At 63.9% G+C, this 56,998-nt stretch carries 49 protein-coding genes, 1 pseudogene and 1 other annotated feature (1 of these 51 cut by a window edge); of the genes and pseudogenes, 20 read left to right on the top strand and 30 right to left on the bottom strand.

The features are described 5' to 3' along the window. Positions 1 to 435, bottom strand: a pseudogene (locus AC16HO_RS07305) (transposase); the annotation flags it as partial. Further along, positions 137 to 253, bottom strand: a sequence feature (AL1L pseudoknot). It overlaps the preceding pseudogene by 117 nt. Positions 436 to 520: 85 nt before the next feature. Here AC16HO_RS07305 and AC16HO_RS07310 point away from each other — a divergent pair. The 3 genes from AC16HO_RS07310 to AC16HO_RS07320 are packed head-to-tail and all read left to right on the top strand — an operon-like array spanning position 521 to position 6,479. Continuing rightward, the gene (locus AC16HO_RS07310) at positions 521 to 1,801 is read left to right on the top strand and encodes a hypothetical protein (RefSeq protein WP_395643414.1); all 1,281 of its coding nucleotides are present in this window, start codon (positions 521 to 523) and stop codon (positions 1,799 to 1,801) included. Next, on the top strand, positions 1,798 to 3,681 hold the full coding sequence (locus AC16HO_RS07315) for a hypothetical protein (protein ID WP_395643413.1): 1,884 nt from the start codon (positions 1,798 to 1,800) through the stop codon (positions 3,679 to 3,681). The genes AC16HO_RS07310 and AC16HO_RS07315 overlap by 4 nt, the downstream gene beginning before the upstream one ends. Continuing rightward, positions 3,678 to 6,479: a helicase-related protein gene (locus tag AC16HO_RS07320; protein ID WP_395643412.1), complete on the top strand. Its 2,802-nt coding sequence runs from the start codon at positions 3,678 to 3,680 to the stop codon at positions 6,477 to 6,479. Before AC16HO_RS07315 ends, AC16HO_RS07320 begins: the two co-directional genes overlap by 4 nt. Here AC16HO_RS07320 and AC16HO_RS07325 read toward each other — a convergent pair. Together AC16HO_RS07325 and AC16HO_RS07330 are read right to left on the bottom strand one after the other, a co-directional pair. Further along, positions 6,476 to 7,909 (bottom strand): PcfJ domain-containing protein, encoded by a 1,434-nt coding sequence (locus AC16HO_RS07325; RefSeq protein WP_395643411.1) that lies wholly within the window; start codon positions 7,907 to 7,909, stop codon positions 6,476 to 6,478. The genes AC16HO_RS07320 and AC16HO_RS07325 overlap by 4 nt on opposite strands. A gap of 19 nt (positions 7,910 to 7,928) precedes the next feature. Further along, positions 7,929 to 8,093 (bottom strand): hypothetical protein, encoded by a 165-nt coding sequence (locus AC16HO_RS07330; protein WP_395643410.1) that lies wholly within the window; start codon positions 8,091 to 8,093, stop codon positions 7,929 to 7,931. Positions 8,094 to 8,645: 552 nt separating this feature from the next. Between AC16HO_RS07330 and AC16HO_RS07335 the strand changes: the two genes are divergently transcribed. Then, positions 8,646 to 9,311 carry a hypothetical protein gene (locus AC16HO_RS07335; protein WP_395643409.1) on the top strand — a complete coding sequence of 222 codons (666 nt, stop codon included), beginning with the start codon at positions 8,646 to 8,648 and terminating at the stop codon, positions 9,309 to 9,311. Between the two features lie 12 nt (positions 9,312 to 9,323). Here AC16HO_RS07335 and AC16HO_RS07340 read toward each other — a convergent pair whose 3' ends face one another. Then, positions 9,324 to 11,447, bottom strand: a complete 2,124-nt coding sequence (locus tag AC16HO_RS07340; protein WP_395643408.1) for an AAA family ATPase — start codon at positions 11,445 to 11,447, stop codon at positions 9,324 to 9,326. 362 nt (positions 11,448 to 11,809) lie between these two features. Between AC16HO_RS07340 and AC16HO_RS07345 the strand changes: the two genes are divergently transcribed. Then, a complete protein-coding gene (locus tag AC16HO_RS07345) occupies positions 11,810 to 12,523 on the top strand; it encodes a hypothetical protein (protein ID WP_395643407.1) in 714 nt (237 codons plus the stop codon). A gap of 58 nt (positions 12,524 to 12,581) precedes the next feature. Continuing rightward, the gene (locus AC16HO_RS07350) at positions 12,582 to 13,652 is read left to right on the top strand and encodes a helix-turn-helix transcriptional regulator (RefSeq protein ID WP_395643406.1); all 1,071 of its coding nucleotides are present in this window, start codon (positions 12,582 to 12,584) and stop codon (positions 13,650 to 13,652) included. A gap of 182 nt (positions 13,653 to 13,834) precedes the next feature. Here the strand turns inward: AC16HO_RS07350 and AC16HO_RS07355 are convergent, their stop codons facing one another. Next, complete coding sequence (locus tag AC16HO_RS07355; RefSeq protein ID WP_395643405.1) at positions 13,835 to 16,072, bottom strand: NADP-dependent isocitrate dehydrogenase; 2,238 nt, start codon at positions 16,070 to 16,072, stop codon at positions 13,835 to 13,837. A 558-nt stretch (positions 16,073 to 16,630) separates the two neighbouring features. Between AC16HO_RS07355 and AC16HO_RS07360 the strand changes: the two genes are divergently transcribed. Both AC16HO_RS07360 and AC16HO_RS07365 read left to right on the top strand, forming a co-directional pair. After that, entirely contained in the window at positions 16,631 to 18,046 is a 1,416-nt protein-coding gene (locus AC16HO_RS07360) for an MBOAT family O-acyltransferase (protein WP_395643404.1), read from the top strand. A 28-nt stretch (positions 18,047 to 18,074) separates the two neighbouring features. Then, positions 18,075 to 19,196, top strand: coding sequence for a hypothetical protein (locus AC16HO_RS07365; protein ID WP_395643403.1), 1,122 nt, complete (start codon positions 18,075 to 18,077; stop codon positions 19,194 to 19,196). Positions 19,197 to 19,205: 9 nt separating this feature from the next. Here AC16HO_RS07365 and cysG read toward each other — a convergent pair whose 3' ends face one another. The 5 genes from cysG to AC16HO_RS07390 form a co-directional block, all read right to left on the bottom strand. Then, positions 19,206 to 20,639, bottom strand: coding sequence for a siroheme synthase CysG (cysG, locus tag AC16HO_RS07370; RefSeq protein WP_395643402.1), 1,434 nt, complete (start codon positions 20,637 to 20,639; stop codon positions 19,206 to 19,208). A 116-nt stretch (positions 20,640 to 20,755) separates the two neighbouring features. After that, positions 20,756 to 23,944 carry a multidrug efflux RND transporter permease subunit gene (locus AC16HO_RS07375; RefSeq protein WP_395643401.1) on the bottom strand — a complete coding sequence of 1,063 codons (3,189 nt, stop codon included), beginning with the start codon at positions 23,942 to 23,944 and terminating at the stop codon, positions 20,756 to 20,758. 119 nt (positions 23,945 to 24,063) lie between these two features. After that, positions 24,064 to 25,206 carry an efflux RND transporter periplasmic adaptor subunit gene (locus tag AC16HO_RS07380; protein WP_395643400.1) on the bottom strand — a complete coding sequence of 381 codons (1,143 nt, stop codon included), beginning with the start codon at positions 25,204 to 25,206 and terminating at the stop codon, positions 24,064 to 24,066. Positions 25,207 to 25,376: 170 nt separating this feature from the next. Continuing rightward, on the bottom strand, positions 25,377 to 26,492 hold the full coding sequence (gene zapE, locus AC16HO_RS07385) for a cell division protein ZapE (RefSeq protein WP_395643399.1): 1,116 nt from the start codon (positions 26,490 to 26,492) through the stop codon (positions 25,377 to 25,379). Then, positions 26,489 to 27,166 (bottom strand): alpha/beta hydrolase, encoded by a 678-nt coding sequence (locus AC16HO_RS07390; RefSeq protein ID WP_395643398.1) that lies wholly within the window; start codon positions 27,164 to 27,166, stop codon positions 26,489 to 26,491. The genes zapE and AC16HO_RS07390 overlap by 4 nt, the downstream gene beginning before the upstream one ends. 39 nt (positions 27,167 to 27,205) lie before the next feature. Here AC16HO_RS07390 and AC16HO_RS07395 point away from each other — a divergent pair, with 39 nt between their 5' ends. Continuing rightward, on the top strand, positions 27,206 to 27,826 hold the full coding sequence (locus AC16HO_RS07395) for an acyl carrier protein phosphodiesterase (RefSeq protein WP_395643397.1): 621 nt from the start codon (positions 27,206 to 27,208) through the stop codon (positions 27,824 to 27,826). Between the two features lie 68 nt (positions 27,827 to 27,894). On the opposite strand, the gene AC16HO_RS07400 is transcribed toward AC16HO_RS07395, so the two are convergent. After that, entirely contained in the window at positions 27,895 to 28,425 is a 531-nt protein-coding gene (locus AC16HO_RS07400; protein ID WP_395643396.1) for a c-type cytochrome, read from the bottom strand. Positions 28,426 to 28,703: 278 nt separating this feature from the next. After that, positions 28,704 to 29,450, bottom strand: a complete 747-nt coding sequence (fabG, locus tag AC16HO_RS07405) for a 3-oxoacyl-ACP reductase FabG (RefSeq protein ID WP_395643395.1) — start codon at positions 29,448 to 29,450, stop codon at positions 28,704 to 28,706. An 87-nt stretch (positions 29,451 to 29,537) separates the two neighbouring features. On the opposite strand from fabG, the gene AC16HO_RS07410 reads away from it, so the two are divergent. Then, entirely contained in the window at positions 29,538 to 29,927 is a 390-nt protein-coding gene (locus tag AC16HO_RS07410; RefSeq protein WP_395643394.1) for a hypothetical protein, read from the top strand. A gap of 5 nt (positions 29,928 to 29,932) precedes the next feature. On the opposite strand, the gene AC16HO_RS07415 is transcribed toward AC16HO_RS07410, so the two are convergent. The 7 genes from AC16HO_RS07415 to AC16HO_RS07445 all read right to left on the bottom strand — a co-directional run bounded on the left by AC16HO_RS07415 (position 29,933) and on the right by AC16HO_RS07445 (position 35,576). Then, positions 29,933 to 30,364 carry a hotdog family protein gene (locus tag AC16HO_RS07415; RefSeq protein ID WP_395643393.1) on the bottom strand — a complete coding sequence of 144 codons (432 nt, stop codon included), beginning with the start codon at positions 30,362 to 30,364 and terminating at the stop codon, positions 29,933 to 29,935. Beyond that, the gene (locus tag AC16HO_RS07420; protein WP_395643392.1) at positions 30,354 to 32,675 is read right to left on the bottom strand and encodes an MMPL family transporter; all 2,322 of its coding nucleotides are present in this window, start codon (positions 32,673 to 32,675) and stop codon (positions 30,354 to 30,356) included. The genes AC16HO_RS07415 and AC16HO_RS07420 overlap by 11 nt, the downstream gene beginning before the upstream one ends. Next, on the bottom strand, positions 32,672 to 33,319 hold the full coding sequence (locus AC16HO_RS07425; RefSeq protein WP_395643391.1) for a LolA-related protein: 648 nt from the start codon (positions 33,317 to 33,319) through the stop codon (positions 32,672 to 32,674). Before AC16HO_RS07425 ends, AC16HO_RS07420 begins: the two co-directional genes overlap by 4 nt. Further along, positions 33,249 to 34,199 carry a lysophospholipid acyltransferase family protein gene (locus AC16HO_RS07430; protein WP_395643390.1) on the bottom strand — a complete coding sequence of 317 codons (951 nt, stop codon included), beginning with the start codon at positions 34,197 to 34,199 and terminating at the stop codon, positions 33,249 to 33,251. Before AC16HO_RS07430 ends, AC16HO_RS07425 begins: the two co-directional genes overlap by 71 nt. Further along, positions 34,196 to 34,495 carry an ApeI family dehydratase gene (locus AC16HO_RS07435; protein ID WP_395643389.1) on the bottom strand — a complete coding sequence of 100 codons (300 nt, stop codon included), beginning with the start codon at positions 34,493 to 34,495 and terminating at the stop codon, positions 34,196 to 34,198. The genes AC16HO_RS07430 and AC16HO_RS07435 overlap by 4 nt, the downstream gene beginning before the upstream one ends. Before the next feature lie 172 nt (positions 34,496 to 34,667). Further along, positions 34,668 to 35,288, bottom strand: a complete 621-nt coding sequence (locus tag AC16HO_RS07440; RefSeq protein ID WP_395643388.1) for a hypothetical protein — start codon at positions 35,286 to 35,288, stop codon at positions 34,668 to 34,670. A 15-nt stretch (positions 35,289 to 35,303) separates the two neighbouring features. Next, positions 35,304 to 35,576: a phosphopantetheine-binding protein gene (locus AC16HO_RS07445; RefSeq protein ID WP_395643387.1), complete on the bottom strand. Its 273-nt coding sequence runs from the start codon at positions 35,574 to 35,576 to the stop codon at positions 35,304 to 35,306. Positions 35,577 to 35,681: 105 nt separating this feature from the next. On the opposite strand from AC16HO_RS07445, the gene AC16HO_RS07450 reads away from it, so the two are divergent. Further along, positions 35,682 to 36,707, top strand: coding sequence for a chorismate transformation FkbO/Hyg5 family protein (locus tag AC16HO_RS07450; protein ID WP_395643386.1), 1,026 nt, complete (start codon positions 35,682 to 35,684; stop codon positions 36,705 to 36,707). Between the two features lie 129 nt (positions 36,708 to 36,836). Here the strand turns inward: AC16HO_RS07450 and wsfD are convergent, their stop codons facing one another. Next, entirely contained in the window at positions 36,837 to 38,309 is a 1,473-nt protein-coding gene (gene wsfD, locus AC16HO_RS07455) for a glycan biosynthesis hexose transferase WsfD (RefSeq protein ID WP_395643385.1), read from the bottom strand. Positions 38,310 to 38,515: 206 nt separating this feature from the next. Between wsfD and AC16HO_RS07460 the strand changes: the two genes are divergently transcribed. Continuing rightward, positions 38,516 to 40,642, top strand: coding sequence for a serine/threonine-protein kinase (locus tag AC16HO_RS07460; protein ID WP_395643384.1), 2,127 nt, complete (start codon positions 38,516 to 38,518; stop codon positions 40,640 to 40,642). Between the two features lie 40 nt (positions 40,643 to 40,682). On the opposite strand, the gene AC16HO_RS07465 is transcribed toward AC16HO_RS07460, so the two are convergent. Beyond that, positions 40,683 to 42,455 (bottom strand): patatin-like phospholipase family protein, encoded by a 1,773-nt coding sequence (locus AC16HO_RS07465; protein ID WP_395643383.1) that lies wholly within the window; start codon positions 42,453 to 42,455, stop codon positions 40,683 to 40,685. A 133-nt stretch (positions 42,456 to 42,588) separates the two neighbouring features. On the opposite strand from AC16HO_RS07465, the gene AC16HO_RS07470 reads away from it, so the two are divergent. The 3 genes from AC16HO_RS07470 (at position 42,589) to AC16HO_RS07480 (ending at position 47,020) form a co-directional block, all read left to right on the top strand. Continuing rightward, positions 42,589 to 44,631 (top strand): M3 family metallopeptidase, encoded by a 2,043-nt coding sequence (locus AC16HO_RS07470; protein WP_395643382.1) that lies wholly within the window; start codon positions 42,589 to 42,591, stop codon positions 44,629 to 44,631. A gap of 10 nt (positions 44,632 to 44,641) precedes the next feature. Next, entirely contained in the window at positions 44,642 to 45,565 is a 924-nt protein-coding gene (locus tag AC16HO_RS07475; RefSeq protein WP_395643381.1) for a glycosyltransferase family protein, read from the top strand. A gap of 216 nt (positions 45,566 to 45,781) precedes the next feature. Continuing rightward, the gene (locus AC16HO_RS07480; protein ID WP_484335347.1) at positions 45,782 to 47,020 is read left to right on the top strand and encodes a tyrosine-type recombinase/integrase; all 1,239 of its coding nucleotides are present in this window, start codon (positions 45,782 to 45,784) and stop codon (positions 47,018 to 47,020) included. On the opposite strand, the gene AC16HO_RS07485 is transcribed toward AC16HO_RS07480, so the two are convergent. The 3 genes from AC16HO_RS07485 to AC16HO_RS07495 form a co-directional block, all read right to left on the bottom strand. Then, complete coding sequence (locus tag AC16HO_RS07485) at positions 47,021 to 47,257, bottom strand: helix-turn-helix transcriptional regulator (RefSeq protein WP_484335348.1); 237 nt, start codon at positions 47,255 to 47,257, stop codon at positions 47,021 to 47,023. A gap of 159 nt (positions 47,258 to 47,416) precedes the next feature. Continuing rightward, on the bottom strand, positions 47,417 to 48,688 hold the full coding sequence (locus tag AC16HO_RS07490; RefSeq protein WP_484335349.1) for a three-Cys-motif partner protein TcmP: 1,272 nt from the start codon (positions 48,686 to 48,688) through the stop codon (positions 47,417 to 47,419). Between the two features lie 6 nt (positions 48,689 to 48,694). Beyond that, positions 48,695 to 49,444 (bottom strand): DUF5131 family protein, encoded by a 750-nt coding sequence (locus AC16HO_RS07495; protein WP_484335350.1) that lies wholly within the window; start codon positions 49,442 to 49,444, stop codon positions 48,695 to 48,697. 79 nt (positions 49,445 to 49,523) lie between these two features. Between AC16HO_RS07495 and AC16HO_RS07500 the strand changes: the two genes are divergently transcribed. Then, positions 49,524 to 49,892 carry a helix-turn-helix domain-containing protein gene (locus tag AC16HO_RS07500; protein ID WP_484335351.1) on the top strand — a complete coding sequence of 123 codons (369 nt, stop codon included), beginning with the start codon at positions 49,524 to 49,526 and terminating at the stop codon, positions 49,890 to 49,892. On the opposite strand, the gene tcmP is transcribed toward AC16HO_RS07500, so the two are convergent. Further along, positions 49,889 to 50,722 carry a three-Cys-motif partner protein TcmP gene (gene tcmP, locus AC16HO_RS07505; protein ID WP_484335352.1) on the bottom strand — a complete coding sequence of 278 codons (834 nt, stop codon included), beginning with the start codon at positions 50,720 to 50,722 and terminating at the stop codon, positions 49,889 to 49,891. The genes AC16HO_RS07500 and tcmP overlap by 4 nt on opposite strands. Before the next feature lie 129 nt (positions 50,723 to 50,851). Further along, on the bottom strand, positions 50,852 to 51,139 hold the full coding sequence (locus AC16HO_RS07510) for a hypothetical protein (RefSeq protein ID WP_484335353.1): 288 nt from the start codon (positions 51,137 to 51,139) through the stop codon (positions 50,852 to 50,854). A gap of 108 nt (positions 51,140 to 51,247) precedes the next feature. Between AC16HO_RS07510 and AC16HO_RS07515 the strand changes: the two genes are divergently transcribed. Next, complete coding sequence (locus AC16HO_RS07515) at positions 51,248 to 52,216, top strand: hypothetical protein (RefSeq protein ID WP_484335354.1); 969 nt, start codon at positions 51,248 to 51,250, stop codon at positions 52,214 to 52,216. Between the two features lie 117 nt (positions 52,217 to 52,333). On the opposite strand, the gene AC16HO_RS07520 is transcribed toward AC16HO_RS07515, so the two are convergent. Beyond that, on the bottom strand, positions 52,334 to 52,630 hold the full coding sequence (locus tag AC16HO_RS07520) for a DUF7673 family protein (protein ID WP_484335355.1): 297 nt from the start codon (positions 52,628 to 52,630) through the stop codon (positions 52,334 to 52,336). A gap of 160 nt (positions 52,631 to 52,790) precedes the next feature. Continuing rightward, a complete protein-coding gene (locus AC16HO_RS07525; protein ID WP_484335356.1) occupies positions 52,791 to 53,372 on the bottom strand; it encodes a hypothetical protein in 582 nt (193 codons plus the stop codon). A 366-nt stretch (positions 53,373 to 53,738) separates the two neighbouring features. Between AC16HO_RS07525 and AC16HO_RS07530 the strand changes: the two genes are divergently transcribed. Then, entirely contained in the window at positions 53,739 to 54,017 is a 279-nt protein-coding gene (locus AC16HO_RS07530) for a hypothetical protein (RefSeq protein ID WP_484335357.1), read from the top strand. A 208-nt stretch (positions 54,018 to 54,225) separates the two neighbouring features. Beyond that, positions 54,226 to 55,140 (top strand): hypothetical protein, encoded by a 915-nt coding sequence (locus AC16HO_RS07535; RefSeq protein ID WP_484335358.1) that lies wholly within the window; start codon positions 54,226 to 54,228, stop codon positions 55,138 to 55,140. A gap of 20 nt (positions 55,141 to 55,160) precedes the next feature. Here the strand turns inward: AC16HO_RS07535 and AC16HO_RS07540 are convergent, their stop codons facing one another. Then, positions 55,161 to 55,400: a hypothetical protein gene (locus tag AC16HO_RS07540; RefSeq protein WP_484335359.1), complete on the bottom strand. Its 240-nt coding sequence runs from the start codon at positions 55,398 to 55,400 to the stop codon at positions 55,161 to 55,163. 19 nt (positions 55,401 to 55,419) lie between these two features. Continuing rightward, a complete protein-coding gene (locus AC16HO_RS07545; RefSeq protein WP_484335360.1) occupies positions 55,420 to 56,055 on the bottom strand; it encodes a hypothetical protein in 636 nt (211 codons plus the stop codon). A 257-nt stretch (positions 56,056 to 56,312) separates the two neighbouring features. On the opposite strand from AC16HO_RS07545, the gene AC16HO_RS07550 reads away from it, so the two are divergent. Next, on the top strand, positions 56,313 to 56,998 hold part of the coding region annotated (locus tag AC16HO_RS07550) for a DEAD/DEAH box helicase (RefSeq protein ID WP_484335361.1) (this coding region is incomplete at its 3' end). 593 nt of the annotated region lie beyond the right edge of the window; 686 of 1,279 annotated nt are visible.

Consider the following 56,998-nt stretch of genomic DNA (forward strand, 5'->3'; position numbering starts at 1 on the left):
CCTTGCGCGCGCCGTACACCGCCATGTTCTCGGCGAAGACACGACGGATCGATTGGCACAAGTCCTCGTCGCGGCGCGCCCGCGCCGAACGGCGATCCGGATGGCGGCGTTCCTGTGCATGGCGGCGGTATGTCGATGGAGCAATCGGCAAGACGCGGCAGATCGGCTCGACTCCATGGACGGCGCGGTGATCGTCGATGAACGCGATCATGGCTTGAACCGGCGGTCGAGCTCCGCCTGTGCAAAATACGCCGACGCCTTGCGCAAGATCTCGTTCGCCTGGTGCAGTTCTCGAATCTCCCGTTCCAGCGCCTTGAGCCGATCACGCTCCGGCGTGCTCAGCCCTGCGCGCTGGCCTTCATCGACCTGCGCCTGCCGTACCCAGCGCCGCAACGTCTCCGACGTGCAGCCCGGCTTGCTGGCCACCGTGACGATCATGGTCAAGAGGAAGAGTTGAGCCACTCTCAACTAATCCGTGGTCCGGAAAAACCAGGCAGGTCAGTGACACAATAGCGATGTCATGAGCTCAAGTTGGTTCTCTCCTGCGCCCAGCGAGGTTACGACGTCGAGGCTCTCGCTCGACTTCGGCCTGCGCGCGGCGGACCTGTTCTTCCGCGAGCTCGTGGTGCCGGAGTTGGGGCGCATCTGGTTCGCGCGGCAGCTCTCATGGCCCCTGGCAGCGCTGGCGCTCCACGAAGAGCTGGCGAGCCACGGCTCGAACGCGCCGAAGCCCACCGCCATCTGCCACGGCATCGAGGCGCTGGCGTGCAAGCTGGAGTACGAAGCCAACTCCGATCGCGAGACCCGTTCACGTCGTATTCTCGGGAACCGGGCGTTTGGTCGTGAAGACGGCCACGAGGCGTGGTCGTTCCACAGGCTTCGCCAGGCGTCGTACTACGTGCGGAACACCCATCGTCAGGCCGCAACTCGGGCGGTTCGCGTCGATGGTGGGCTCGGCTTCGCACGCGGCTCCCGCTTCGATCTCCTCGAGCTGGAGCCGGTTGGGCGCGCCCTCGCGAACGCATTCCTCAACCAGAACGTCGGCCAAGGAGGCACGACGCTGCGGAAGTGGATCGTGGGCTGGCTTCGCGACGAGAAGAAGCTGCCCTCGTCGCGTGCGAGCTTCCGTTCGGCGCTCTCACCCGAACACGCCACCGACGATGAGCGCGCACTCGTCCGCTCGCGGCTCCTAGGGACGTCGACCCCGGCGAGCGAGAAGCGGCAACGGTTGGCGCAAGCAGTGCGGAGCGCGGCCGCGATGCTGGACATTGAAGGCACCGTGGTCGCGTGGCTGCAAAAACGTGACCATCAAGAGCAGGCCAACGAGATCCTCGCCGCGCGCGCGTTCGGCGCTGTGCTCGACCGTGCCCGCGACGCGGTGGCGCGCTTGACCCGTGCGGTCGAGCCTGCGCGCGGAGGAGTGAAAGTTCCGACCCTGGTGGCGGACTCGGGCATCAAGCGCGCGCTCAAGGACCTGCGCTCGGCCACGAAGAGCTATGTGGAGAGAGCGAACGTGGCTGGCGTGAACGAGCCAACGAGCCGCGCGTTCACCGGCGCCGTGGCAGTCGCCGATGACGCCGAGGCGATCAGGCTCGTGGTTCGTCGTGCTGGCGAGGTACTCGGGCTCGCCGATGGGGCCGTTGTTCGAGGAGCGCTGTTCCGCGTCATCGGCGGCGCGGATGAGGCCCGCGACCTCGAGGACGGCGCGGCGAGAATCGAGCCCGATCGGACGGGCCGAACGTTCCGTATCGCCAATCTGCACGCGCTCCTGCGTGATGTCGATCAGCGAGGTGCGCGATGAGCGCCGAGACGCTGCTCGACATCTTCGTCCCGCCAGAGGGCATGGTCGGACACAGCGCCGCTCTCGTCGCGATGACCGGCGCCGAGGATTTCCTCGAGGACGCCGCACAGCGGTTCACGGGGCTTCGTCCGCGACAGCGCGCCGAGCTGGGACACGTGCTCTTGTACCTCATGCTCGACGGGCACGCGTCGTCCTCGCGGAAGGAGGTGTTTCCTCCCGGCCGCATCCCTGGTCTCCACGAGCTCCAGCCACGGGCGGTCGCTCCTGGCTCCCTGCTGCACGCAAAGGTCGCGCTGCTCGCTTTCGCCCCAACCCGGACCGGGACCCCAAGCCATCTTCGCCTCGCGGTGATCACGGCCAACTTCACGTATACATCCGCTCGGCAACAGCTCGAGTTGGTCTGGGTCGTCGATGTGCCGCTCGACGGCAAGGCGCCCCCCGAGGATCGGGCCGACATCGTCGCCGCTGGTGCGTTTGCAGAGGCTCTACTCGCCAGACGCTTCCATCGTGACGAGCAGAGCCTTGCGCCGAAGGAGCGCAAGCTCACTGCGCGCCTCGATGTCCTCCTCACGGCGGCTTCGTCTCTCGCGACGAACCGCAAGCCCCGCTTCATCCACTCGCTGGACCGGCCGCTCTACGACCAGATTCGAGAGCGCTTCCGCAGCGCCATCGACAGGCCGAGGAACCTTCTTCTCTGCGGCTCCGGCTTCTACGAAGAGCCATCGGGCAAGGCGCGCAAGCCTGCCGTCTTCGGCAAGCTCGAAGACCTCGGGGTGTTCACGCCGAAGCCGTACCGGGTGGCGCTCGTGGAGCCCGGTGAGGCAGGCGCGGTCGCCGACTGGGCGCGGGAAGGAGACACGGACGGCTGGGAGATCGTTCGGCCCTATGACTCCCTTGACCACGCACGGCGGCTCCACGCGAAGTTCGTGTACGCGGGCTACCTTCGCGACGGCTACGCGAGCAACGGCTGGCTCTACCTCGGATCCGGCAACCTCTCGCGCAGAGGCATCCTCTCCCACGGCGGCATGCGCGAGGGGAACGTGGAGACCGGCGTCGTCTTCGAGGTTGCCGAGCGTTTCGCCCCAGAAGACCTCGAGCGCTGGCTGTTCTGGACGCAGGAACACGCCGAAGTTGTCGGTGAAGACGAGTGGGCCGTTGGTCAGGTCGGCGACGCGCCGGACGCGCAGCCCATCTTGCTGGCGCCGCCGATCCTCTCCGCGACCATTGAGACGACGCCGAACCGCCGTCTCCGTCTGCTCTGGCGCGAAGACGCTGCGACAGCGCGTGCAAGTATCTCGTGGATCGGGCGCGACTGGTTCGAGGTGCAGCGAGTCGAAGAGATCCCGCTTGAGGACGACGAGAACCCGACTGCGCTCCACGTGCGTGACGAGAGCGACCACAAGCGGGTCGTTCCTGTCGTCGACGCGGCCGGTCGAGTCGGATGGCAGCCGCCGCGCTTCGACACCTACGCGGACGCGCTCGCCGCGCTCCTCGACTTCCCGATCCGCCCGGCAGAAGCCACCGACGACGACGATCGCGATGAGGGTGACGACGGCAGATCCAAGGGGCCTGGCGTTGGCGAGGCGATCACGCAGGAGAAGAGCTACGGCCTCCACGCAGCGGCCGAGCTTGTCGAGAAGGTAGCCGCGCTACAGGCGGCGCTGCCCGAGTCGATGATCGACGACTGGATCGACCACCTCGACCGGATGTTCCGCGCCTCGTTCCCGGAGACGCTCATCGCGACCTGGCGTGCGCATCGCCTCGACGTCTTCGCGCACCTTCGGGAGCCAGAGCTCCGCTCGCCACACCTTACCGACAAGCAGCGAGCCCGGTATTTCGAGGTACTCGACGGCGCCGCCCGCGCATGGGGGCTGCGGTGAGCTTCTCGTGGGCGCGCGCGGCAACCGCGCTTCGAAAGCTCGTCGGGGAGGACGCGGCCAAGCCTCGTGAGGAACAACATCTCGACGAGGGGCAGCGAGCCTCGCTCACGTGGATGGCCGAGCGCCTGCCGCAGAGCGGTGTCGTGCTCGCCGATGAGGTCGGAACCGGCAAGACCCGCATCGCGTGCGCCGTGGTTCACTCGGTGCTGGAGGCGGGCGGTCGCGCGGCCGTCGCCGTCCCGCATGGCCTCATGCACCAGTGGGCCGCGGAGTCTCGCAAGCTCCGCGCGAACAGCACTGCACCGAAGGAGCTGACGACGTTCACGGAGTTCCTGCGCGAGGTCTCACCGAACGAGGCGTCGTGGAAGGACTTCAGCCCGCGTCCCGACGAGTCCGAGTGGTGGCTCATCTCTCACGGGTTCCGCGCGCCTTTGGTCCGCAGCAATTCTTACGTCTGGCGCGCAGCGCTGCCCGCGTTCGTCGAGCTTCATCTTGCGTCGCGTGCCGATCGCCAAGACGGACGCACACGGATCGGCAAGCTGCAACGCGAGATCGAGAACGCGCGGGCCTCGTGGTGGGGCTGGAACGGGATGGCTCGGATCGCGAGCGAGGTCGCCCCGCGCGTTCGTGGACGGCGAGACCTGCGTAAGCGAATGGAAGCGCTACCGCCGCTCAACGTATCGAGCTGGAACAACGACGCGCTCCTCGCGCGGTTCGGCAATGGCGGCGACGGGCGCGCGCTGACCGAGGAGCTGCTGGGGCTCTGGCTGGGCGAGTTCGACCTGCTCGTTATCGACGAAGCGCACAAGAGCCGAGGCGAGGTGGACGTCGATGACACGGCGCTGGGCGCAGCTTCGGGCCCGGTGTTGGCGCGCCTGGTCGACGCGCTGCTAAAGCAGCCCGAAGGCGGGCGGCGGCTCTGCCTTACGGCGACGCCGATGGAGTTGGAGCTCTCGCAATGGCTGAATCTCCTCGGCCGCGCGCGCAGCGGGATCGACCAGGAGCGCGGACGGCAGGTGGTGAAGCGCCTGCACGACGCGGCATCGCGCGCCGCCGTGGCTCCCGATGAAGGGAGTCGCCTGGACGAGCTGTGTGCCGCCGCGACTGACTTCACCAACACGCTGGCTCCGCACGTGACGAGACGTCGACGCGACGAGGACCCGCTCGTCGCGAGGTTCCGCGACGGCGCCGCGCTGCCCGAGGGGCTGCCGCATCCCCACCGACGACTTCGGCGCGTGCAGATCGGGTGGACCGAGACGGTTGGACAGAACTCGCCCTGGCTCGACGTCCTCTTCGCAGCCGAGTGCATGAGCCAAAGCGCTCGGGGACTTACGCTGAGGGACACCGCAGAGTGGCCACGGGCGGTACGCGACGCCTACACCAAGCTGTCCGCGGGGCACGTCAGCATCGACCTCTCCGAGACCAGCGAGCCGCTTCGGGTCCCCGAGGCTGGCGTCGTTGACGATCACACTCGAGGCAAGATCAGGCGCGCCGCCTACTGGTATCGGTGGCTCCGAGACGGGCGCAGGCGCGTGCTCGAAGCACTCCCACCCATGAACGACGCCGAGCTCGATCCTGACGCCGAGCACCCGCGCATCCTCGCCGCTGTGAAGGAGATCGAAGGCTGGACGTTGAGGCGCGAGAAGGTGCTGGTCTTCGGGGTCTTCCTCCGGCCACTTCACATGCTCACGGATGTTCTCAACGTTCGGCGTGCGCTTCGAGACGCAGACCAGGAGCGTCCATCAGCGCTCAACTTCTTCCCGGAGCGTCGAGGTTCGACGGACGCTGAGCGGAGCCGCCGTTCCAAGGTCCTCCTCGGCATCGCCGCCCAGCAGCTCGATCGAATGCGGGCCGAGCGTGATGACAACGGGGAGCCTGTTCTCAAGGGAAGGCTCGCGAGCGGAAACGGCGCCGAGATGCGCCGCGCGCTCGCCGACAGCCATAAGGCCTACGAGCGACTGCGGGACAAGGTGCGGCGACGGGCGAAGAAGCCGGTCGACGCTTGGCGCTCAGACCCGACGCTGCTTGGCGGCGCGCCCGCCGACCGCGAGCTGGAGGGCGCGCTCGAGGACCACCTCGTGTCGTTCGTCCTCGACGACCTCCTCGCGACGACCTCGGAGTCTGACGAGGTGACCGACGAGCGCTTCGCCTCCCTGACCAGGGAGTTCGTAGAGGAGCGTCTGCGCCCGCTGCTCGGCGAACTGGGGGACGAGGACGTCGATGAGGAGCAGGCGGTGCTTCGCCAGCAGGCGCTCCACGCGCTCCTCGAGGATGACGACGGTCGCCAGAGCTTCCACGCGCGACTGCTTCAGGGCGCGACGCGGTGGGAGACTCGACGGTACCTCCAAGCCGCGTTCAACCGGCCCGGCGCGTCGCCGTGGGTCCTCATCGCGCAGAGCCAGGTCGGACGGGAAGGGCTGAACCTCCACGAGTCCTGCCGCGTCGTCGTGCAATTCCACGCCGAATGGAACCCTGCCGTCCTCGAGCAGCAGATCGGGCGAGTCGATCGGAAGGGCAGCTGGTGGGAGAAGCTCGCAAAAGAGTGGTTGGATCAAGGCGCCCAGGGAGAGGCCCCATTCATCGAGGTTCGACAGCTTGTATTTGAGGGGACATACGACGCGTATCAGTGGGACCGGGTCATGAGCCGACAGCACGTTTTCGAAGCCAGTCTATTCGGTTCTCTTCTCCCAGCCGACGTGTGGGATCGTGTCCCAAATGACCGAAGGCAAAATCTGAAAAATGCCGCGCCTTCATTCAGACCGCCCCGGTGTTCTGACGTTGGCCCCTTGATGCGCTAATCAGATTGCCTCATTTCGAACGTCGCCTGATATCGCCGCCGCAATTCGTCGATTACCGGCAGGACCTCTATCGGCACGCTTGCATGCCTGAAGCCTTCCGCTTCACCCACCTCAGGCTTGGCAGCATCCCGTAATTCCAGGGAGACCGTCGCCACCGATTCTCCATTGCTCGCCCTTCTGATCGAGAAGATGCGCAGATTTCCGATGTAGCATTGATTCGCATATTTCCAGGAATGGGAAAGGCAGTTTTCCATCCGCTCGCCTTCCTCGGCCAAGTCGCGGTTACTGCACAGCGGGACGACTGCGTAAGGCCCGGACTCGAAGGTTTCGATGGCGCATTGCCACTCGATTTGCACCCGCTGCTTCGACCTCGACCACTGCTTCCATCCGGTACCCCAAAAGTTCGCATCGGGGTTGCGAGCCGCCATTTCCAGAAGCCAATCGAGCACGATGATGAGTTCCCCGCCGAAGGTCTGTTCCATGCAGTATTCCTCGCCACCGCACGCGCGAATCTGATCGAGCACGGCACGCGCCAAGTTGGGATATTCCAGCAACGGTTCGCCTCGGCAGACGGCAAGCGTCAACAGCACGGATTTTTCCTCGTGCGATGGCAGCCTCGGCGAATCGTCGACGGCAAGCAGGCGCAAGTACGGCAATGCTGACCCGTTCCACCGTTCCCATGGCTCGAAACACCACTGCTCCTGCTCGAACAATCGTGCGCCATGCCTGCACAGCAAGCGCCACATGCGCTGCGGTACGCCAGACTGGCGCAATTGCGCCCGCATCGATCTGACCGAGTCAAGCGCCGCTGCTTCGTCCGCCGCTTCGCGGCCCCATTCAGCCGCGATCTCGCTGCCCTGCCAGAGGCACCAGATCGGCAACAGGTTGATATTGTCGCGAGCGACGCACCTGGCTTCGTCCATGCGCCGCCACATCAAGGCAATGTCGGCGAACGTCAGCCACGGGAAGCGCATTGCGACGATCCATTTGCCGATTTCGTCGGGAAGTTCGGCCAGCAGTTCGTTCCGGATGGTTCGGAATTGCCGTCGCCGTATTTCGAGGAATTCGGACAGCCGCTTCAACCAGAATCCGTAGTCGAACTGCGGCGGTAGCGGCGGACGATCGAACAGATCCTGTTGACGTGGACAATCGAAGGGCAGGTAGTTCCAGTGATGCAGGCCGATCCAGAACGGGAACAACAGGTAGTCGTCAGCGCATGCACATACGCGCCCGACTGCGGTGGCCAGCCAGCCGCCATCCTCGATCGTGAACATCCGCCTGCGATGCGAGACGCGCAGTTCGAGATTGCCGCCGAATCGCGAGATGTGCTCGTCGCCTTCGGTGAGAAAGACCGGCGCGCGCTGAATTTCAGCGTAGACCTGTTCGTCGGTCGGCAGGCTTGCATCCCTGTCGAGTGTTTCGTTGCGCATGGCCGGAATCCCAAGTCGGTCAGAGTTCTTCTTCGCGCACGGGGACGCTGGATGGCAGGCCGAACCAGTCGCGGATTTCCTTCGGCTTGAAGTCCGGCGCGTCGAGTTTCTGCTTCTCCAGACTGCGGAAGACTCTCCTTTCGGCACGGAGAATCTGCTCCAGTGTGCGCACGAGCATGGGCATGGGTTGTCTCTGGACGCCTTTGGATGTGAGGGTATTGTCGTGCCCGCTCCCGACACCCACTGTCGCAAAGACGCTCTTGTTCGAGTTGGTAGGATTCGCCGGATTCCAGCCGCGCAGCGATCTCCGAGAGGGTTTGGGCGTGCCGGTGCGGGAGTGAGATCGGGTGGCCAGCACCTACCGACTTGCGGCGGATATCGGTATGCCAGACGCGGATCGGCAACGTCGATGAATTTCGTGGGGACAAGGGGCCGGAACGTAGCCGTTATTCGTCACCGAACAGATGCGCCAGGGCGTTGCGGATTATTTGGCTACGATCTTCCCGGCCACTACGCCCGGCTAACTTGCGCAGGGGCCGGATGTCAGCATCGGTCTACACCGCGATGGAATGGTGGGCATGCGCAAACGTGGAAACTGCGACCGATGCCCGATCCTCAGCCGGCCAGCTGACATCCTTGGCGTGGCGAATGGCAGCGCGGGCTCTGCGTGGAAGAGTGGCCATCCCCTTCACGGACTTCTATCATCGGCGAATCCGGTTGAACCCCGAGGCTGCCCATGCGCGCGAAGGAACGTATCGCAGACACGTTGAAGGCGAGGCTGCATGAATTGGCCGATCGCCATGCCGAATCGAGCCGCATCCGCATCCATCGCGCAATCAGCTGGCTTGGCCGCGCCGAGGCGGAAACGGCCGATCCCGATGCACGTTTCGTGTTTCTTTGGATCGCGTTCAACGCGGCCTATGCCCACGAGTTTGGCGAAGACGTGAACGCACGCGCGCAGTTGCACGCCTTCTTTGAAAAGGCACTGGCTTCGGATGCCCACAAGCGTCTCGCGGCTGTCTTGTTCCAGCAATTTTCCGGACCCATTCGCACGCTGGTCGAAAATCGCTTCGTGTTCGAGCCGTTCTGGCGGGCCCTGCGTGAGCACGACTCGAGTGATCGCTGGGAGATCAAGTTCGAGCAAAGCAAGAAGATCGCCTTGCAATCCATTGTCGGCAGCGAGACGGCAACCGTATTGTCGATCGTTTTTGATCGGCTCTACGTGCTGCGCAACCAGCTCATCCATGGCGGAGCGACCTGGAACAGTGGCACCAACCGCGCACAGGTGAAGGATGGCGCGAATATCCTCATCGCAATCATTCCGGTGGTGATCGGACTGATGCTCGATCACCCCGAGGTTGATTTCGGAACGATCCAGTATCCGGTTGTGGCGACGGCGTAACCGGTTCCGTGCTCACACAAACCCGATCGTGCGTTTGCGTCCTTCCGGCTTGATTGCCGTTTCACGTTCCAGCAGTTCGATGGATTCCCGAGCAGTGATTTGCGTTCCGCGCACCGCGAACTGGCGCAGCACGTTCGCAAAATCTCCGGGCGTCAGTGTTTCCAGGCGATCCAGTCGCCGTCCGAGACCGTCGAGGTCAAGATCCGCGTTTCCCGCCACGCGTACGAGAAATCGCCGCCGTTGCTCGCGGGTCAAATAGTCGAATTTCAACTTGAAGTCGAAGCGGCGCAGCGAAGCGGCATCGAGGGTATCGACGAGGTTGGTCGATGCCACAAAGATTCCGTCGAAGGCCTCCATTTGCGTGAGCAGTTCGTTCACCTGCGTCACTTCCCATCCCTGCTGCGCGCCCGTCCGGTCACGAAGGAAACTGTCGGCCTCGTCGATGACGAGGATCGCGTTTTCGTCTTTCGCACGCGCGAAGGCCTCGGCGATGAGCTGTTCAGTCCTGCCGACCCACATGCTGAGCAGGTCCGATGCGCGCCGCACCAGTACGGGCCGATCAAGGTGGCGGCCCAGGTAGTGCGCAAACGCGGTCTTGCCAGTACCGGGAGGACCGTAAAGGCAGATGCGGGCGTTGGACCCGCTGCCCAGGCTTGCCGCCAAGGCGGAAAGATCCGCACTGGCGTTGAGAAACTCCAGATCGTAATGCGCTGGGATTTCCGGCAGCGCAAGTGCCTTGCCAACGCCAGCGGCGCGCAGTGAACTCGTCAGCAAGCGCTCCACTTCGGCCTCGCGCTGGCGTGAGGTGCGCGCATGCAGGGTGCGCATTACGCGCGAAACCCGCTCAAGATGTGCTGGCGCGATGCGTCCGTCGCTGGCCAGTCGCTCGGCGAATGTCGGGGAGATTTCCCCTTCCCGAAAGTAGCGATCCACCAGGCGTCGGCGAACCGAACGCCCGGGTGTCCGGAATTCCATGATGATGTCGAAGCGCCGAAGGTACGCCGGATCCATGGCGCGGATGGAATTGCAGACCCAGAAGGTGGGTACGGGATTGGACTCGAGGGTTTCGTTGACCCAACTCTTGCGCAAGGAATCCGCATTACGATGGCGGCCAAAGAACGATGCGAAAAACCCGTCGTCATTGCTGCCGAAGACATCCTCGACTTCATCGAAGAGCAACATCTGTCCGGATCCGTCCACCATCAGCTGCTGGCATAGCGCGTAGGCACGAAAGCGCGCCGGGCCACTGATGGGATCTCCTTCCGAATCCTCGTTCGGAACTTCGAACAATCGGCAGCGCGATGCCTGGGCAAAAGCGCGCACGAATTCGGATTTGCCCGTGCCGGGCGTTCCGTAGATGAGCACGTTTGCACCGCGGCGCCGGTGTTTGCTTGCGTCGTGCGCATAGCGCGTGAGCAGCCCGATATCCGCGACGTGGGAAAAGTCTGCCATCGACAGCTTCGATACGGCGGCAGGGCGGACCAGGTTTCGAACCAGACTGTCGATGTCGAATTTGTTCGAGGTCATGCGCTCTGCGAGCCCAAAATCCATTTTCAACGGACAGCTGTCAAAGTCGTCATCCCCGGTCACCAGCAAGCCAGCACGCCTCAAGCGCGACCTTTGCCCAAAGACGCGCGTGGGGCCAGACATGCGCCGTCCGGCAATTCGGTTCAGCGCCACATCGAGTGCCGCCTTGCAAATGTGGCAGCGATTGAACAGGTCTCTGAAGCGCGGCTTCAGCGTGGCAATGACACAAAGGCGCAAGGCAAAGCGCTCGCGCTGACTCAGTCGCATGATATTGCACAGCTTTTCGATGTTGCCGGCCAGCGCATCGTCCTTGCGCTGGAACCGTTGCTCCAGATGCTCAAGCTGGTGCTTGAAAGCGGTTTTGACGACCTGCGTGGATAGCGGTCTCTTGCGCCCCTTGCGCTCATCTAGTCCAACGAGCGAGAGTACGTCGCAGTCCTCAATATCGCCGTCGCTGTCGAGCAACCTTCCGTACAAATCCAGGGCGGCGATGATGCGCAAGGCCAGGATGGCGCTTTCCTGCGCATGCGCGCCCCGCAATGGGATTCGCACAAAGTGGCTCGCGGACGAGCCGGTTTCGCCTTCTTCGTCGTCTTCGATATTGATCATGGAGGTTCCTCGTTGTCGTCGAGGAGCATGCGCCATGTTGGCGACAAACTGTGTCGTAAACGAATTGGCTGCGACATGAGGTGTCGTATTCGCAGACGATATGCGGCGTCACCCTTAATGCTGAAGGCCTGCATGCAATTCTTTGCTCATCCCGGGATGCTGGTGCAAAACCATTGAAATGAGTCTGCTGGAATCCGAGCCACAACTAAAAGGCGATGCCCCTTGGTTCGCTCATACGGTCACTGCTGCTGCCGGTGCTGTTCGCCTGTAAACCGCTGTGCCACGGCTTCCACTCAGCTTTGCGACACTTCCCGTCGCACAGGTCGGGCACGCTGTCCCCATCTGCCACTACTTATTGCACCATGCCGGTTCGAATCGAACTCCTGCTGCTCAATCCCGCACCGCGTGTCGTGATGGGATTACCGATCTTCATCAGCCGCGATGCCGGGCTATTGCATACCATGCTGCACCACCACGGCGAATGGCGGGACCACTCCAGCCACTGGCATGTGTGGCATTGCCGCAAGTCGGCCGAACTCATCTTGCAGGTGGGGTTTGGGCGCACCACTCGCAGCTTTCGCTATGCCGACAAGTTGGCGAACAACCTCGGGCCCGTGTGGACGGTGATATGGCCGTTGAAATTGCGCCGCGATGATTCCAAGGCGCAACGGGCTGAAGGTACGCTCGTTCCGGAAGGCATGTGGGTGTCGATGGCCGATGGCAATCCGGCGCGCGTCGCAAACGGCGCGGCGAGCATATTGCGGGACGTGCCGGACGACGGGTTCACCTGTGGCGGCGCGCTTGCGCTGGATATGAGCGCCATGCCCGCCAAGGCGGACCGGCAAATCGAGGCGATTGTGACGCGGTTGCTGGCGATACCGAAAATTCTTGCTCTCATCACCGCGCGACCCGGGCACTGCTTGCTGTTTCACCTTGCTTCGGCACGGTGCGGGCTGGATTCGCGCGCCCACGGCATTACCTTCGATCCTGTGCGATTTGGCCGGTTACCGAATCGGGAGCATGGTTGCCTGTTCGAAGCGAACCTGCGCTTCCTCCGTCCCGAGGCTGTGCCATGACTGCCTGGCCTGTCATGCCTGCCAAGGGCATCTGGCGCACCTGCGACACCGTGTGCGCATGAAGGTCTCGTCGTGCAATCAGGATGCAGATCGTCTGCTTCCAGCGCCACCGCCGACCGCGCCCGAACCCGTTACACTGCCGCCAAGCTCCTACGGCACCGGTTCGATGTCCGATACCATTCTGCGGCAATTGGCGATGCTCATGGCCATACCCGGCAAGCCGGGAAAGGTAACGGCGCGGCAGCTTCACGCCAACTTGAGCACCCAAGGTTACGAGGTGAATGTGCGCAGTGTTGAACGCGACCTGCACAAACTGTCCACGCAGTTTCCGCTGATGTGTGACGAGGCGCATCCAGCAGGCTGGTCCTGGAAGGAAGCCGGCTTGCACCACAACTTTGGAGGCATGTCACTCAGCGCGGCCCTGACGTACCAATTGCTCGAAAAGTACCTCAAGCCGCTGTTCCCGCCCGCCATGCTCGAGGACATGGAGCCGCAGTTTGCCCAGGCGCGTCAATCGCTGGTCTTGCTGGGTGCCGATCCCGTTGCTCGCTGGTCGAAGCGCATCGCGAACATTCCATCCGGACAGCCGCTGATTCCTCCAAAGCTCAAAGACGGCGTTCGCGATGCCGTGTACGAGGCATTGCTGCGTGACCGCCAGATCAAGGTCGACTATCTCTCAGTCGATAGAGAGCAACCGAAATCGTACCACTTGCATCCACTCGGTCTCGCCCATCGCGCCGGCGCGATCTACCTCGTCGCCACGGCGGAGAACTACACCGACCCGCGTCAATGGGCGCTGCATCGCATGAAGGCGGCGAAAATGCTTGATGCGACTGCGTCCATCCCGAAGGGATTCGATTTCCAGCGCTATGTCGAAACGGAAAAGGCATTCGAGTTTCCGACCGGGAAGAAGATCCGGCTGCAGCTCATCGTCAGTGAATGGCTGGCACGCCATCTCTCCGAATCGCTGCTGTCCACTGAACAGAAGATCGTGCCACTCAACGACAAGGAAGGACGCTCACGCGTCACGGCAACGGTCATGGAAACACAGCAGTTGGAGTGGTGGCTTAGGGGGTTGGGAGCGCACGTTGAGGTCGTGCGACCCATTCGATTGCGTCGCGCAATCTGATCTCGGGTCGTGTGAGCTTGCCCGGTATTCGAGAATCGCTCACGGACTCCCAACCAAGAACGTTCTCATTTGTTTGCCCAATCACGCCAATCAACCAAGTACGCCGCCAAAGCTGGAAGCGCACGATCGAAGCGCCGTGCTTCACGCCCGGCGCTTGCCGACCCCCACAGCGCCGCCCGCCCTCAGCCGGCGAACGCCGCCAGTGCCGCGTTGAAAGTCGTACTCGGCCGCATGACCGCGTTGGTCTTGTCCGCGTCGGGCAGATAGTAGCCGCCGATGTCAGCCGGCTTGCCTTGCACAGCCGCGAGTTCGTCTATGATCGTCGCTTCGCCGGCGGCCAGGGCGTCGGCCAGCGGCTTGAAACAGTCGGCGAGCTCGCTGTCCTCGGTCTGTGCGGCCAGCGCCTGGGCCCAGTACAGCGCCAGGTAGAAATGGCTGCCGCGGTTGTCGAGTTGTCCGGCCTTGGGGCTGGGGCCTTTGTTGTTGTCGAGCAGCTTGCCGGTGGCGGCGTCGAGCGCGCGGGCCAGCAGCTTGGCCTTGGCGTTGTTGTTCTTGATGCCCAGTTCTTCGAGGCTCACGGCCAGGGCGAGGAATTCGCCCAGGGAGTCCCAGCGCAGGTGGTTTTCCTCGACCAGCTGCTGCACGTGCTTGGGCGCCGAGCCGCCGGCACCGGTTTCGTACATGCCGCCGCCGGCCATCAGCGGCACGATCGAGAGCATCTTGGCCGAGGTGCCCAGTTCCATGATCGGGAACAGGTCGGTCAGGTAGTCGCGCAGGATATTGCCTGTGGCGCTGATCGTGTCCAGCCCGCGGATCACGCGCTCAAGCGTGTAGCGCATCGCGCGCACCTGGCTCATGATCTGGATGTCGAGCCCGACGGTGTTGTGCTCGTGCAGGTACATCTTGACCTTGGTGATCAGCTGGGCCTCGTGCGGACGGTAGGCGTCCAGCCAGAACACCACAGGCATGCCCGAGTTGCGCGCGCGCGTGACCGCGAGCTTGACCCAGTCGCGGATGGCCGCGTCCTTGACCTGGCACATGCGCCAGATGTCGCCCTGCTCGACGTTCTGGCTCATCAGTACCTCGCCGGTGGCCAGGTCGGTGATGTTGGCAATGCCATCTTCGGGAATCTCGAAGGTCTTGTCGTGCGAGCCGTATTCCTCGGCCTGCTGCGCCATCAGGCCGACGTTGGGCACCGTGCCCATCGTGCGCGGGTCGAAGGCGCCGTGCCATTTGCAGAAGTTGATCATCTCCTGGTAGATGCGGGCGAAGGTCGATTCGGGCATCACCGCCTTGACGTCCTTGAGGCGGCCATCGGCGCCATACATCTTGCCGCCGCTGCGGATCGCCGCGGGCATCGAGGCGTCGACGATGACGTCGTTGGGCGAATGGAAATTGGTGATGCCCTTGGCCGAGTCCACCATCGCAAGTTCAGGACGGTGCTCGTGGCAGGCGTGCAGGTCGCGCTTGATCTCGTCCTGCGTGCTCTGCGGCAGAGCGGCGATCTTGGTATACAGGTCGATCATGCCGTTGTTGACGTTGATGCCCAGCTCGTCGAACAGCTTGCCGTGCTTGTCGAAGGCCTCGCGGTAGAAGATGCGCACGCAGTGGCCGAACACGATCGGATGGGACACCTTCATCATCGTCGCCTTGACGTGCAGCGAGAACATCACGCCGGTCTTGCGCGCGTCCTCGATCTCCTTTTCGTAGAAGGCCAGCAGCGCCTTCTTGCTCATGAACATGGAGTCGATCACCTCGCGGTCCTGCAGCGAGACCTTGGGCTTGAGCACGATGGTCTTGCCGCTCCGGGTGATCAACTCCATCTTCACGTCGCGCGCGCGATCCAGCGTCATCGACTTCTCGCCATGATAGAAGTCGCCGCCGTGCATGTGCGACACGTGCGAGCGCGAGGCCTGGCTCCACTCGTCCATGCGGTGCGGGTTCTTGCGCGCGTATTCCTTGACCGCCTTGGGCGCGCGGCGGTCGGAGTTGCCCTCGCGCAGCACCGGGTTCACCGCGCTGCCGATGCAGCGGTTGTAGCGCGCGCGGACCTCTTTCTCCACCTCGTTCTTGGGGTTCTCGGGGAAGTCGGGAAGCTTGTAGCCCTTGTCCTGCAGCTCCTTGATCGCCGCCTTGAGCTGCGCCACCGAAGCGCTGATGTTGGGCAGCTTGATGATGTTGGCCTCGGGCTTGAGCGTGAGCTTGCCCAGTTCGGCCAGGTTGTCGGGTACGCGTTGCGCCTCGCTCAGCGCCTCGGGGAACTGGCCGAGGATGCGGCTGGCCACCGAAATGTCGCTGGTCGCCACTTCGATGCCCGCCGGTTTCGCGAAGGCCTGGATGATCGGCAACAGCGAGGCCGTGGCCAGACGCGGCGCTTCATCGGTGAGTGTGTAGATGATCTTGGGGTTTGCGGCAGTCATTGCAGTTCTCTGTACGGGCTATTTCGGCCGCCGCCGCTGCTTGCCCAGCGGTCCCTTGATCGAGACGAGCTGGTCTCGACAGGCCTCGACGGTCGAAATCGAAGAATGGAAGAAAAAGCGCGTAAGCGTAGCAAAAACACGCATGCGCCGCGTAGCGTCATGGGTCGCAACCGGCTGTCATGGCCTCCGTGATCCTTGACTGCGAGCGCAAGAAACGATGCGACTTTCTGGATGGCCATCCACCCGGCAGGCGCACGATGTCAGGGCCAGACTACGCCGTTTTGCACCAGAATCGTGCGTGCCTCACCCTGTTGCTGCGGCACGGCCGGTGGCTGGTCTGGGTGCAACCGCAGGCGGACGAAGAATGCGGCTGGGCGAAGCCATCGTGCTGCTGAAGTAGCCCCCCCCTGCCCCTTACTCCGCTCGCAGCGGAAGCGACAGCCGCGGGACTGGGCATCGAGGCAAAGGCACGTCGCAGACGGAGTGATTGCGGCGCGGCCGCGACAGGCGCATGATCCGCCGCGCAATAGCGATCCGGATCGTCGGTCGGGAGGGGCCATGGTCTTCAATTCGCTCACGTTCGTCGTTTTCTTCGCCTGCGTGCTGGTGCTGCACAACCTGCCGCTGTCCTGGACCGCGAAGAAGATCAATCTGCTCATGGCAAGCTATCTGTTCTACTCGGCGTGGAACCCGCCGTTCGTGGTCCTGCTGTGGGTGTCGACCATCGTCGACTGGTACGCGGCGCAAGGCCTCGTCAAAGCCAAACGCGAATCGGCGCGGCATGCGTGGATGCTGCTCTCGGTCGTCGCCAACCTCGGCATGCTCGGTTATTTCAAGTACGGCCAGTTTTTGCTCGACAACTTCGGCGCGCTGATGGCGTCGCTCGGCGTCGCCTGGCAGCCGGCGAAGTACGACATCGTGCTTCCGGTCGGCATCTCTTTCTACACGTTTGCAACGATGGCGTACACGCTCGATGTCTATTTGCGCCGGGCCGAGCCCGCACGCAACCTGCTCGACTACGCGCTGTTCGTGACGTTCTTTCCGCACCTCGTCGCCGGACCGATCATGCGCCCGACCGAACTCGTGCCGCAGTTCGAGCAACCACGCAAGGCGAGCGGCGAGCAATTGCGCTTCGGCCTTGCGTTGATGACGCTCGGCCTGTTCAACAAGATCGTGCTTGCCGACAGCCTGCTGGCGTCGGCGGCCGAGCGCGTCTACGACTCAAGCAGGCTGCCTGGCATGCTCGACGCGTGGATCGGCACGCTGGCGTTCAGCGGCCAGATTTTCTGCGACTTCGCCGGCTACTCGACGACCGCGATCGGCGCGGCGTTGTGCCTCGGCTTCGCGATGCCCGACAACTTCCGCTTCCCGTATGCGGCGGTCGGCTTCTCGGATTTCTGGCGACGCTGGCACATCACGCTGTCGTCGTGGTTGCGCGACTACCTCTACATTCCGCTCGGTGGCAACCGCCGTGGCGCCGCGCGTACATATGTCGCGCTGATGCTGACGATGCTGCTCGGCGGTCTGTGGCACGGAGCGAACTGGACGTTCGTCGCCTGGGGCGGCCTGCACGGACTCTATCTCTCGGTCGAGCGCGCACTGCGCGCGCGTTTCGCGAACTACCGGCCTGGGCCGGCCATGTTCGTCGCGCTCGGTCTGCTGACCTGGATGCTCGTCAACCTGACCTGGGTGTTCTTCCGCGCGAAAACCTTTGCCAAGGCGTGGACGGTGCTTTGCGGCATGTTCGGACTGAACGGCGGCGCGCGGCCGATCCTCGCGACGTACTACCTCGTTTCGGTCAGCGTCGTGGTCGGTGCGATCGTGCTGACCCACTGGTTCATGCGTGCGCGCACCCTCGAATCGGTCGTCGCGCGCACGCCGGCGGCGGCGCTGTGCGCCGTTTGGGCGCTGATGGCATTCGCGATCGTCATCGCACAGGGGGAAGGCAGTGCCTTCATCTACTTCCAGTTCTGAATCGGCTGGTTCCGCCCCGGCGCGCCGCATGCGCGGCGACTACGCGCGCGAGACCGCGGCAGAGCGCCCCGGGATCGCACAGCCGGTACCGGTGCGCGAAGTGCCGGCGCTGGCGTGGCGGCCGATTTTTCTCGTCAGCCTGCTGCTGTTCCTGGTCTTGCTCGGCGCGTGGGAGGCGTACTGGCGCGCGTTCGGCGCGACGCCGGGCTACTACAACAGCGACGGCGAATGGGCGCAGCAACGGCGCCGCATCGATGCGGGGGAAGGCAACAAAACCGTGCTGATCGGTGCATCGCGCATGTTGTTCGATCTGCGGCTCGATGTATGGCAGAAGGCGGCCGGCGAGCGCCCGATCCAGCTGGCGATCGAGGGTACCTCGGCCCTGCCCGTGCTTGAGGATCTCGCTGCCGATCCGAATTTCACCGGGCACCTGCTGGTCGGCGTTGCCTCGGATGTCCTCTTCGCCGGCTTCGCCTATCGCGGCGACGTGGTGCCGTACTACCACAAGCAGTCGCCATCGCAGCGCGTCGGCAACCGGTTGTCGCGCTGGCTGATCGAGCCGTATTTCGCCTTCTTCGACTTCGACTTCGCGCTTGCCGCAGTGCTCAAGCGGCAGGGCTGGCCCGCGCGCGCGCGCATGCCGGTCATCCACGACGTACGCAAGCTGCTCGAGCAGGGTCCCGACCGCGATACGCACATGTGGAGCAAGGTCGAAACCGACCCGCAATACCGCGAACTTGCGCGCGCGATCTGGGCGCAGCGCTTCGACGCACCGCCACCACCCAACATGGATACGCCGGAGAAGCTGCAGAAAGTCATCGACACGCAGATCGAGCGCGCGGTCGCCGCGGTGACGAAGTTGCGCGCGCGCGGCGTCAAGGTGCTGTTCGTGCGCCCGCCGACCGGCGGTCGCTACCTCGAGTTCGACAACAAGGTGTTCCCGCGCGAGAAAACCTGGGACGTGCTGCTCGCGAAGACCGGCGCGCCGGGCATCCACTTCCAGGACTACCCCGAACTCCATCGGAACTGGGACCTGCCGGAATGGTCGCACCTGTCGCTGGCCGACTCCGGGCACTACACCACCGCGCTCTACACGATCATCGAACGCGACTTCTGGCCGAAGGACGACAAGCACGCGGCAGCGCGCTAGGCCACCCGACTATCGGTCGACGGGCGGCGCCGCGAACCAATGGTTCTGCGCCGCCAACGCGGCGACCGCGCCGACGATCAGCAACGCCGGTGCGTGCACGTCGTGCGTCCGCACGCGTTCGACCAGGTCGGCGAGGGTGCCGAGCACGATGCGCTGCTCGGGCCGCGTGCCGTTTTCGACGATCGCGAACGGCGTGTCCGCAGGCCAGCCGTCGGCGAGCAGACGGTCGCGCAGCGGCGGCGCCTCGGCCACGCCCATGTAGATCGCCAGCGTTTCGCCGGCTGCGGTCAGCACGCCGTCTTCGGTTTCGCTGCGGCGCCGATGCGCGGTGGCGAAGCGCACGCTCTGCGCGTGGTCGCGATGGGTCAGCGGTATGCCGGCGTAGGCCGCGCAGGCGATCGCCGCGGTGATGCCGGGCACGATCGAATAGCGGATCCCGTGTTCGCGCAGATATTCGATTTCCTCGCCGCCACGGCCGAAGATGAAGGCGTCGCCACCCTTGACGCGCACCACGCGCTTGCCACGGCGCGCCTCGTCGAGCATCAGTTCGTTGATCTGCGCCTGCGGCGTGTGGTGCTTGCCGACGATCTTGCCGACATCGATGCGTTCGGCGTCGCGCCGCGCGAGGTCGAGTACTTCGGGGCTGACCAGGCGGTCGTGCAGGATCACGTCGGCTTCGTTGAGTGCCCGCAGTGCATTGAGCGTGATCAAACCCGGATCGCCCGGCCCGGCGCCGACCAAGGTGACGGAACCTTGCTCCGGCAGCGGGTGCGGATGCGAGCTGGAGACCCGCGCATCGGCGCCCGGCGCAGCCGATCCGGCCAGTTCCGCATCGAGCGCGGCACCGGCGTCGTCAACCCGCTGCGCCGCGGCGAGGCGCATCACCGGACCGCGCAGCAGCGTTTCGTAGAAGCGCCGCCGCGCGGGAAGGTTGGCGTAGCGCGCGCGGATGCGCGCCCGCGCGCGCTCGAGCAGCGCAGCAAGCACACCCCAGCTGTGGTCGAACAGGGTCTCGATGCGCTCGCGCGCGAGCCGCGCGAGCATCGGCGCGGCGCCGCCGGTGGAAACGGCGATCATCAACGGCGAACGGTCGACGATCGACGGCACCTGGAACGTGCACAGCGAGGGTTCGTCGACGACATTGACCAAGACGCGGCGCGTACCGGCAGCCGCGGCGACGCGCGCATTCAATTCGCGATCGTCGGTCGCGGCGATGGCCAGCCAGCAACCGTCGAGCAACCCGTCGTCGAAAGCCGCGGCACCGCGCCGCACCTTGCCAACGACGATCCATTGGTCGAAAAGCTTCGTCACCTGCGAGGCGACGATCTCGACTTGCGCCCCGGCGCCGATCAGCAGCGCAGCCTTGCGCTCGGCGACCGCACCGCCGCCGACGATCAGTACGCGGCGACCGGACAGGTCGGCGAACAACGGAAACAGATGCATGGCGCCCTCGCTCGGGATCGACCGCCATTCTCGCGCGCGCCGACCGGCTTGGATATCCCCAAATGCAAACGGCCCGGAGAGCCGGGCCGTTTTGTCCGCGTCACTGCTGCGCGGACTCAGCCGCGGCCACCGTGCGCGCTTGGGTCGAGCTGGGTCCGGGGTTCCTCGCGCGGCTCGATCTCGTCGCCGAGCAGGCGACGCATCGCGACATAGAAGATCGGGATGAACAACAGGCCGAAGAAGGTCGCGAACAGCATGCCGCCGATCACGCCGGTGCCGATCGCATGGCGCGAATTGGCGCCGGCGCCGGTCGATACCGCGAGCGGAAACACGCCGAGGATGAAGGCGAACGAGGTCATCAGGATCGGCCGCAGGCGCAGCCGTGCCGCATCGACCACGGCCGCGCCGAGATGGCGCCCGGCGCGCTGCTCGGCGACCGCGAACTCGACGATCAGGATCGCGTTTTTCGCGGCGAGGCCGATGATCGTGATGATGCCGATCTTGAAGTAGACGTCGTTGGAGAGGCCGCGCGCCCAGGTGAACGACACCGCGCCGAGCACGCCGAGCGGAACCACCAGCAACACCGAAATGGGAACCGACCAGCTCTCGTACAAGGCGGCGAGACAGAGGAAGACGATGAGGATCGACAGCGCATAGAGCATCGGCGCCTGATTGCCCGAGATGATTTCCTGCAGCGACTGGCCGGTCCAGTCGAAGCCGAAGCCGTTCGGCAGATCATTCCTGATGATGTTCTGCATCGCCGCCATCGCCTCGCCCGAGCTGCGCCCGGGTGCCTGCGCACCGACAATTTCGATCGCCGAATAGCCGTTGTAGCGGGTCAGCGTCGGCGGGCCCTGCTTCCATTCGGTCGAGACCACGTTCGACAGCGGGATCATCGCCGGCAGTGTGGCCGTGCCGGTGCTCGTCGCCACGGTTTCGCTCTGTGTCGAACTCGGCACGAAGAAACGGTTGAGCGCATCGGGGTTCATGCGGAACGGTGCGTCGGCCTGCATGTTCACACGCTGCACCCGGCCCTGATAGAAGAAATCGTTGGCGTAGACCGGCGCGAGCATCAACTGGATGGCCGTATAGACGTCCGTGAGCGACAGACCCATCGCCTGCGCCTGGACGCGGTCGACCTTCATCGCCAGTTGCGTGGTGGGCGGCAGGCCGTTCGGGCGCACGCCGGTGAGCAGATCCTTTCTTTCACCGGCCTTGCCGAGCAGGGTGTTCTGTGCCTCGAGCAGCGCGGCGTAGCCGGCGCCGGCGCGGTCCTGCAGGTACATGTCGAAACCACCGAACTGGCCGAGGCCGCGGATCGTCGGCAAGTTGACCACGAACGCCTGGGCGTCGCGGAAGCCCGTGGACAGCGCGCCGTTGAGCTGCCTGATTGTTTCCGCGGCCGTGTTCTTGCGCTCACTCCAGGGTTTGAGGCGGATGAATGCCATGCCGGTGTTCTCACCGTTGCCGACGAAGCTGAAGCCGGACACCGCGATCACGCCCTCGACCGCCTCGTTCTTGCGGATCAGTTCACCGATCCCGCCCATCACCGTCTTTGTGCGCTCGAGACTCGAACCCGACGGCAGCAGCACGACGGCGAAGGCGAAGCCCTGGTCTTCCTCGGGCACGAAACTCGACGGCAGCTTGGCGAAGGCGAAGCCGCAGAGCACGGCGACGACCGCGAACAGCGCCATCCAGCGCGGCATGTGCCTGATCGCGGCAAAAATATGCCCGGTGTAGGTCGTCTGCACGCGGTCGAAGACGCGGTTGAACAGACGGAAGAAGGCATTCTTCCGGGTCGCGTGAAGCGGTTCGAGGATCGTCGCGCACAGCGCCGGCGTGAACATCAGCGCGAGGAATGCGGAGAACGCGGTCGACAGCGCGATCGTCAGGCAGAACTGGCGGAAGATCGCGCCGGCCGAGCCGGACTGCAGCGCGCTCGGGATGAACACAGCCATGAGCACCACGGCGATGGCGACGACCGCGCCTGAAATCTGCCCCATTGCCTTGCGCGTGGCGTCCCTGGGCGAGGCACCTTCCTCGGCCATGATGCGCTCGACGTTCTCGATCACCACGATTGCATCGTCGACGACGATGCCGATCACGAGCACCATGCCGAACAGCGAGAGCTGATTGATCGTGAAGCCGACCATCCACATGCCGAGGAAGCCGCCCATCAGCGCGACCGGGATCACGAGCAGGGCGATGATCGTCATGCGCAGGTTCTGCAGGAACACGAGCATGACGAGGAAGACGAGGATGATCGCCTCGACCAGCGTCTGCACGACCTCCTCGATCGAGATCGTGATGAACGGCGTGGTGTCGTAGGGCACGAACCAGGACACGCCATGCGGAAAGCTCTGCTGCAATTCGGCAAGCCTGGTCTTGACCGCCTTGCCGACGCCGAGCGCATTGGCGCCGGTCTGCAATTGCACGGCGAAGCCGGCGACGGCCTGACCGTTGTAGGTCACGCTGGTGCCATAGACGAACGGCCCGAGCTCGACGCGCGCGACGTCCTTCAGGCGCACCGTGGTGCCGTCTTTGTTCGCGCGCAGGATGATGTCCTCGAACTGTGCAGGGGTGGTGAAGCGGCTCTCGGCGGTCACCGTCGCCGAAAAGCCGTTGCCCGGCACCGCCGGCTCCGCACCGAGCGAGCCCGCGGCAACCTGGACGTTCTGCGCGCGCACCGCGGCGAGCGCCTGCGCCGCGGCCATGTTGTAGCCCTTGAGCTTGTCCGCGTCGAGCCAGATGCGCATCGCGTACTCGGAACCGAACTGGCGCACGTTGCCGACGCCGGGCAGGCGCTGGATCTGCGGGATAACGCTCGCCGCGAGCATGTTGTTGAGCGCGTAGGAATCGAGCGAGCCGTCGTCGGATTTCAACATGGCGACCATGAGGAAGTCCGGGTTCTGCTTGGCGACGACAATGCCCTGCTGGGTCACTTCGCTGGGAAGGCGCGGCGTCGCCAGGGAAACCTTGTTTTGCGTCTGCACCTGGGCGATGTCGGCGTTGGTGCCAGGTTCGAAGGTCAGCGTGATCGTCGCCGAACCATCCGAACCCGAGCTCGAGCTGAAGTAGGCGAGGTTGTCGATGCCGGTCAACTGTTGCTCGATCACCTGGGTCACGGTTTTCTCTACCGTGCTCGCGTCGGCGCCCTGATAGTTCGCCGCGACGACGACCTGCGGCGGTGCGATCGACGGATAGGATTCGATACCGAGCTGGGTGATCGAGATCACGCCGCCGAGCGTGATCAGGATGGCGACGACCCAGGCGAAGATCGGACGGTCGATGAAGAAATTGGGCATGGGTCTGGTTGCTCGGAAAGCGCTATGCGCAAATCAAAAAGAATTGCCGCCAAACCGCGAACAAGGGCCGAACGAATCTGGTATGGCTTTCTTCGTGGCTTCGTCGCGGATCTTTGCTCCTACTTCGCTGCCGTCGGCGTTGGCTGCCATGGCGCCGCCTTGGCCGGCTCGCCGGGCTTGACCTTCTGCAGGCCGCTGACGATGACCTGATCGCCGTCGACGAGGCCGTCGGTGACAATCCAGCTGTCGCCGCGCAGACGCTCGGCCTTGATCTGCTTTTGCGCGACGTTGCCGTCGGCACCGACGACAAGCACGTACGGCCCGTTCGCGTCGCGCTGCACTGCGCGCTGCGAGACCAGCCAGGCGTGCTTGAGATCGCCGAGAGTCAGGCGCACGTTGACGAACTGCCCGGGCAGCAGGCGATGCTGCGGATTGGGCACCGTGCCGCGCAACGACACCGCACCGGTCGCCGCGTCGACTGCCTGGTCGGAGAAATCGAGCACACCCGGTTCGCTGTACACCGCCCCGCCGGGCAGCAGCAACTCGAGCTTGGCCTTGTCCGGCTCGGCAAGGTCGACGCTGCCGGACGCCGCGGACGCGCGCAGCCTGTCGAGTTCGCCAACCGCCAGGGTGAAATTGACGTAAAGCGGGTCGACCTGGTCGATGCGTGCGAGCAAGGTCGCCTCGCCCTGGCCAACCAGGGCGCCTTCGGTGACCTGCTGCTGGCCGGCGCGACCGGCGATCGGCGCGGTCACATTGGTGTAGTCGAGGTTGATTCTGGCCGACTCGGCGTTGGCCTGCGCCTGCTTGACCGCGGCCGCGGCGGTGCGTTCGGCGGCATTGGCGTTGTCGACGTCGCTCTTCGACAGCAGGCCCTTGGCGCCGATACTGCGCGCGCGCTCGGCGGCGACGTGCGCATTGGTATAGGTCGCCTGCGCCGCAGCCAGATTGGCGAGCTGCGCGTTGTAGGCTGCACGCATCGGCGCCGGGTCGATCTCGAACAGGAGCTGGCCTTGCTTGACGTCGCTGCCTTCGACGTAGGCGCGTTTTCGCAGCACGCCGGCAACGCGCGCGCGCACATCGGCGCTGCGCACGGCGGCGAGGCGGCCAGTCAATTCCTGGGTCAGCGGCACGGCTTGCGCGTGCGCCGCGACCACGCCGACTTCGGGCGGTGGCGGCTTCTGCTGCTGCTGGGGCTTGCCGCAGCCGGTTGCGAGGACGGCGGCGGAGAGGAACAGGATGCGCGCAGAAATCTGGGGCATGGAAGCCTCGAAACAGAGACAAAACGGGGGCGGAGCAAAGTTCGCGCAATATCGGCGCGATGGCAAGCATGCAGCCGGTATTATTGGACTGAAAAGTACATTAAAAGCAACGGCTTGCGCCCCTGCCGGAAGTCACGGCCGGAACCGGCCAGGCGCAGCGACGAGACCGTTCAGTGCCGGTGGCCGATGGCGAGATATTCGCGGCTCTGCATCTCGATCAACCGGCTTTCGGTGCGCGCGAACTCGAATTTCAGACGCCTGCCGCGGTACAGCTCGGAAATCGGCGCCGCGGCCGAGAGCACGAGGTTGACGCCACGGTCGTAGAACTCGTCGACGAGATTGACGAAGCGCCGCGCCGCATCCTCGCTGGCGGAAAAATCGACGAACTGCGGCACGTTCGAGACGAGCACGGTGTGGAAGCTCTTGCCGATCTCGATGTAATCGGCGACCGCGCGCGGGCCCTCGCACAGCGCGGTGAATTCGAACCAGATCGCGCCGTCGTTGACGTGCTTGAGCGGAATGTCGCGATCGTTGATGTCGATGGATTGCGGGGTTCGGGACTCGGAGCCCGGGGTTCGGGAAACCTCGGCGAATACTGCGGCAAGCCGTTCTTCCGCGTTGTCACCGAGCGGGGAAAAATAGACGCCGGCATGGGTCAGCGCACGCAGGCGGTAATCCTGCTGCGCATCGAGGCCGACGATTTCGCAGTTCTTTTCGAGTAGATCGATCGCGGGCAGGAAGCGCTCGCGCTGCAGGCCGTCCTTGTACAGGAGCTTGGGCACGATGTTCGAGGTCGTCACCAAGGTGACGCCGCGTGCGAACAAATGTTTCAACAAATTGCCGAGGATCATTGCGTCGCCGATGTCGCTGACGAAGAACTCGTCGAGACAGAACACGCGCGCCTCGGCGGCAAAATGCGCGGCGACCGCGACGAGTGGGTCCTCGTGGCCCTTGAGCCGGTTCAGTTCGACGTGCACTTCCTGCATGAAGCGGTGGAAATGGCGGCGCAACTTGGCTTCGAGCGGCAGCGATTCGTAGAACAAATCGACCAGAAACGTCTTGCCGCGCCCGACCGAGCCGTGCAGGTACAAACCCTTTACCGGCGGTGTCGCACGCAGACGCTGCCACCACCTGGTTTTTTCCGCGGCAAGCAGCTCGGCCTGGATGCGATCGAGGTACGCGAGCACGGCGCGCTGTGCGGGATCGTCCTCCCAACGCTGGTCGGCCACGCCTTGCGCGTAGAGCGCGCCCGGTGTACCAGGCTGCGTCCCTGCCGGTTTGTTCATGCGGCCGCCGGTGGCAAGTTCTCGCGCACGCGCTCGTGCACGATGCTGCGCAGCTCGATCAGTTTGCCGTGGAAGAAATGCCCGGTATCCGCGACCTTGACCAGGTCGGGCGGCGGCACGATCCGCGCGGCGAACGCGTACACCTCCCGCGGCGGCACGACATCGTCGGCCTCGCCCTGCACGATCAACCACGGGCAGGCCGGCGGCGCCAGCGCGCCGGTGTGGAAGCGTTTGACCGCGGGCGCGACCGTGATCAGCTGCGCCGTCTCGCACAGCGCCGCCGCGCGCATCGCGACGTAGCCGCCGAACGAGAATCCGGCCATCCACAACGCGGCCTGCGGACGTACGCGTCGCAGCCAGTCGACGATCGCGAGCGCGTCGTCGACTTCGCCGCGCGCGTGGTCGTATTCACCGCCCGACTTGCCAACGCCGCGAAAGTTGAAGCGCGCCGTGGCGAGGCCGAGTTCGCGCAGCGCGCGTTCCAGCGTGGTCACGACCTTGTTCGTCATCGTGCCGCCCTGCACCGGATTCGGGTGACAGATCACCGCGACACCATTGCGCGCGCCTTCGGTCGCAGGCAAATCCGTCGCAACCTCGAGCGCGCCCACGGGACCGGGAATGAGGAAGGTCCCCGCGGTCTCGGGAAAATGCTCGGGGGCAGGGGGTGTGTTCATGGGGTTGCGAATGATAGCCGATGCCCGCATCGTCTCCGCATGAACCATCTTGCCCACGTCCTCCTCGCCGGCCCCGACCCCGACCTGCAGCTCGGCGGCCTGCTCGCGGATTTTCACCGCGGCGCGCCCGATCCGGCCTGGCGTGACGGCGTGCGCGACGGCGTCGCGCTGCACCGGAAGATCGACGGCTACACCGATGGCCATGCGATAGTCGCGGGCCTGCGCTACCTGTTCGAACCGCCATTTCGCCGCTTCGCCGGCATCCTCATCGACATCTACTTCGATCATGCGCTCGCGCAGCGCTGGAGCGACTACGCACGCGGCGAGACGGTCGATGCCTTGTCCGCACACGCTTTGCATCTTGTAGAGGCCAATCGCGGCTGGCTGTCGCCCGAACTGCTGCGCTTCGCGGCGTACATGCGCACAAACGGGCTGTTCGGCGCCTACGCGCGACGGGAGATGATCGAGCAGGTACTCGCTGGTGTCGGCAGCCGTTTGCGGCATGCGAATCCACTGGCCGAAGCGGGTCCGACGCTGTGGAAAAACGCACAGTTACTCGATGCGGGATTCGAGGCGTTCTTTCCCGACCTGATCGCATTCGCCACGTCGTTTCACAACGACCGCAACGGAATCCAGGGCCGCTCCATCCCTCGGCATTGAGCGGCGGCTCCGCCACCCGCTCGAACGGCGAGAGTTATTGCTGCTGGCGCAGCCCGTCGGCAATAACCCTATTTGACCTGGCTCACCATCCACTCGACCGTGGCCTTGACCTGGGCGTCGGTCAGCGACGGGTTGCCGCCGCGCGCGGGCATCACGCCCTTCTTGCCGGTGAAACCCTCGGTCGCGTGCTTGACCAGCGTGTCGAGGCCCTCGGCCACGCGCGGCGCCCAGGCAGCCTTGTCGCTGAGCACCGGCGCGCCGGTTGCGGCGTTTTCATGGCAGGTTTGGCAGAGGTTGCCGAAGATCGTCTTGCCATCGGTGGTGCCGCCGTAGGCGACCTGCGCCGCCGCGGCCTTGGCTGCTGCCGCCTGCGCGTCCGCCAGCGCGGCCTTGCCGGTGTCGCCGGCATAGACACCGCCGACCGGCGCGATGCGCTGCTCCACTTCGTCGACGTGCGAGGGATTGATCGGCGGCGGGTTCTTCGAATACAGGTACAGCGCCACGCCGATCAGCGCGAACATGACCAGCACGAGAAAGCTGATCAGCTGCGAGAAGTGCTTGAGGAAGGTCCGGTCGGCGTCGGTTACGGGATTGGTCACGGGTCAGCACCTGTAGAAGCCGGCCTTGTCCGGCCGAGGAAAACGATCCGCACGGCGAAGGACCATGCGCAAGGCCACAAAGTATAGCGGCGAGTCCGTGCGCGCGGAAGGCGGGCCGCCTGCGAACCCGATTTCAGAGTCTGTCCTCGAAACGTGGCGAGCGCAGGGAATTTGCGCGTCGCCGGAGCGCAGGAACCGGAATTTCCCGGTCGCAACCGGGGATTCCGGGCACCGTCGCCGCGCAAATTCTCGAGTATCGCAGCTCTGGGGACCGATGCTCAGGCCATGCCGCCGTTGACCCCGATCACTTGCCCGTTGACGTAGGCGGCCACCTCCGAGCACAGGAACGCGATCACTGCGGCGACCTCCTCGGGCCGTCCCGCGCGCCCGGCCGGCACGAGCTGGCGGATCTGCGCCTCGTCGAACGCCGCCTCGGCGAGGCGTCCGGCGATCACCCCGGGGGCAACCACGTTGACAGTCACTCCGCGCGAGGCCATCTCGCGCGCCAGCGACTTTGCCGCGCCGTGCAGCGCCGACTTCGCGGCCGCATAGTTGACCTGGCCACGGTTGCCGAGCTGGGCCGCGACCGACGACAGCACAACGATGCGCCCGAACCTCGATCGCGCCATCGGCAGCAGCAGCGGCTGGGTCGCGTGGAAGAACCCATGCAGCGACACGTCGATCACGCGGTGCCATTGCGCCTCACCCATGCCCGCGAGCGGCGCGTCATCGTGGATGCCCGCATTGTGCACGAGGATGTCGATCGGCCCGGATGCAAGCATCGTCTCGATTGCCGCGCGCGTGGTCGCCGCATCGGCGATATCGAACGTCACCACTTCGCCCGAGCCGCCGCGCGCGCGGATTTCGTCCATCGCGGCCTGCGCGCGCGCCGGATTCGCGCGTGCCTGCGCGTAGACGTAGCATCCCGCCGCCGCGAGCGCCGCGCAGATCGCCACGCCGATGTCGCCGCTGGCTCCGGTGACGAGGGCGCGGCGTGACTTTGCATCCGTAGTCTTCACTATCATTCAGACATTCTTGCACAGCACGACGCCAGCCAATCGGATTGGCCGCGAACACCGATTCAACCACAACCTCTCACTACAGGAACCGCCATGTCAGCCCCGATGTACACCATTCCACTCAGCCACCGGCGCACGGAGAACCTGCATATCGTGTTCTGGCTGATAAAGGACATCAGCTGGTGCCTGATGTGGCGCACGCTCGGCATGATCATGATCGTGCCGACGCTCGGTGCGGCGATCTTCATCACCTGGCGTGCGCGGCACCTGCGCGAGGACCTCGCACACAACCTCGCCGTGGTGTTCTGGATCACGGCGAACGCGTGGTGGATGACCGCCGAGTTCTTCGAGTTTGACGAGGTCGCGCTGTGGCACGGCATCAGCGGCAGGCAGTTCGCGCTGATTCCATTCTGCATCGGTGCGGGGATTCTGGCTTGGCACTATCTTGCACGGTTCGTCGCCGTGCATACGGCCAACGCCTGATCGCGTCAAGGCGAGGCGTGAATCACCGCCGCGCGGCCTTCGGCAAGGGTGCGCCCGGCGTGTTCGACACGGAATGCGTACTGCCAGCTCGTGCCGCCGTCGAGCAGCTTGAGCGCGTGCACGGCCAGCGGGCCGGGCAGGTCATCGATACGCGCCAGGTGCAGGCGCACATCGCGCAGCGCGACGAGGAAGCCCGGCGCCGCGACTGTGCCTTCGCGCTGCGCGAGCAGACCGCCGTGCACGGCCATCGCCTGCGCGCCGTATTCGCACAGATGCAGCGCGCGCAGCATGCCGTCGCTGCGCAACGGATTGTCGCCGTGCGTGTGCGAGACCGCGCTCATGTGGATGCTGGCACCGTCCCAGGCGAGCACGCTGTCGAGCAGGCTCATCGCGCCGCGGTGCGGGATCAGATGTTGCCATTGCGGCTTAGCGATCATGTTGCGAATTCCGCGCCATGATCGTCGACAGACAGAAATGGAAAGCGACGCCGAGCGCGACGGTCAGCCCGATCGCGCGCAGCACCGGCACGCTCGAGGTTGCGAGCAGGCCGAACACGAACACCGCCGAGACGACGCAGACCAGGGTCGCATGCAAGGTACGCCGCGCCTCTGCCGCGTCGTCCACCCGGCGCTCGAAGAACAGCGCATAGTGCAGACCGAGACCCGCGGCGAGGGTCAGCGCGACGAGATGGAACAACGACAGCGAGACGCCGCCTGCGCGTAAAACGGCGAGCACGAGCAGGGTGGCGAGCGACATCGGCGCGATCACGTGCCAGGTGCGACGCAGGTCGCGGAAGGCGACAGCAACGACGGCAGCAAGCAGGACGAGTGCGGCGAGCAGAGCGATGCCGATGCGCGCGCGGTAGTCGGCGACGAGCGATTCGGAGGCGTCTTTCAAGTCGAGCAGCCTGACCTTGCCGCCGAGTTGCGCGACCGCCCCGGCCAGCGCGTCCGCATCATGTACACCGCTGAGCGTAGCGAGACCGAGCGCATGGCCGTCGCGTTCGCTCAGCATCGCGTTGAGCCGCGCGCCGAGCAGTGACGCGCCGAATGTTTTCGGCGTCAGCGGCGGCAATTGGCGCGCGGCTTCGACGTCGTCGACGAACGGCGCGAACAGGCCGGGTTGGAATTCGCCGTCTTCGGTAGCGCGGTCGAGCGCGGTTTGCAGCGTCGCGCGATCGGGCAGTTTCGCCTGCCGCGCCTTTTGCGTGGCGATGCTCGGCAGGTAGCGGCTCGGCAGTTCGACATCGTCGACGAGCTTGTCGGAAATCCATTTTTCCACTTGTGGAGAAATTTTCTCCGACAAGGCGAGCACGCCATCGGCGTCCGCTGCATCGAGCACGAGCAGATAACGCACGTCGGGCGCGCCGAGCGCGGCGCGCAGTTCGCCGTCGCGCCGCAACAGCTTTGCCGGCACCGGCGTCAGCGCGGCGAGATCGTTCTGCCACAGCGGTGTCGGCGCGAAGGCGATCGCGGCACAGGCGAGCACGAGCAGCAGCCACGGCAGCGCGCGCAGGCGCGGCGCCGCGTCCAACGCTTGGCGCAGTGTTTCCAGCCACGCCAGTTCGGCGACATCGTGCAAGCGCGCGGGCAGCACAGCGGGCAACAGGTAGCGCGTGACGAAACCGGCAACGATCAGCCCGACGATCGTGAACACGGCGAGTTGCTGCAGCCCGGCTACGCCCGAGGCGAAGAAGGCGAGATAGGCGATGCAGGCCGAGGCGATCGCCAGGCGCAGCAGCGGCCAGACGTCGAGCAGGCTTTGCTGCGCGCTTGCGCCCGCGCGACGGTGGCTGAGCAGGCGCAGCGGGTATTCCTGGGCGACGCCGAGCAGGGTGAAGCCGAAGGCGAAGGTGATGCCGTGGATCGGCCCGAACGCGAGCGCCGTTGCGGCGATGCCGGCAAGCGCGCCGCTGGCGATCGGCAGCGCGGCACTGAGCAGCACGCCGGGGTGGCGGTAGGCGAGCAGCAGCAGCAGGGCGAACGCGGCCGTGCCGATGCCGCTGAGCCATTCGGCTTCGGCGCGCGTGTTGGCGTTGACAAGCACGCTGAAATAACCGGGACCACTGATTTCCAGAACGGCACCTTTGCTGCCGGGCAACGCTCCGAACTTCGCGCGCAGCGCATCAATGGCTGCGCCTTGCGCGGCCGGATCGAATGCCGGCGCCGCTGTTTCGACGAGCAGCAATGCGCCGCCGTCGGGCGCAGCCCAGACGCCGTCGCGCATCTGCGGCGCCTTGGTCGGCGTCCAGCGCTGGGCGAGTTTGAGCATCTCCAGCGTCGGGTCGCGCGCGAGCCAGGGCTTGAGCAGGCCCGCCGCCGGCGAGGCGAGATCTTCGATGCGCTGCTGCAATTCGTCGCGCAGGAAACCGGCATCAAGATTCTGCGTGTCGAGCGTCGACGACAGCAGATAGCGATAGGGCAGCAGCGCCGGATCGAGCGCAGACAAGTCGGTTTCGCCGTCGAGTGCGCGCGTGAAGCGCGGATCGTCATGCAGCGCTTGCGTCAGACCGCGGCTCAGTTCGGCGACGCCCTCGAAGGAATCCTGTTTCACCGAAATTTCGAGCAGCAGCAGGCGCGACGCCGGCCCTTCGCCGATCTGGTCGAGCAGCAGTTTTTGATCCGCATTGCGCGGTGGCGGCATGAACGCGCGCAGGTCGCTGGTGACAACGAGGCTGCGCTGCACGGCGAGAGCGAGCACGGCCAGCACGAGCAGCCACAGACCGAGCAGGAGCAGACGCCGGCTCAACGTGTGTCGCCACTGCACAACTTGGTGACGGCCGCACGTGTCGGCGGTTCGCCGAGCGCGCTTTGCGCCAGCTCACCGAGCAACATCGTGCTTGCATCGCCGTCGGTTTCGTCGAGGGTGAAGCAGCGCGGCTCGTTCGCGCGGCCGTCGACGGTCATCGACTTGAGCTGTTTGGCAAGCACCGGCGAGCGCGGAGTGAGGGTCAGGCGCCAGTCCGCGTTGTGTTGCATCGCCACGACGACGAAGTCGCGGTTCAACGCCGCGGCGTCGCCGCCGAGCAGCGCGGAGAATCCGCCGAGCAGCGCGCCGAGTTCTGGTGCGCGTTCGAGCGAGAACTTGCGCTCGACCTTGCCTTCGCGCTGCACGCTGACCTCGCTGCCGCTGATCGTCGTCGTCTCGCGATACGGCACTTCGACGCGCTTGCCGAGCTGGCCCGCGCCGCCGTAGTGCAACTGGCCGCGCAACAGCATCGGCCTTCTCAGCATGTGCAGGAAGCGCACCTCGGCATAGACCGTGTCGGCTGGTGGCGCGCGACGCAACGAGGCGATCAGCGTCGCCGTCGCAGGCACGAGTTCAGTCGGCAGCGGCGGCGACGGGTTCGCTGCGAGGTTGAGCGCGCTGAGCAGGGCGATGCCAGAAATCATAGAAATTGAACCAGTTGTACGGCGATTGCCGGGTGTAGTGCTCCAGGCGCGCGGCGAAGCGCTGCGCCCACTCCTGCAGCTCGCCGCTGCGCTCGCTGCGCGCGATCTTCACGCTGGCCGCCAGCGTTTCGAAGTGCAGATCGTAGCGGTTGCCGCCTTGATAGATGCCGAACCCGAGCACGATGGGCAGGTCGAGCATCGAGGCGATCTGATAGGCCGCTACCGGAAATTGCGCCGCACGGCCGAAGAAGTCGACCGTGGCGGTCGCCTCGCCCGCGCGCGCGCGATCGGCAAGCAGGCCGATCAGCGCACCCTGCTGCGCGGCCTCGTGCAGCGACAGGGCGAGCGCGCCCGGATCGACGCCGGCGTCAATCACGTTGTTCGCGACCTCGGGATTGAGCGCGTGCAGCAGTTCGTTGAGCGCGCGCGTCTGCTTCAGGTCCATCACCACGCGCAGTTTTACTTCGGGCCGGCGCAGGCTCAGCGCACGCAGCGCCTCGAAGCTGCCGAAGTGCGCGCCCAGCAGGAGTACGCCACGGCCATGCGCGATTTCGTTCTCGATCTGCTCGAGGCCGTGCACGCGCACGTCGAAACGATCGAGGGTGGTGTCGTGCAGCAGATAGATGCGGTCAAGAATCGTCGCCGCATAGCTGTGGATATGCCTGAGAATGTCCCAGGCATGCGCCGGACGGCCGAGTGCCGTGTCGAGGAATTCGCGTGAATCGCGGCGCTCGCGCGTGCGGCGGAAAAAGAAGTACAACGTGATCGGGTAGAGCCAGGCGCGGGCGAACGCGCGCCCGGCGTGCAAGCCGGCGGCACGGATCAGCCAGATGGCGAAGCGGCCTCCCGCTTCGCGGCGCTGGTGCCAGTGCGCGCTCATGCCTCCGCCTTCGCCGCGGTCTCGACGATGCCGCTCGCGAGCGTTGCCGCTTTGTGGAGAATGCGAAAATGTAGTTTTTTGCTCTTTTCCTCGATACGCAGTTCGGCTTCGATGCCGGGCAGCAGCGGCGCGCTGAATTTCACCTGCGCCAGCGCAGCGACACGCATGCCGGTTTCGCGCTCGACCGCCGCGGCGACGCGATCGAGCAGGACCACGCCGGGTACGACCGGCCGCCCCGGAAAATGGCCGGGCAGTGCGGGGTGATCGGTGGCGATGAAGAAACGCGACGTGCTCATGCGCAGATGATAACCCGCAACCCCGGACCGCTCTGTTTCGTTTCGATACGTGAACCTGCGCACAGCCTGCAGGTTGGGGTTCGCGTTGCTCACCCCAACCTATGGGCTAAGTGGCGTTGACGGCGCCGCCGGCGAGCAAGTTGTCGAGTGCAGCAGCTTTGGCGGCAGGTTCTCACGGTTCGATCAGGCTGGGCCAGACGCGACCGAGCTGCGCGAGGAATCCGGCCAACGTATGCCGCGGCGCTTGGGGCAGCAGCAGCGGGCGCAACAGGAATTCGCCGAAGAACAGGACCGCGACCGCGAGCGGCAGGATCGTCGTGCCGAACAAGCGCGACGGCGGCAGCACGGCCGCGGCAAGCAGGCCGCGCTCGTGCAGCACGCAGAGCAGGCACAACAGCGTCAGCGTCACCTGGAAGACGGCCCACAGCCCGGTGAGCCGCCGCGCATAGCGCGCGATCGCCGGCTCGCGCAGGCGCGCCTCGCCTTCCATCGCGCTGATCGCGCGCGCGATCAGCGGCGTGCGCGGGCGCACGAGGCTGCGCGCGAACAGCCAGCCGACGAAGGCAGCGATCAGCGCCGGCAGCAGGTCGATCATCAGGCCCGCGCCTCCAAACCACCACGCCGCGGCTTCGACGAAGGCCATCGCCGCGATCGCGCCACGCAGCGCGCGCGGGGTGACGACGAAGAAGAATCCCAGCGCCAGCGGCACGATCGCCGCGCCGATCGCATCGTCGTGCCGCCAACGGCCGAACAGCGCCAGCGCGAGGATGGCGAGCCAGACCGCAACGCGCATCGTCAGAACCTGTCCTCAATTCGCGCGATGCGTCTGGATATGCTCCGCCAGCGCACGCAGGCTCGAGAAGATGCGCTTGTTGTCGGCGTTGTCCGAACGCAACTGGAAGCCATAGCGCTTGGACACAGCCAAGGCAAGCTCGAGCGCGTCGATCGAATCCAGGCCGGTCTCGGCGCCGAACAACGGTTGCTCGGGAGCGAACTGTTCCGCGCTGATGTGTTCGAGGTTGAGGCTGGAAACGATCAGACTGGCGAGTTCGTGTTCGGCGGGCGTCTGCTGGTCCGACATGGTCCTTCTCGGGTTGCGGTCTTGCCGCTTCGCTGCGGCGACGGCCGCACAGTGTATCATTGCGCGATCCAAAACCTTATCCCGCGCCGCCGGCGCCGACTGCCTTTGTCTACCGCACAACCCGATATCGCCGAATCACTGCATTCCGCCGCGAGCGCCGATCTGGCGCCGCTGCGCGTCGCCTACGAATCCGCCGCACTCGCCGCGATCCTCGGCGACAGCGATGTGCTCGCCGTGTTCGGCTTCGGCGCGCGCGCACCGGCGGCGCATGCCGATCCGCGCTACCTGCGCGTCAATCTTGAACCGAGCGGCGATGCCGCGCCGTTCGAGGTCTGGCGCGTGCGTGGACACGTACGCACGCAGCGCGACGGCGACATCGCCTGGGCCCTCGACGGCGACTACGCGTTCGGCGCGATCGAGGTCGACGAGGCCGTGCACGGCGACATCGAAGGCGCAGCCGAGTTCGCCTACCGACGTCTGGTCGATGCGCTCGGCGCGAGCGACACGCCGCACGTGCTGCGCATCTGGAACTATCTCGACGCGATCAACGCCGGCGAAGGCGATGCGGAACGCTATCGCCGCTTCTGCGTCGGCCGCGCCGCAGGATTGGCCGCGCATGGCTTCGTCGACGCCTATCCGGCCGCGACCGGCATCGGTGTGCGCGACGGCCACCGTGTGTTGCAGATCTACTGGTTGGCCGCGCGCACCGCTGGCACCGCGCTGGAGAATCCGCGTCAGGTCAGTGCCTGGCGCTACCCGCGCCAGTACGGAATCAAGGCGCCAACTTTCGCCCGCGCGATGCGCGCACCAACGCAAAGTGCACAAGTATACATTTCCGGAACCGCAGCCATCGTCGGCCACGCCTCGCATCATCACGACGATCTCGAAGCGCAGATCGACGAAACACTGGCCAATATCGACAGCGTGCTCGCCGCCGCGCAGATCGCGCCGGCCGGCCGCCTCGATGGTGGCGCCGTGCTCAAGGTCTACGTGCGTCGTGCCGAAGACCTCGAGCCCGCGCGCAAACTGTTGCGCGAAAAGCTGCCCGCTTCAGCGCAACCGCTGCTGCTGCGGGGCGACATCTGCCGCAGCGAGCTGCTGATCGAGATCGACGGTGTGCAGAGCAGCTGAGCGACGCTGGCCGGGACGCAAGACAGCGCGGTCAACGCATGACCCCGCCAGGCATCAACGGTTTCTCCCGCGGCCATCGGATCCATCCACCTTGCGGTAGCGGATATCGAACCGCGCCGCCCACCGGATTCAGAGCGCTTTACGCCGCCGCGCAACCGGACACAGCGAACGCCCGCCGACGACGAGCGCGCCGATCCACCACGCCAGCGCGGCGTTGTAGACGAGGTGGCCCTGCTTGGGCACGTCGGCAAGACCGTCGCCGAGCACGGTGACGGCGAGCGTGCCGAGGGTGACGACGAGGGTCAGCACGGTGACGGTGAGCAGGCGCGGCCAGGCACGCCAGCGCTGACGCCAGAGCAGGGCGATGAACGCGGCGAACGGCGTGCCGAACAGCAGGGTGCGCAGCAACGGGTGCCGGGCGAACAGATCGCTCCACGAGAAGAACTGCGCCGGCAGCGGGGCGAAATCACCGCCTTCGACCAGACCCAGCCCCGGCGCCACCCACGGATGCAGGTTCGCAAGGCCGGCCCAGCCGATGCGCAGGGCCATGTCGGGCTCGCGCAGCAACGCAAGCAGTTCGCGCGATCGTGACACCCTCGTCAACTCTGGACACAGGTCGGCCGGAAAGCCGGGCATCTGCCAGGCGCGTTTGCCCGAGTATTGCAGGCACTGCGGCGACAGGCCAAGCGATTGTGCGGTCGCGGCCGGGTCGCGCGAATTCGGCAGCAGTGCGGTAAACACGACATCGGCTTGGTTGAACACGTTGATCGCACGGATCTCCTCGCTGTCGCGCTGCAGCTGTACGACCTGGACGATGATGCCGGCGAGCGCGCCGATCAGCAGCGCCTTGCCTTTCCACAGCCAGACGCGGTCGCGCCAGCGGCCGAGCGCGAGCATCGCCACGGCGATGCCGAACGGCAGCACGATGTGCTGGATCTTGCTCAGCGCAAGCGCCGCGGCGGCGAGCGCGAGCAGGCCGAACGCATGGCCGCGCGCGGGCTTGCCTTCGTGGATCAGGATCAAGCCGGCAACGGCGTAGAGTGCAAGCAGCGCGGTCCACTCGGCATAGAACGTGTTCAAGTAGATCGTGTTGGCCGGGTCGGCGAACAGCAGCGGCAGCAGCAAGCCGTTGGCCAGCGCCGACCACGGCTCACGTCGGCGCAACCAGGCGATGGTGAAGGCAGCCCACAGCGCGAGCATCGCCGCGAGCTTGAACGCACCGATCCAGCGCACCGAATGCGCCTTCGCGCCGGTTGCGGCTTCCTCGGCATGGAACACGGCAGCGGCCGCCCCCTGGAACAGCAGCTCCGTCGACCAGTAGCAGATCGGATCCTTTGCGGCGACGAACCTGTAGCGCGAATACGGCGCGGCGGGACTGTTGCGGTCGGGCGGTACCGATTCGGGGCGGTCCGGATAGAGGTCGAAACAGGCGCTGTAGCGCACCTCGTCATAGCTGTTGGCCAACGCGATCAGCGGTTCGTGCAGGACCAGTGCACCGAAGCGCCACAGGCCGGCGAGCAGACACGCCGCGAGCGCCCACCACAGCCAGCGCGGAGTAGGCGGCGGCGCGGGGCGGGAGTCGGCTGGGTCGGACGCGGGCATAAGGGCCGGAAGTCTAGGGGTGCTTCGTGACCGGGACAATCGTTCCGGGCGCTGGGTGGAAATGTGATCCAATACACAAATGCTGCGTCGATTCTGCACGGTCGCTCCCGCCAATCGCAACGCGGACGCGTGGAATGTGCGGTGCTAGACTTTTTCGCACTGGAACGTTTCGTACTTGAATCAGGCGCCTGCGCCTTGGAGGGGTCATGAAGCAGCAACTGGGGCACTACGATCTGGTCGCCGAACTGGGCCGCGGTGGCATGGGCGTGGTTTACAAGGGCTACGAAGCCTCGCTGCACCGCTATGTCGCGATCAAGGTGCTGGCTGATTCGCTCGCGCACGACCCGGCGATCAAGGAGCGCTTCCTGCGCGAGGCGCGCAGCATGGCGGCACTCAACGATCCGCACATCATCCAGATCTACTTCATCGGCGACGACGAAGGCCAGACCTTCTTCGTCATGGAATTCGTCGATGGCGAATCGCTGAGCTCGGTGCTCAAGCGCGAGCACCAACTCAAGCCCGAGCAGGCGGCGAAGGTCATCTACCAGACCGCGCTCGGCCTTGCCACCGCGCACGACCGCGGCGTGATCCACCGCGACATCAAGCCCGGCAACATCATGATCGACAGCCGCGGCAACGTGAAGATCGCCGACTTCGGCATCGCGCTGTCGAGTGCGGACATTTCGAAGAAGCTGACCTCGACCGGCGAATTCGTCGGCACGCCGGGCTACCTCTCGCCCGAAGTCTGCCTCGGCAAGCTGGTCGACCAGCGCTCGGATATTTTCTCCCTGGGCATCGTGCTGTTCGAGATGCTCGCCGGGCGCATGCCGTTCACCGACGAGTCGCCGCTCGGCCTCATGCTCGAAGTGGTCAAGGCGGAGATTCCGGACGTGCGCGCGCTCAATGCCGACGTCGATCCGGAACTCTCGCGCATCCTTTCGCGCATGATCGCCAAGGAACCGGCCGACCGCTACCAGAGCTGCCAGGACCTCGCCGCCGACCTCGCCCGCCACCCGTTGCTCGCCAACGGCGCGACGCTGCAGCTGCGCACGCAACCCTCGCCTGCCGCGGCAACCTTGATCGGCATGAAGACGCCGGCGCCGGGGCAAAGCGCGCAGCCGAACACGACGCCGACGCCACGTCCATTGCCGAATGCGACGTCCGCACCCACGGCCGTGATCACTCCGCCGCGCGCGCAGACCACGCTGCCCGCGGTCGCGACGCCGAACGGGGCGCATCAGTCCCTGCTCGAACGCCAGGCGGCCGCGGCGCAGAAGAAGTCCGGCTCGGCCGCTCTGCCGCTCGCGATCGCCGCGCTGTTGCTGCTCGGCCTGGCCGGCGGTGCATTCGCCTATCGCGACCAGCTCGGCTTCATGAGGCAATTTCTGCCGGCAAGCCTGTTCGGTTCCGCGCCGGCGACCACGACCGAGGCGACAACGATGTCCGCGAGTGCGGCAACGAAGACGGCCAGCGGCTCCATCGCGCCTGCCAGCGCGACGGTGGCACCGTCGTCCGCGCCCGCCGTCCCGCCCCCAGCGCCGGTCGCAACCACGGTCGCCGAGCCGGCGGCGGCCGTGGTTGCATCGGCGACAGCGACCAACGGGGAAAATGCCGCAAAAGATGCAAGTGCGACAAATTCCACCACCGCAGGGGCGGTTGGCGGCGCTTCCCTGACCGAGCTGACCGCTGGCGGCAATGCCGCATCAGCGAGCGCATCCACAGCCAACGCAAGCGCACCGTCGAGTACACCCGCACCGGTCGACAGCGGCGCGAGCAGCCCCATCGAACCGCCGAAACCGCTGGCCGCGCCCACGGCCACGCAGATCGCCAAGGCCATGCCACCGCCACCGGCCGTGCCGCCGCGCCCGCATGTGCCCACCGTCGCCGTACTCTCGGGCGGCGACATCACGGTATCGGAACCGGCCGGGCGCGTGATCGAGCAGGCGCTCGCGCGCCGCGGCTATCGCCTCGCCGATTCCGACATGATGCCGGGTGCGGGACGCTATCTCTCCGGCCAGCGCGTGAACGTCCCGGCCCTGCTCGACATGCTGGCCAAAGGCGGCCGCGTCGACGCCGTCGTCATCGTGCATGCGCGTCCGACCGGGCAGCAGAACCTGCCGGCGTATGGCATGAACGTCGATGCGACCACGGCCCAACTCAACGTCATGACGTATGCCGTATCCGGTCGGCGCAAGCTCGGCGCCGGCTGGACCCAGAACGTGATCTACACGGGCCTGTCGGCCAAGCAGCAAGGCGAGGAGGCGGTCGAGGAAATCACGCCGCAGGTCGAAAGCCTGCTGGTCGAATACCGACCGGGACACCGGCACGACTGAGCTTTCAGAGGGCCGTGACGAGAAGCGGCCATGCGTATCCTCAAGGAACGCCGCGCGACTTGGCGCCGCGCCCGAGCACCTCGCGCGCGAAGCGGTAGCCCGTGGCGATCGCGCGCTCGTATTCGTGCCAGTCGAGCAGGCCGATGTCACCCATCGGCGGCGCAAGCAACAGGCTCGTCTGCGCCCGGCGCGCGGCGCTCGCGGTTTCTGCGTTGACCATGCCCGCACGCAACAGGATGTTGAGAATACCCGGCCGTAACGGGCGCCGGCACAGGCGCTGCCAGGCGAGCCGCAACGCCGACGGCAGGGCGAACTCCTCGACCTGCGCGCGCACCACGTCGTCGGCGCCGATGTCGATGCCGATGATGTCGCCGACCCGGGCTTCGCGCATCGGATCGACCGGCAGGTTGTTCATCACGGCGCCGTCGACATAGACCTCGCCATGGTGGAACACCGGCGGCAACACGCCCGGGATCGCGCTCGCCGCACGCAACCAGAGCCAGAGCGGACCACTGCGGTGCACCTGCGCGGTGCCTGCGGTCAGGTTCGCGGTGACCGCGTAGAACGGCAGCGGCAGATCGCTGATGTCGCGATCGCCGAACGCTTCGCGCAGCAGATGCGCGACGCGGCGTCCGCGGGTCAGCGAGATGAATGGAAACGTGTAGTCGCGCAGCGGCCGGCCGTCGACGAAGGCGCGGCGATAGTTGTAGAACATCTCCTCGACCGACCAGTCCAGGGCCACACCGGCGCCGATGATCGCGCCGATCGAGGTGCCGCCGACGCAATCGATCTGCTGGCCGTTTTCGCGCAACGCACGGACGATGCCAATCTGGGCGAACCCACGCGCACCACCGCCGGACAACACCAGGCCCATGCTGCGCCCGATCAGCAAGCGCGCGATGCGTTCGATATCCGCGCCGGCGCTGCCGCCGCGCACATGATGGTGGCGCGCACCACGCACCTGGGCCAACCACTGCGGCGCCCGGCCCGGCCCGATATCGCCCGCGTGCAGCAGAACCAGATGGCGCGCGCGCAACGGCATGTGCTCGGCGTTGATGTAGGCGACCTCAGGCCAGGCGCTCGCCACATCCGCGGCATTGGCCGGCAGCAGGAACGCATCGGCCTGGCGCGCACAGTGCGCGCGCCAGGCGGTCTCGCCGGCATCGCCGAGCAACAACACGTAGCGATGCGTAGCCTCGACCTCGTGCAGCCAGGCCGCGTCGTGCCCGTGCGCGACGGCGGCATCGATCAGGACGCACGAGCCATAACGCGACAACACCGTTGCCAGGGTGTGCGCGAAGCCCCGGGCATCGACACCGGCATCGTGCGCCAGGATCGCGAACGTGCGCGGCGCCGAATAGCGCACCTCGCCCGGGCGCTCGAGCAAATGCCGCGCGGTGACGCCAACCGAATGCAGCATCGCCTGCGGATATTTCGCGACGAGGCGATGGAAGGAATCGGCCGACAGGCGCAACACGACGCTGTCGCGCAGTGCGCGCACGAGTGAAGCACGCGGGGTTCGCGCGATAAGGCTGATCTCGCCGGCCACTTCGCCAGCGCCAAGCAGGCCGAGCAGGGTGAGCACGCCATCCGCCTCGCGCCGGTAGGCGGCAAGACCCCCGTTGCGCACGATGTAGAGCGCATCGGCGACTTCGCCTTCGTCGAACAGCACCGCGCCGCCGAGCAGCATGCGCGCTTGCAGCTCACCCGCAAGCTCGGCGATACCGCCGCCATCGAGCGGGGTGAACAGATCGATGCCGCGCAGGAACGTCTGCAAATCGCCGCCTGGAGTTGCAAAGTCGGAATGGCTCATTCGTTCATGCTAGCGCCGCGACGACTTGATTTTCCCGTTGCCGCGTTCATTTCTGCGATCATCGCCGGTCGTAACGCGCAAGCCGCGGCCACTCCTCGTCGTGTTTCTTTATGAGAATCAGCCATTTCCGTCCATGAACCCAACCAATCCCCTGCTCGCCGATACTGCCCTGCCCGCATTTGCCACCATCCAGCCCGAGCACGTCGGCGCCGCGATCGAGGCGGTGCTCAGCGCGTACCAGCGCGAAATCGACGCGTTGAATTCGGCTCCGGCGCCGCGCGATTTCGCCAACACGATGCTGCCGCAGGAGGCGCTGGAGATGCGCCTGGAGCGCGCCTGGTCGCCGGTCTCGCACCTGCATGCCGTAGCCGATTCGCCGGCGCTGCGCGAAGCGTATTCGGCCGCGCTGGAGAAGATCACCGAATTTTCGACCGAGCTCGGCCAGAACCGCGCGCGCTACTCCGCGGTGAAAGCCGTGGCCGATCGCGCCGACTTCGCCAACCTGCCGCGTCCCGCGCGTACCCTGGTCGAACATGCCTTGCGTGATTTCCGCATGTCGGGCGTGGCGCTCGAGGAACCGCAGCGCTCGCGCTTCAAGGAGATTGCCAATCAATTGTCCAAGCTGTCGAACGAGTTCGAGAACGCCGTGCTCGACGCGACCGAGGCGTGGTCGGAACAGGTCGGCGAAACGCAGCTTGCCGGACTGCCCGAAGCCGAACGCGCGCTGCTGAAGCAATACGCCGAGGAGGCCGGACATGACGGCTGGCGGGTCACGCTCAAGCAGCCCAGCGTTACCGCGGTGTTGACCTATGCGGACGATCGCGGCCTGCGCGAGCGCGTCTACGCCGCATACCAAACACGCGCGTCGGACCAGGGTCCGAACGCAGGCCAGTTCGACAACTCCCAGCGCATCGAGCAGATCATGGCGTTGCGCCACGAAGGCGCGCGATTGATCGGGTTCGACAATGCCGCCGAGGATTCGCTCGCGACCAAGATGGCCGGCACGCCCGCGCGCGTGCTCGCGTTCCTGCGCGACCTCAACGCGCGCGCCAGGCCGGTCGCACAACGCGAGCTGGAAGAGCTGCGCGAATTCGCCCGCGTCGAATTGGACATCGCCGATCTGCAACCCTGGGACGTGGCCTACGCCGCGGAAAAACTGCGCGTGAAGAAGTACGCGCTCAGCGAAGAAGAACTCAAGCCGTATTTCCCGGCCGAGGCGGCGATCACCGGGCTGTTCGCGATCGTCGAGCGCGTGTTCGGCGTGCGCTTCGTCGCGCGCGACGGCGTCGAGGTCTGGCATCCCGACGTGCGTTTCTACGACGTCGTCGATGCGCAGGGCAAGACCATTGCCGGCGCCTACTTCGATCTCTACGCACGCTCGGGCAAGCGCGGCGGCGCATGGATGGACACCTGCCGCTCGCGCTATGCGAACGGTGGCGAAATGCACCTGCCGATCGCCTATCTGACCTGCAACTTCGCCCCGCCGACCAAGGACATGCCCTCGCTGCTGACCCACGACGACGTGACCACGCTGTTCCATGAAACCGGCCACGGCCTGCATCACATGCTGACCGAGATCGACCTGCCCAGCGTCGCCGGCATCGACGGCGTCGAGTGGGACGCGGTCGAGCTGCCGAGCCAGTTCATGGAGAACTTCGCCTGGCAGCGCGAGGGGCTGGCACTGTTCGCGAAGCACTGGAAGACCGGCGAGACGCTGCCCGAGGAACTGTTCCAGCGCATGCTCGCCGCGCGCCACTATCACGCCGGCCTGTTCCTCGTGCGCCAGCTCGAGTTCGGTTTGTTCGATTTCCGCCTGCATCTCGAATTCGACCCCGCGCGCGGCGCGCGCGCGATGGAAATCCTGCGCGAAGTGCGCGACGAGGTCGCCGTGGTGATGCCGCCACCTTGGCAACGCATGCCGCACGCGTTCGGCCACATCTTCGCCGGCGGCTACGCGGCCGGCTACTACAGCTATCTGTGGGCCGAGCTGCTTTCCGCCGACGCGTTCTCGCGTTTCGAGGAAGCCGGCGTGTTCGACCGTGCCGCAGGCGATGCCTTCCGCCGCAGCGTGCTCGCGGTCGGCGGCTCGCGACCGGCGCTGGAGAGCTTCGTCGAATTCCGCGGCCGCGAGCCTGAGCCCGAGGCGTTGCTGCGCAGCTACGGCCTCGCCGCGTAGCGACCCATCGATGCTTTCGGTCGTCGTCAACTTCCACAACAATCGCCGCGAGGCGACGAACACGCTGCATTCGCTGACGCGTGCGTACCAGCACGACGCAGGCGCGATCGAGTTCGAGGTGATCGCGCTCGACCACGGCTCGACGCTGCCGTTGGACGAGGCGGACGTGCGTGCGTTCGGCCCGGAATTTCACTACCGTGGCGTCGAGACCAAATCGGTGTCGCCCGCGGCGGCGATCAACGCAGCCTGCCGCGATGCGCGCGGCGAGCGTCTGCTCGTGATCATCGATGGCGCACATATCCTCTCGCCAGGCATCTATGCGCTCGCGAACCGCGCGTTCGCGCAGTTCGACGCGCCCTTGCTCGCCACCGCGCCGTTCCATCTCGGCCCCAAGCAACAGAACGAATCGGTGGTCGAGGGCTACAACCAGCACGTCGAGGACGGCCTGCTCGCGCGCAGCGGCTGGAAACGGAATGGCTATCGCCTGTACACCATCGCCGGGGCCTTCGCCGATCCGGGCATGGCCTGGTTCGGCTGCGCATTCGAGAGCAGCTGCTTCGGCATCGGCAAGGACGATTTTCTCGAACTCGGCGGTTTCGACGAGCGGTTCGTTGCACGCGGCGGCGGCCTCGTCGCGCTGGATTTCTTCCAGCGTGCCATCGCGCGCGAACGCGGCGACTACGTGATGCTGCTCGGCGAAGCGAGCTTCCACCAGTTCCACGGCGGCGTCGCCAGCAACGCGACCAAGGCCGCGCACCCGTGGCAGGAATTCCACGACGAGTACGTGCGCATCCGCGGCAATCCCTTTGCCCGCGTGCCGCGCCGCCCGTTCTACTTCGGCACGCTGCCGAACGAAGCGCTCGCCGCCGCGCGCATCTCGGCCGAGCATGGACTTGCGCTGTGGCAGAAGGCGGTCGCTGCGGGTGAGGCATAATCAGCGCCCCATCCTGCGGAACCGCTGCGATGAAGATCGCCAGCTGGAATGTTCATTGATGTCCCAGACGGTTTCAGGACGTTCCAAAATCGCTAATTAATTGCAATTTAATCAATACCTTATAAGCTGCCAGAGAACCGAGTAGTTCCAAGCCATCCCATGCAATCCCCGACTTTTGGGGGTATCGCTGGGGGTATCGAACAAGGGCTCTTTCGCATGCTTACTGCCGTCCAGATCAAGTCAGCCAAACCCAGCACCCGGGCCTACAAGCTCTCCGATAGCGGCGGGTTGTTTCTGCTCGTCCAGCCCGGCGGATCCAAGCTCTGGCGGTACAAATTCCGAATCGGTGGCGTCGAGGGTATACACGCCTTGGGCGCCTTCCCGGAAATCGGGCTGGCTGAGGCGCGCGAAGCCCACACCCATGCCAGGAAACTCGTTGCCCAAGGCATCAATCCTGTCCATGCGCGCAAGGAAAAGAAGCTGGCGCTCGCTCAAGCTCAACTGTCCCGTGACAAGGGAGCCTTCTCGACCGTCCTCGCCGAATGGTCGGCCACTGAAGAAATCAACCTTTCCGCCAACACCGTCAATCAGCGCAGACGTGAGTTCAAGAAGCATTTGCTCCCCACGTTCGGGAGCCGCCAAATCAACAGCATCACTCGCGTGGAGTTGACCAAATTGCTCAAGTCCAACGAGGAGCGCACGCCTGAAGTAGCGCGAAACCTGCGCAACTACCTATGGTCAACGTTCGAGTACGCCATCAATACTGGCTTAGTAACCAGCAATCCGGTTCCGCCGCTCCAAGTGCTCAAAAAGCGCAAGCAGAAGAATCACCCAGCCCTTTCTCCGGAAGAGCTAGGTAATTTTCTACGAGAGCTAGATGCTGCTGCACACGTCAATGAACTGACCCGAATCGCAGCCAAGCTAGTGGCATTGAACACGGCACGAAAAGCCGAAGTCATCGAAGCGCCCTGGACTGAAATCGATCTCGTCAAAGGCATATGGGAGATTCCGGCTGAACGCATGAAGCCGCGTCGCCCTCACTGCATTCCTTTGTCGAAGCAGGCGCTGGCCTTGTTGAAGAAATTGCGTGCCATGACGCCCAACGATCAGGAATATCTGTTCCCGAACCGACGAGATCCTAAGCGACCGATGGCCAACCGAACGCTCAACGCCTTGATGGAGCGCCTTGGTTTTAGTGGCATTGGCACGCCTCACGGCTTGCGCGCTTCTTTTAGCACTCGCTTCAATGAAGAGTACGCGGGTGGTGATGCTCAAGCCAAGGCCGGCAAAGAGGCCGTTGAGTACTGTCTGTCGCACATGCCAATGGGCATGACTCGCGCCGCATATAACCGTTATGTGTACATGAAAGAACGCAAGACGATTCTGCAAGAATGGGCCGACTATCTGGATAAGCTGAAAGGCTCAAAGACGGAACCGCTTAAGCAAGCAGCTTGACTAGGTTTTTGTTGCATCCCTAGCCGTGACCTGTCTCCGTAGAGCCGCGATCAACTCATCTTCCACCCACCTTGGAGATCTGGGGCCGATCTGAATCGGTGCAGGCAGATACCCCTGCTTGACGTGTCGATAAAGGGTCGACTTCGACAGACCTGTGCGTGCGCAGACTTGTCTTTTGGTCAACAGAACCATCGGTGAAATTGTTACGATATCAGCTGCAGTCATGGCGCCCTCCATGTGCCAAGACTAACCCTGCATCGCGCTCGGAATAGTCGGAATTACGCGGTAAAAATGCGTTGAATCCGGAATTAGGAGCCCTGCATCGTTTCTCGCGAGGACCGCGAGCACTATTTCTCTTCGCAAGAAAGCTTTTGCGGCGCAGACATCAAGCTTTCGCTAGGGTAGGAAAATGGTTCTCTGCATGGCCGGCCTGAGGACATCATCATCTCGGATCGTCGACGCCTTGAGGCGCTTCGCGCCATCAAGCGAAACGATTTCGATTTCCTTGTGGGAAACCAGATCTGCTAATGCGCGTTTATAGATTCCACCATCTGCCGGCGAATCGTTGCAGGTGGAGCTGAACAACGATCCATAAGTAATTCCATCTGCCCGTTCGCGGAGAATAGGAGCTAATTGGTCCATCAGCATTCTTCGACTTGCATCGGCTGCAGACTCATCAAAACAGAATCCAAGTGGATCTTGCCTTGTATAGCTCAGGTCATTTTTTGCACTGTAGCCAAGTGCACGGAACATCTGGATACCAGCACCGCCGTAGTGAATGAAATTGTTGTTCTTCTCCCAATGCACTCGGGTCATAACGTCTCTGGCTCGCGGATGCTGCGACAGATGAACCAACCAGTAGTCGCCGTGCCCATCGGTACGAATGAAGAAGACCGTGTAGTACTTTGCACCGCACCCATCCACCAAACTCTTATAGAGTTGGCTTTGGATGAAAAGGCGGAAGTCTTTTTCATTGCGTTTGATTTCATCAAAGGTTCTTCCCTGCAATGGATCAGGTATGCCCAGTCCGCACAGGATTTTTGTAGATGTTCCGTTGTCGCCTGCAAAGTTGATGAACGAATCCACCGCGAATGTCAGAATAATTTCGGCTCTAGGCAGCTCCGTCAGAATCCTGCGCACCAACGGTGCCGGCACATCCTTGTATCCATATTGATCCAACAGAAAGATCGAGCGCCCATTCCTGGGCGTCCGCTTCTTTACCTCTCCTATCAGTGCCTCGGCATGATTGTCGAAAGTGCCAGGAAGCAGATGGATGTCCTTTCCCAGACGGTTCCCATATCCATTGTCAGACAATGCACCCCTAAGGAATTGAAGAGCAGCGAGATTCTTCTCGACAAAGAAGAATCCGATATTCCATGCCAACTCCTTCTTACGACCAATAGATAGCCTTGCTTGCGACTCTCGGACCGCATCCAGAAATACGAAGGGGGATCCGAGGACAAGCTTTTGAGTGTCCTCGTGCTTGTATAGCCCGCCTCCGGCAAAGCCGTCGACCAGCGTCAGATTGACAGCATCTTGGCCAGGGCGAACAAGCGTATCCATGTACGCGACGAGATAAGCCCGCAGCACTTCGTGCTTTGCGATGCTGTGCTGCTTGATTATTGCCGGCTTACCTTCGGACCAGCCCTCATAGTGGGAGCGCGGCATCTGTATTTACATCATCAGGGCTGCTTGAGCTGGCATCTCATCCCAAGTGCGTCCGTTGAGTATGCGTCCGTTCTTGGCTTTTGCACGCCTCTTTCCATCGGCACCCCAACCGCCCCATTGCTTGAAGAAGAAGGCAACCTCCTGCTCCTCACACTGGACGCGCACCGAGTCCGCCCATTCCGGCTTCATCGGGCGCGCCTTTGGGCCAGATTCACCACCGACGATCACCCAATGGATGTCGTGCAGGTCAATCTCGCCAACATCCTCCAATAGCGGCTCCACTGACAGGAATCGAATCTTCGCCTTGACGCCACGCAGGTAGTCAATCCTGGGAACACCGTGTCTGCGATTTTCCACAGACACGCCCAACCAGACGTTGTCGGGTACAGCCCGCTTCTTGAAATACTGCGCCATACGGGCCGCCCGTTTAGTCAAGATCTGATAGCTGTGCTGCGGCGTGTTGGCGATGACCTCTATGACCCGGTCGATGTACTCCGAGGGCACCTTCTCGTGAAAAAGGTCCGACATCGAATTCACGAAATAGATGGTCGGCTTCTTGCGCTTAACTGGATCCTGGAGCCGCTCCGGGATCAGACGTAGCGCAAATCCATTCTCATAGCCAGGCGTCCCCATGGCCTGCAATCGCTTCGCCATGAGTTCGGCGTAGCAATGCTTGCAGCCAGCGGAAATTTTCGTGCATCCCACGATGGGGTTCCACGTCTGCTCAGTCCACTCGATACGCGATGTCGTGGTCATGGCCAGTCTCCCCTACAGAGTCTATCCCGGTCGTCAAAGGGTAGACTATTTATGCGCATAATGATATGCAGATATGCGCATGCAAAAAACTCCTCCCCCTACAAAGATCTCGGCCGAGTCCGCATGCCGGATTGGTGGGCTATTGGACAAGTGGAGAGGCCACCAAAAGCACGAGGATCTAGCCGAGATCTGTGGTGTGACCCAAGGCCAGGTCAGCAAAATCCTGGCGGGAAAATTTACCAAGGTGGAAGGCGCAGTCGCGCGTCTCTGCGAGTTGGCGGGCATTGACCCCTACATGGAAGCTGCCAGCACTCAAAAAAACACGACCCGGCTGCGCCTATACAAGGTGTTGGATCAATGCTGGGATGGAAGCAAGGAGCAGGCCGATATGCTTATCAGTCTGTTGCAATCAGCAAGCAAGCTGGCCAACGGTCGAGCGGGGCGCTAGAGCATTAAGCGCCCTTGCGGACTGATATTGCTGATCTCAGCCCAGAACTCCTTGCCCAAATCAGCCTTAGAAGCCAGAACCAACCGGTAAAGAGGTTGATTCCGATCTCCTTTGACCAGTTCCGCCTGATAAGTCGGATCCTTGTAGCCCAGCCCCTTGATCAACTCGCACCAGTACTGGAATACCAACTGCACTTTGATGTCGCCCCGTACGTTCGGATCGATGCTGTCTTTCCAACCAGGGGCGAATTCATTCAGCCGTTCCGATCTCATCAATTGCCCAACATTCCGCTGCAAATCCATCATGCTGAAGTGAATGAGTAGATCCATGCGAGGGAATTTAGCCAAGGCCTGAATCACACTGAATGGCAGCGTCATCAAGTTATACGGATCCAAGAAAGCCAGGTGCAGGCCATTCGGACTCAACTTGGACGCAATGGTTTGCACAGTTTCATCAGCCGGCCCGACCAATGCCTCCACATTGGTCAATCCTGCCCTTTCCATACGGGTGACGCAGGCATTGATGTTAGTTGCGTCCAGATCAGCGATGTACATCTTCCCGAATGGATCTCGCTTTCCGGCTTCCAGGCCCGCAATCAAGGCGCTGCCGTCCACGATATTCTGCGTCTGCTTAATCCGGGCACGCCCGGTTCCGCAGTACAGATCAATGAACGTCGAATCGCCGTTGAATTTCCTACGCGCAGCACGGCTGATGTCAATGTAATGACGCAATCTCTGATGTTTCTCAATTACCCAGGAACCAACGATTTCCCTGGGCAACCCATCTTGCGGATCAAGTTCATATCGGTCTTCTTTCGGCTTGGTGGGCATTGCTCCCCTTCCTGGCTTATTCAACCAAGAACCCGCCCAAGCACTTTCGGCCCCGGCGATCCTGGCAGGCACTCGGCACACATCCCCAGTGTCTGCCAAAGATACTCCAGCTAGCCTCGCCACTTGTATCTAGCTATTTGTCCCCACAATAGGTGGCAACCCGACATATCGCATGTAGTTTTCAGCGATGGCCTTGGAACCGAAACTTTTCGGCCGCGGCGTATTCCAGCCTTTCATGCGAATCAGCCCCGGTCCAACCAGAAGCTCGTCCTGCAGCAATCGCCGAAAGCCGCGACCTTCGATCAGAAGGCCCCAGCGGTGGTGCCGGTCATTCAACTCGACCGCACGCGCACCTTTCACGAGCAGACACAGGCGCGCGAGCTGCGTCATGGTCAGGTCGATTAACTTGGTCTCCATGCACCCTCCTCGCCGTCGGCCTACTATGGATGCGTCGTTTCGCAGGAGCTGCGACAACAAACAGCCGTTGTCTCACCAGGTGAGACAACGGGCCTTAGGATCTTGAGCATGATGATTGGTAGCTCCCGCGGCAAAGTTCCGTTCGGCCTCAAGGAAGGCCGCTTGCACTACGTCACCGATGTACCGACCGGGATCGCCTGCGGCTGCATCTGCCCGGATCCCACATGTGCAAAGCCGTTGATCGCCCGGAACAAGCCGTCGCCGACGCGCAAGCGGATCTACCACTTCCGACACGCCTCGCTGACGTCGAGCTGCGGCGGGCGCGAAAGTGGCCTGCACCTCATGGCCAAGGAACTGGTGACGCGGGCGACCTCCTTGCTGCTACCCCGCTGGTCAGCAGATGACCTCCGGTTTGAGGCCGCGCAGGCGGCGCTCGCCCCGGGCAGCCAAGCAGAAGTCTTCGTGCGCGAAGGCCAGGTGCGCCCCGATGTCCGCGTCACCTCCCTGGTCGCTGGCGCGGTGTTGCCAGCACTGTACGTCGAGATCAAGGTGTCACATGCCGTGGACTGGGAGAAGCGCGAGAAGGTTATCGCCAAGAATCTATCCATGATCGAAATTGACCTGTCGGATCTCTCGGACGACGTGCTGCAAGACGAAGCGGCCTTCACCGAGGCGGTCTTGCACCGACCTGACAACCGCCACTGGATCCATATCGCCAACCCGGCATTTCTGGCCACCATGACCGACGCGGAGATTGTGCAGGTGACCGCCAATCGTTGGCGCGAAAAACAGGTGAGAACCCAGAAAGGCAACACGCTCTTGCTGAAGGCCCAGGATGTTCTGCGCTATGAGCCGAATGCGGACGGTCCCCAGGTCATGGAAGTGGAGCTCGCCGATACCGTGCGACCAGATGGCCAATGGGTCGACCAGTACGGCAATACCCTTCCGTACGAAAACGGGCTCTATCGACGTTTCCGTTCCACCGCGTGGTCGCCGTACGGACACGACTTCAAGACCCACCTGAAGCGCATCGTCCAGGACCACCAGGCAGACGGAATCCAGTCGTCGCTTTTATAACTGTTATATAAGGTGTGCCCGCCATATGGCGGAAGCGCCCGTCCAAACTGGACATGACCCCCGTTCGGCGAGAATCGGTGTCAGGTACACACCTGCCGCCCGTCCAAACCGGACGTGCTATTGCGCTGGGCTCGCCACCAGGTGAGGTCGCCACTCCGCCACCAATCGCTCGAACTGCGGCCCATAACCCAGGCTGTCCGGGTATCGCTGGTGACTCGCGATGAAGATGAGGATCGTCAGCACATCCACACGGATCTCCGTATCCAGACCCCACATGTCTGTAGGATCAAACTTGCCGCAGGTCTCCGCATTCCACCAGGAGAGCAAGAAATCGGCGACACGACGGCTTTGCCCGGTGTCGCGCCAGGCAACATCAAGCAGGCGTTCCAGCGCGGCCTTGTTTTTGTCATTCATCGGAGTATTCCCCGCGTGGCACGACGTGCCACGCTACCGGCTTTGGCTGTGATTCGGGTGCTGATTCACACATAAAAAACGGCTTGAATCCCGAAAACACCGGTATGCCTTGACCATTGAGAGGTCCAACGGGCAGGTGCGGCGAAGATGCCCACCGCGGTCACACGCATCCGGCCTGCAGCAAGCGATCAATCTCCGCGATGCGCGCGTCCAACCGGATCTTCTCGGCGGTTAGCGCTTCACGATCAACCATCGCGCCTTCGTCCTCGATTGAGATCCCGGTTTCGCCAGCGGCGATCTTTTTCAGGGCGACCTGGCGCGGAAAGTTGCGGATCAGCACGCTGGTTCCATCCAATACCAGGGTCTTCCAGTTCTTGTACGAACCGCCGGAGGTGAAGCCGCCTTCCAGCACCACCACGTCGTCGCCAAGGGTGGCGCCAGAATCACGCCCGGTTGCGCGTGCGACCGTCCGCCCGCCGATGGCAATCGGCGCGCAAAGCCTCGCAAGGCCGCACTCAAACATCACGCGCACCGTGCAAAGATCGCTCTCAACCCCATCTGTGCCATAAACCTCGTGGCAGAGTGCGCGAACACGCGCCTCGTCGCGCGCATCGAACGTCCAGACGCGATCAACGAATTTTCCTCCCAACGTGCGTGCGCGCCGGACAAAGGATGCGTTGTAGGGACTTGCAACCATCAATCGATCGCCAGAACCCGTGATTGAGACCAGACTGTTTTCCATCATCCTATCCTCCATGTGGTTGACGGGCGTGTCGCTTTCCGCCCACCTGGAAGAAACGATTGCACAAGAGCGCAGCCGCAAAATCCGGATTCAGCATGTAAAAACGGGTTGAATCCGGAAAACAGCGGAATTATCCGGAAAATTGCTTGTCCATACCGGACAGCCATGACATGTGCGCCCCTGTCTGCGCTCGTTAGTACAGGCGCATCACCATCTAATCGCATAGGCACTGAAGTCGTGAGGTGCCTCGCTGCCTTTGGAAGGAAACCGCTTCAGTGATGGTGGAAAACCCGCACCGACTTTGCACAAGGTCGTTCGATGGTTTCTAGGTCAAGCCACGCTCCGTGGCCTGATTGGAGTGACCTCATGGCTGACCTCGAAGACAGTGACGGCAACGACGGTGTCCGTGCCATTGCGGATGCAATGGCCTGGGCCCTGGCCAATGGCTGGCGAACAAGTGGTGCCGATTTGAAAGTGGCAGGCCGTGTCTGGAGTGAGCTGGAGGCCCTGCCTTTGTCACCCGAACTTCGTGGTCAGCAATTTCTTGAACGGCTGCTGGAAACCTATGAGGCGACGGGACAGGCGGCCACGCACCGGGCGATCCTAGCCCGATTGGTGCTGCACGTATCTGGAATTGACCAGTAGGCCGAGGGTCCGGCTGCCAGCAGTTCGCAACCTCGCCTTGCGCGCGTCTGGCGCTGGACCCGGAATAGGCCATGGATGTCGCGTTCGCCCGCGGGTGGGCATATCGTTATATCCTGTTTTCCAATATCCTATTTTCCCGACTATAGACCGCCCTGCCGACGCTTGCCGGGCGGACCCTCAGGTTTGGTTGAACCGAAGGTGCACTTGAATGGATATCAGGCTGACTTCAATGACGTTGCTGGTCGCGTTGTCGGCAGTCACCGTGACGACGACAGCGGCGCAGACCATTGGCTACAAGATCGACGGCCCTTACGACAAGCGGCAATCGAAATCTCTGTTCAAGGAGATGGTGCGCAGGGATGTCGATCCGGCCACCGATCCTGCCTATTTCTCGATCGCCCGCGAGGTCACCCTGCGTTGCCTGCCGGCCACGGGATTTCTGGCCACCGAGCAGGAAAAGCTGCGCCCGGCCACCCTCCGCATTGCGGAAGGCACACACGCCGCTTTCTACAAAATCCTGAACAAGTCCACGGGCAAGGCCTATTTCTTACTGCCCGTCGCGGAAAGAAAGCCAAATCTGGCCCCCTACAGCAACACTGCCTCCGGCACCAGAAACCATGCGCTCTACATCGGTATCGACCCGGAGCGCGGCGTCCTCCTTAGCCGAGAAATTCTGATGTACGACAAGCAGTACCAATTGCTTGATGGCAGTTGGGGCGCCTGGCATGACAATGAATGGACATCAGGCTGCGACCTTGACCCTGCATCGACGTCCGGCGATGTCCTCATCAGCGTGCTGACCAGTCAGCAATACGAGGACCGTATCCGGGCGGGCCTACGAGCCGCCAGCATCGCCCGCTCGCAGGAGGAAGCACGGCGTCAATCCGAAGCAGAGCGCACACGACCACTGAAAACCCAGATCGGCGCAGGGATCTGCAAGCTGCAGCGCGGCGTGCTATTTGAAGGATTCACTGAGGCGAAGAGCCCTGACAACAACAAGATTCAGATCCGGATCGTGCGCGCGTCGTTTTCGAGCGATGGACAACCCTCACCAGTCTCGCCGGCTGGATTCAAGGAGCAGATCATCTGGGACGATCCAGATCTTTGGCAGATGTGCCAATAGCGTGCCATCGGCAGGAATCGCTATTTCTTGCGAACCCTGCCGCTGAGTACCTTGCACCGCGTCATGCGCGGATTCAGGCACATCACCGATTGCGACACGATGGGCACCAGATCCGGGCGGTGATCGACTCTGCTGGCGCCAAAATCCTCTGGCGACAACCTGCGCGTCGACATCGGTGAGGTCAGGCACCGGAAGTCGACGGAACTGGCACCGCCGATCAATTGGCGAAGCGCCGGAATGCGGATGCGTTTCGAACTCATTGGCATGGCTCCTTCGCGATCAATGGGTCCTGGGAGATCCCGCCATCGGCAAAAGCTGCCAGCACGGCATCCCAGGCACGATGCCGAACGGATTCGGGAGCGGATAGAGCCCCTCAAGCAAGCGTCCGCTGGCACGATGATCGGCCACCGTCGCGTCCCAGTCCTGCTTTTGCGCTTCGTACAACATCAAGGCATGCTGACGGAACGACGTCGAGATCCCTTGCAACCGCGCACCAGGATCCGATGCACTCGCCATCTGCATCCGAATCAAGGCGGTCATGGTGGTGTAGGCCTTGTACATACCGACATGGCAGACGAGGCGATCTCCGGGCGGTCGCGTCCGTGCACGCTCAACGGCTTCGTCGAGATCCATGGTCGGCATCAGGTTGCACCCACGCATCAACTGCACGATGGATGCCCGGTAACGAAGAACCTTTTGCTGGATCTCCGCCAGAATAGGCGCCGCCAACCGTGCGGCCGCTTGCCAGTCGCCCTTCCCATAGGCCAAGCCCTCGCGGATCGCTTCTTCCAAGGCGCGCCGCTGCTGGTAGCAGTCCACTACCTCCCAAGCCAGCAGGACCGAATCCACGGAGCGCATCGGGACGCTCTGCTCGAGGGCATTGAACTCGCGTCGTTTCTGATTCAAATCGGACATCGTCATGCTCCAGGTCTGTGCTCACCTTGAGCACTGGGCCTGTTTCGCATGAAATTCTTCGGATCAAAGTTGGCGGCTCAAACCCCGCCATCCTGACATGGCGTGGAACACATCCATGTTCCACAGCCAAGTACTTGAGTCGCAAGCGCTGTGACAGCCTCTAGATACCGTGGCCCGCACTGGAATGGGGAAAATCCCGGCTTGGCCCTAGAATCACCGTTCACGAATCTTAACCATAGCGCCCGCATCGCCTACCCATGCCCCAGACCCTGCTGACTCCTTATCAAAGCCAGTACGTCGCTTGGTTATTGACCCGGAAAGCCGCAGGCGACACGGTCGAATCGCTGGCATCCACGCTGGTGGACTCGCAAGTCGATCTCAACCCCCATCAAGTGGATGCCGCGCTGTTCGCCTGTCGCAATCCCCTGTCACGGGGAGTGATCCTTGCGGACGAGGTCGGCTTGGGCAAGACCATCGAGGCAGGCCTGGTCATCTCACAGCGCTGGGCGGAACGGCGGCGGCGGATCCTCATTGTGGTACCCGCCAACCTGCGCAAGCAATGGCATCAGGAACTGCAAGACAAGTTCGGCTTGCAGGGCCTGATTCTGGAGGCCAAGAGCTACAACGCCATCCGCAAACAAGAGGGCCGGAACCCCTTCCAGACGGCTTCCGGTCCGGTGATCTGCTCCTACCAGTTCGCAAAATCCAAGGCTAGGGACGTCAAGGAAATCGCGTGGGACCTGGTGGTGCTCGATGAAGCTCACCGTCTGCGCAACGTCTACAAGAAAGGCAACGTCATCGCCGCAACCTTGAAGGATGCGTTCGACCACGTCCATTCGAAGGTTTTGCTGACCGCGACGCCGCTGCAGAACTCGCTGCTGGAGCTATACGGTCTCGTCAGCATCATTGATGACCGTGTCTTTGGCGATCTGGATAGCTTTCG

Source organism: Rudaea sp. (genome assembly GCF_057139185.1).

Bases quoted from the DNA above. Each gene is read 5' to 3' on its own strand.
- AC16HO_RS07380 (WP_395643400.1), bottom strand. From the start codon at position 25,206: ATGCCCCAGATTTCTGCGCGCATCCTGTTCCTCTCCGCCGCCGTCCTC.
- fabG (WP_395643395.1), bottom strand. From the start codon at position 29,450: ATGATAGTGAAGACTACGGATGCAAAGTCACGCCGCGCCCTCGTCACC.
- AC16HO_RS07540 (WP_484335359.1), bottom strand. From the start codon at position 55,400: ATGAGTTCGAAACGCATCCGCATTCCGGCGCTTCGCCAATTGATCGGC.
- AC16HO_RS07410 (WP_395643394.1), top strand. From the start codon at position 29,538: ATGTCAGCCCCGATGTACACCATTCCACTCAGCCACCGGCGCACGGAG.
- AC16HO_RS07360 (WP_395643404.1), top strand. From the start codon at position 16,631: ATGGTCTTCAATTCGCTCACGTTCGTCGTTTTCTTCGCCTGCGTGCTG.
- AC16HO_RS07335 (WP_395643409.1), top strand. From the start codon at position 8,646: ATGCGCGCGAAGGAACGTATCGCAGACACGTTGAAGGCGAGGCTGCAT.
- AC16HO_RS07330 (WP_395643410.1), bottom strand. From the start codon at position 8,093: ATGCCCATGCTCGTGCGCACACTGGAGCAGATTCTCCGTGCCGAAAGG.
- AC16HO_RS07355 (WP_395643405.1), bottom strand. From the start codon at position 16,072: ATGACTGCCGCAAACCCCAAGATCATCTACACACTCACCGATGAAGCG.
- AC16HO_RS07515 (WP_484335354.1), top strand. From the start codon at position 51,248: ATGATGATTGGTAGCTCCCGCGGCAAAGTTCCGTTCGGCCTCAAGGAA.
- AC16HO_RS07485 (WP_484335348.1), bottom strand. From the start codon at position 47,257: ATGGAGGGCGCCATGACTGCAGCTGATATCGTAACAATTTCACCGATG.
- AC16HO_RS07345 (WP_395643407.1), top strand. From the start codon at position 11,810: ATGCCGGTTCGAATCGAACTCCTGCTGCTCAATCCCGCACCGCGTGTC.
- AC16HO_RS07340 (WP_395643408.1), bottom strand. From the start codon at position 11,447: ATGATCAATATCGAAGACGACGAAGAAGGCGAAACCGGCTCGTCCGCG.
- zapE (WP_395643399.1), bottom strand. From the start codon at position 26,492: ATGAACAAACCGGCAGGGACGCAGCCTGGTACACCGGGCGCGCTCTAC.
- AC16HO_RS07475 (WP_395643381.1), top strand. From the start codon at position 44,642: ATGCTTTCGGTCGTCGTCAACTTCCACAACAATCGCCGCGAGGCGACG.
- AC16HO_RS07530 (WP_484335357.1), top strand. From the start codon at position 53,739: ATGGCTGACCTCGAAGACAGTGACGGCAACGACGGTGTCCGTGCCATT.
- AC16HO_RS07440 (WP_395643388.1), bottom strand. From the start codon at position 35,288: ATGCGCGTTGCGGTCTGGCTCGCCATCCTCGCGCTGGCGCTGTTCGGC.
- AC16HO_RS07375 (WP_395643401.1), bottom strand. From the start codon at position 23,944: ATGCCCAATTTCTTCATCGACCGTCCGATCTTCGCCTGGGTCGTCGCC.
- AC16HO_RS07445 (WP_395643387.1), bottom strand. From the start codon at position 35,576: ATGTCGGACCAGCAGACGCCCGCCGAACACGAACTCGCCAGTCTGATC.
- AC16HO_RS07350 (WP_395643406.1), top strand. From the start codon at position 12,582: ATGAAGGTCTCGTCGTGCAATCAGGATGCAGATCGTCTGCTTCCAGCG.
- AC16HO_RS07390 (WP_395643398.1), bottom strand. From the start codon at position 27,166: ATGAACACACCCCCTGCCCCCGAGCATTTTCCCGAGACCGCGGGGACC.
- AC16HO_RS07525 (WP_484335356.1), bottom strand. From the start codon at position 53,372: ATGGAAAACAGTCTGGTCTCAATCACGGGTTCTGGCGATCGATTGATG.
- AC16HO_RS07415 (WP_395643393.1), bottom strand. From the start codon at position 30,364: ATGATCGCTAAGCCGCAATGGCAACATCTGATCCCGCACCGCGGCGCG.
- AC16HO_RS07535 (WP_484335358.1), top strand. From the start codon at position 54,226: ATGGATATCAGGCTGACTTCAATGACGTTGCTGGTCGCGTTGTCGGCA.
- AC16HO_RS07510 (WP_484335353.1), bottom strand. From the start codon at position 51,139: ATGGAGACCAAGTTAATCGACCTGACCATGACGCAGCTCGCGCGCCTG.
- AC16HO_RS07310 (WP_395643414.1), top strand. From the start codon at position 521: ATGAGCTCAAGTTGGTTCTCTCCTGCGCCCAGCGAGGTTACGACGTCG.
- AC16HO_RS07435 (WP_395643389.1), bottom strand. From the start codon at position 34,495: ATGAGCACGTCGCGTTTCTTCATCGCCACCGATCACCCCGCACTGCCC.
- AC16HO_RS07365 (WP_395643403.1), top strand. From the start codon at position 18,075: ATGCGCGGCGACTACGCGCGCGAGACCGCGGCAGAGCGCCCCGGGATC.
- tcmP (WP_484335352.1), bottom strand. From the start codon at position 50,722: ATGCCCACCAAGCCGAAAGAAGACCGATATGAACTTGATCCGCAAGAT.
- wsfD (WP_395643385.1), bottom strand. From the start codon at position 38,309: ATGCCCGCGTCCGACCCAGCCGACTCCCGCCCCGCGCCGCCGCCTACT.
- AC16HO_RS07545 (WP_484335360.1), bottom strand. From the start codon at position 56,055: ATGTCCGATTTGAATCAGAAACGACGCGAGTTCAATGCCCTCGAGCAG.
- AC16HO_RS07395 (WP_395643397.1), top strand. From the start codon at position 27,206: ATGAACCATCTTGCCCACGTCCTCCTCGCCGGCCCCGACCCCGACCTG.
- AC16HO_RS07495 (WP_484335350.1), bottom strand. From the start codon at position 49,444: ATGACCACGACATCGCGTATCGAGTGGACTGAGCAGACGTGGAACCCC.
- cysG (WP_395643402.1), bottom strand. From the start codon at position 20,639: ATGCATCTGTTTCCGTTGTTCGCCGACCTGTCCGGTCGCCGCGTACTG.
- AC16HO_RS07430 (WP_395643390.1), bottom strand. From the start codon at position 34,199: ATGAGCGCGCACTGGCACCAGCGCCGCGAAGCGGGAGGCCGCTTCGCC.
- AC16HO_RS07500 (WP_484335351.1), top strand. From the start codon at position 49,524: ATGCAAAAAACTCCTCCCCCTACAAAGATCTCGGCCGAGTCCGCATGC.
- AC16HO_RS07425 (WP_395643391.1), bottom strand. From the start codon at position 33,319: ATGATTTCTGGCATCGCCCTGCTCAGCGCGCTCAACCTCGCAGCGAAC.
- AC16HO_RS07520 (WP_484335355.1), bottom strand. From the start codon at position 52,630: ATGAATGACAAAAACAAGGCCGCGCTGGAACGCCTGCTTGATGTTGCC.
- AC16HO_RS07460 (WP_395643384.1), top strand. From the start codon at position 38,516: ATGAAGCAGCAACTGGGGCACTACGATCTGGTCGCCGAACTGGGCCGC.
- AC16HO_RS07480 (WP_484335347.1), top strand. From the start codon at position 45,782: ATGCTTACTGCCGTCCAGATCAAGTCAGCCAAACCCAGCACCCGGGCC.
- AC16HO_RS07470 (WP_395643382.1), top strand. From the start codon at position 42,589: ATGAACCCAACCAATCCCCTGCTCGCCGATACTGCCCTGCCCGCATTT.
- AC16HO_RS07315 (WP_395643413.1), top strand. From the start codon at position 1,798: ATGAGCGCCGAGACGCTGCTCGACATCTTCGTCCCGCCAGAGGGCATG.
- AC16HO_RS07490 (WP_484335349.1), bottom strand. From the start codon at position 48,688: ATGCCGCGCTCCCACTATGAGGGCTGGTCCGAAGGTAAGCCGGCAATA.
- AC16HO_RS07465 (WP_395643383.1), bottom strand. From the start codon at position 42,455: ATGAGCCATTCCGACTTTGCAACTCCAGGCGGCGATTTGCAGACGTTC.
- AC16HO_RS07325 (WP_395643411.1), bottom strand. From the start codon at position 7,909: ATGCGCAACGAAACACTCGACAGGGATGCAAGCCTGCCGACCGACGAA.